Origin of the sequence: Methanobacterium petrolearium, from assembly GCF_017873625.1 — an archaeon.
Classification (GTDB): domain Archaea; phylum Methanobacteriota; class Methanobacteria; order Methanobacteriales; family Methanobacteriaceae; genus Methanobacterium; species Methanobacterium petrolearium.
This window is the reverse complement of record NZ_JAGGKL010000001.1, coordinates 255685-313355: the sequence shown is the minus strand read 5'-3', so window position 1 is coordinate 313355 and position 57671 is coordinate 255685. Positions and strand designations below refer to the sequence as shown.

Annotated in this window: 53 protein-coding genes (2 of these 53 only partly in view); 28 read left to right on the top strand and 25 right to left on the bottom strand. The window is 39.4% G+C overall.

The genetic code is table 11. The features are described 5' to 3' along the window. The 4 genes from thiC to J2743_RS01450 all read left to right on the top strand — a co-directional run. Window positions 1-396, top strand: partial view of a phosphomethylpyrimidine synthase gene (gene thiC, locus J2743_RS01465; RefSeq protein ID WP_209624676.1) — the final stretch only. It extends 903 nt beyond the left edge of the window; only the last 396 of its 1299 coding nucleotides appear in the window; its start codon lies off the left edge, out of view; its stop codon occupies window positions 394-396. A gap of 70 nt (window positions 397-466) precedes the next feature. Further along, a complete protein-coding gene (gene lysS / locus J2743_RS01460) occupies window positions 467-2041 on the top strand; it encodes a lysine--tRNA ligase (protein WP_209624674.1) in 1575 nt (524 codons plus the stop codon). A 130-nt stretch (window positions 2042-2171) separates the two neighbouring features. Further along, on the top strand, window positions 2172-2684 hold the full coding sequence (locus J2743_RS01455) for a UGSC family (seleno)protein (RefSeq protein ID WP_342451626.1): 513 nt from the start codon (window positions 2172-2174) through the stop codon (window positions 2682-2684). Between the two features lie 14 nt (window positions 2685-2698). Then, on the top strand, window positions 2699-3847 hold the full coding sequence (locus J2743_RS01450; protein WP_209624670.1) for a hypothetical protein: 1149 nt from the start codon (window positions 2699-2701) through the stop codon (window positions 3845-3847). 58 nt (window positions 3848-3905) lie between these two features. Here the strand turns inward: J2743_RS01450 and J2743_RS01445 are convergent, their stop codons facing one another. From J2743_RS01445 to J2743_RS01430, 4 genes are all read right to left on the bottom strand, one after another. Next, a complete protein-coding gene (locus J2743_RS01445; protein WP_209624668.1) occupies window positions 3906-4778 on the bottom strand; it encodes a DUF7847 domain-containing protein in 873 nt (290 codons plus the stop codon). Between the two features lie 127 nt (window positions 4779-4905). Next, entirely contained in the window at window positions 4906-5388 is a 483-nt protein-coding gene (locus J2743_RS01440; RefSeq protein ID WP_425342790.1) for a nucleoside deaminase, read from the bottom strand. Window positions 5389-5432: 44 nt separating this feature from the next. Beyond that, entirely contained in the window at window positions 5433-5936 is a 504-nt protein-coding gene (locus tag J2743_RS01435; protein WP_209624664.1) for a PsbP-related protein, read from the bottom strand. Window positions 5937-6160: 224 nt separating this feature from the next. Then, window positions 6161-7411 (bottom strand): M20 metallopeptidase family protein, encoded by a 1251-nt coding sequence (locus tag J2743_RS01430; RefSeq protein WP_209624662.1) that lies wholly within the window; start codon window positions 7409-7411, stop codon window positions 6161-6163. Between the two features lie 311 nt (window positions 7412-7722). Here J2743_RS01430 and J2743_RS01425 point away from each other — a divergent pair, with 311 nt between their 5' ends. Continuing rightward, window positions 7723-8088: a hypothetical protein gene (locus J2743_RS01425; protein ID WP_209624660.1), complete on the top strand. Its 366-nt coding sequence runs from the start codon at window positions 7723-7725 to the stop codon at window positions 8086-8088. 172 nt (window positions 8089-8260) lie between these two features. On the opposite strand, the gene nrdD is transcribed toward J2743_RS01425, so the two are convergent. Together nrdD and polC are read right to left on the bottom strand one after the other, a co-directional pair. Further along, window positions 8261-10567, bottom strand: coding sequence for an anaerobic ribonucleoside-triphosphate reductase (nrdD, locus tag J2743_RS01420; RefSeq protein ID WP_209624658.1), 2307 nt, complete (start codon window positions 10565-10567; stop codon window positions 8261-8263). A gap of 189 nt (window positions 10568-10756) precedes the next feature. Then, entirely contained in the window at window positions 10757-14086 is a 3330-nt protein-coding gene (gene polC, locus J2743_RS01415; protein WP_209624656.1) for a DNA polymerase II large subunit, read from the bottom strand. 330 nt (window positions 14087-14416) lie between these two features. Between polC and J2743_RS01410 the strand changes: the two genes are divergently transcribed. From J2743_RS01410 to J2743_RS01390, 5 genes are all read left to right on the top strand, one after another. Then, the gene (locus J2743_RS01410) at window positions 14417-14578 is read left to right on the top strand and encodes a preprotein translocase subunit Sec61beta (protein ID WP_209624654.1); all 162 of its coding nucleotides are present in this window, start codon (window positions 14417-14419) and stop codon (window positions 14576-14578) included. Between the two features lie 118 nt (window positions 14579-14696). After that, complete coding sequence (purB, locus tag J2743_RS01405) at window positions 14697-16046, top strand: adenylosuccinate lyase (protein ID WP_209624652.1); 1350 nt, start codon at window positions 14697-14699, stop codon at window positions 16044-16046. A 181-nt stretch (window positions 16047-16227) separates the two neighbouring features. Beyond that, the gene (locus J2743_RS01400; RefSeq protein WP_209624650.1) at window positions 16228-17145 is read left to right on the top strand and encodes a hypothetical protein; all 918 of its coding nucleotides are present in this window, start codon (window positions 16228-16230) and stop codon (window positions 17143-17145) included. A 193-nt stretch (window positions 17146-17338) separates the two neighbouring features. Then, window positions 17339-18241: a hypothetical protein gene (locus J2743_RS01395; protein ID WP_209624648.1), complete on the top strand. Its 903-nt coding sequence runs from the start codon at window positions 17339-17341 to the stop codon at window positions 18239-18241. A gap of 95 nt (window positions 18242-18336) precedes the next feature. After that, window positions 18337-18747, top strand: coding sequence for a DUF126 domain-containing protein (locus J2743_RS01390; RefSeq protein ID WP_209624646.1), 411 nt, complete (start codon window positions 18337-18339; stop codon window positions 18745-18747). Window positions 18748-18827: 80 nt separating this feature from the next. Here J2743_RS01390 and J2743_RS01385 read toward each other — a convergent pair whose 3' ends face one another. The 3 genes from J2743_RS01385 to J2743_RS01375 all read right to left on the bottom strand — a co-directional run bounded on the left by J2743_RS01385 (window position 18828) and on the right by J2743_RS01375 (window position 20186). Next, window positions 18828-19238: a DUF5518 domain-containing protein gene (locus J2743_RS01385; protein WP_209624644.1), complete on the bottom strand. Its 411-nt coding sequence runs from the start codon at window positions 19236-19238 to the stop codon at window positions 18828-18830. A gap of 12 nt (window positions 19239-19250) precedes the next feature. After that, on the bottom strand, window positions 19251-19676 hold the full coding sequence (locus J2743_RS01380; protein ID WP_209624642.1) for a DUF5518 domain-containing protein: 426 nt from the start codon (window positions 19674-19676) through the stop codon (window positions 19251-19253). A gap of 153 nt (window positions 19677-19829) precedes the next feature. Continuing rightward, window positions 19830-20186 (bottom strand): DUF5518 domain-containing protein, encoded by a 357-nt coding sequence (locus tag J2743_RS01375; protein WP_209624640.1) that lies wholly within the window; start codon window positions 20184-20186, stop codon window positions 19830-19832. A 292-nt stretch (window positions 20187-20478) separates the two neighbouring features. On the opposite strand from J2743_RS01375, the gene J2743_RS01370 reads away from it, so the two are divergent. The 3 genes from J2743_RS01370 to J2743_RS01360 all read left to right on the top strand — a co-directional run bounded on the left by J2743_RS01370 (window position 20479) and on the right by J2743_RS01360 (window position 24486). Beyond that, on the top strand, window positions 20479-21726 hold the full coding sequence (locus J2743_RS01370) for a metal-dependent hydrolase family protein (protein ID WP_209624638.1): 1248 nt from the start codon (window positions 20479-20481) through the stop codon (window positions 21724-21726). 87 nt (window positions 21727-21813) lie between these two features. Next, window positions 21814-24249, top strand: coding sequence for a heavy metal translocating P-type ATPase (locus J2743_RS01365; RefSeq protein ID WP_209624636.1), 2436 nt, complete (start codon window positions 21814-21816; stop codon window positions 24247-24249). Window positions 24250-24342: 93 nt separating this feature from the next. Beyond that, complete coding sequence (locus J2743_RS01360; protein ID WP_209624634.1) at window positions 24343-24486, top strand: YHS domain-containing protein; 144 nt, start codon at window positions 24343-24345, stop codon at window positions 24484-24486. Window positions 24487-24621: 135 nt separating this feature from the next. On the opposite strand, the gene truD is transcribed toward J2743_RS01360, so the two are convergent. Next, window positions 24622-25875, bottom strand: a complete 1254-nt coding sequence (truD, locus tag J2743_RS01355) for a tRNA pseudouridine(13) synthase TruD (protein ID WP_209624632.1) — start codon at window positions 25873-25875, stop codon at window positions 24622-24624. Window positions 25876-26123: 248 nt separating this feature from the next. Between truD and J2743_RS01350 the strand changes: the two genes are divergently transcribed. The 3 genes from J2743_RS01350 (at window position 26124) to J2743_RS01340 (ending at window position 28357) form a co-directional block, all read left to right on the top strand. Further along, on the top strand, window positions 26124-26909 hold the full coding sequence (locus J2743_RS01350; RefSeq protein WP_209624629.1) for a hypothetical protein: 786 nt from the start codon (window positions 26124-26126) through the stop codon (window positions 26907-26909). A gap of 170 nt (window positions 26910-27079) precedes the next feature. Next, on the top strand, window positions 27080-27556 hold the full coding sequence (locus J2743_RS01345) for a helix-turn-helix domain-containing protein (RefSeq protein WP_209624627.1): 477 nt from the start codon (window positions 27080-27082) through the stop codon (window positions 27554-27556). Window positions 27557-27799: 243 nt separating this feature from the next. Then, window positions 27800-28357 carry a zinc ribbon domain-containing protein gene (locus tag J2743_RS01340; protein ID WP_209624625.1) on the top strand — a complete coding sequence of 186 codons (558 nt, stop codon included), beginning with the start codon at window positions 27800-27802 and terminating at the stop codon, window positions 28355-28357. Between the two features lie 167 nt (window positions 28358-28524). Here J2743_RS01340 and ftsA read toward each other — a convergent pair whose 3' ends face one another. Further along, window positions 28525-29865 (bottom strand): coenzyme F390 synthetase, encoded by a 1341-nt coding sequence (gene ftsA / locus J2743_RS01335; protein ID WP_209624623.1) that lies wholly within the window; start codon window positions 29863-29865, stop codon window positions 28525-28527. A 444-nt stretch (window positions 29866-30309) separates the two neighbouring features. Here ftsA and J2743_RS01330 point away from each other — a divergent pair, with 444 nt between their 5' ends. Beyond that, window positions 30310-30489, top strand: coding sequence for a hypothetical protein (locus J2743_RS01330; RefSeq protein ID WP_209624621.1), 180 nt, complete (start codon window positions 30310-30312; stop codon window positions 30487-30489). Between the two features lie 78 nt (window positions 30490-30567). Here the strand turns inward: J2743_RS01330 and J2743_RS01325 are convergent, their stop codons facing one another. Both J2743_RS01325 and J2743_RS01320 read right to left on the bottom strand, forming a co-directional pair. After that, window positions 30568-31257 carry an HAD family hydrolase gene (locus tag J2743_RS01325; protein ID WP_209624619.1) on the bottom strand — a complete coding sequence of 230 codons (690 nt, stop codon included), beginning with the start codon at window positions 31255-31257 and terminating at the stop codon, window positions 30568-30570. A 71-nt stretch (window positions 31258-31328) separates the two neighbouring features. Beyond that, window positions 31329-32621 (bottom strand): amidohydrolase family protein, encoded by a 1293-nt coding sequence (locus J2743_RS01320; protein ID WP_209624608.1) that lies wholly within the window; start codon window positions 32619-32621, stop codon window positions 31329-31331. Between the two features lie 208 nt (window positions 32622-32829). Between J2743_RS01320 and hisG the strand changes: the two genes are divergently transcribed. Continuing rightward, window positions 32830-33690: an ATP phosphoribosyltransferase gene (gene hisG / locus J2743_RS01315; protein ID WP_209624606.1), complete on the top strand. Its 861-nt coding sequence runs from the start codon at window positions 32830-32832 to the stop codon at window positions 33688-33690. A 105-nt stretch (window positions 33691-33795) separates the two neighbouring features. Continuing rightward, window positions 33796-34572 carry a fumarylacetoacetate hydrolase family protein gene (locus J2743_RS01310; protein WP_209624605.1) on the top strand — a complete coding sequence of 259 codons (777 nt, stop codon included), beginning with the start codon at window positions 33796-33798 and terminating at the stop codon, window positions 34570-34572. A gap of 140 nt (window positions 34573-34712) precedes the next feature. On the opposite strand, the gene leuS is transcribed toward J2743_RS01310, so the two are convergent. The 3 genes from leuS to J2743_RS01295 all read right to left on the bottom strand — a co-directional run bounded on the left by leuS (window position 34713) and on the right by J2743_RS01295 (window position 38870). After that, the gene (gene leuS / locus J2743_RS01305) at window positions 34713-37565 is read right to left on the bottom strand and encodes a leucine--tRNA ligase (RefSeq protein WP_209624604.1); all 2853 of its coding nucleotides are present in this window, start codon (window positions 37563-37565) and stop codon (window positions 34713-34715) included. A gap of 91 nt (window positions 37566-37656) precedes the next feature. Continuing rightward, a complete protein-coding gene (gene cutA / locus J2743_RS01300) occupies window positions 37657-37968 on the bottom strand; it encodes a divalent-cation tolerance protein CutA (protein WP_209624603.1) in 312 nt (103 codons plus the stop codon). A 92-nt stretch (window positions 37969-38060) separates the two neighbouring features. Next, window positions 38061-38870, bottom strand: a complete 810-nt coding sequence (locus tag J2743_RS01295; protein WP_209624601.1) for an NAD+ synthase — start codon at window positions 38868-38870, stop codon at window positions 38061-38063. Window positions 38871-39178: 308 nt separating this feature from the next. Between J2743_RS01295 and J2743_RS01290 the strand changes: the two genes are divergently transcribed. Beyond that, the gene (locus J2743_RS01290; protein ID WP_209624599.1) at window positions 39179-40159 is read left to right on the top strand and encodes a TRC40/GET3/ArsA family transport-energizing ATPase; all 981 of its coding nucleotides are present in this window, start codon (window positions 39179-39181) and stop codon (window positions 40157-40159) included. A gap of 88 nt (window positions 40160-40247) precedes the next feature. Here the strand turns inward: J2743_RS01290 and J2743_RS01285 are convergent, their stop codons facing one another. After that, window positions 40248-40838 carry a zinc dependent phospholipase C family protein gene (locus tag J2743_RS01285; protein ID WP_209624598.1) on the bottom strand — a complete coding sequence of 197 codons (591 nt, stop codon included), beginning with the start codon at window positions 40836-40838 and terminating at the stop codon, window positions 40248-40250. A gap of 301 nt (window positions 40839-41139) precedes the next feature. Here J2743_RS01285 and J2743_RS01280 point away from each other — a divergent pair, with 301 nt between their 5' ends. The 3 genes from J2743_RS01280 to J2743_RS01270 all read left to right on the top strand — a co-directional run bounded on the left by J2743_RS01280 (window position 41140) and on the right by J2743_RS01270 (window position 42779). Next, window positions 41140-41847: a DUF2238 domain-containing protein gene (locus tag J2743_RS01280; RefSeq protein WP_209624597.1), complete on the top strand. Its 708-nt coding sequence runs from the start codon at window positions 41140-41142 to the stop codon at window positions 41845-41847. Window positions 41848-41946: 99 nt separating this feature from the next. Then, on the top strand, window positions 41947-42090 hold the full coding sequence (locus J2743_RS01275; protein WP_209624595.1) for a hypothetical protein: 144 nt from the start codon (window positions 41947-41949) through the stop codon (window positions 42088-42090). Window positions 42091-42413: 323 nt separating this feature from the next. Further along, complete coding sequence (locus tag J2743_RS01270; RefSeq protein WP_209624593.1) at window positions 42414-42779, top strand: cupin domain-containing protein; 366 nt, start codon at window positions 42414-42416, stop codon at window positions 42777-42779. 26 nt (window positions 42780-42805) lie between these two features. Here the strand turns inward: J2743_RS01270 and cbiE are convergent, their stop codons facing one another. Beyond that, window positions 42806-43435, bottom strand: a complete 630-nt coding sequence (gene cbiE / locus J2743_RS01265; protein ID WP_209624591.1) for a precorrin-6y C5,15-methyltransferase (decarboxylating) subunit CbiE — start codon at window positions 43433-43435, stop codon at window positions 42806-42808. Between the two features lie 359 nt (window positions 43436-43794). Next, window positions 43795-44844 (bottom strand): DUF2971 domain-containing protein, encoded by a 1050-nt coding sequence (locus tag J2743_RS01260; protein ID WP_209624589.1) that lies wholly within the window; start codon window positions 44842-44844, stop codon window positions 43795-43797. A 451-nt stretch (window positions 44845-45295) separates the two neighbouring features. On the opposite strand from J2743_RS01260, the gene J2743_RS01255 reads away from it, so the two are divergent. Next, window positions 45296-46483 (top strand): redox-regulated ATPase YchF, encoded by a 1188-nt coding sequence (locus tag J2743_RS01255; RefSeq protein WP_209624587.1) that lies wholly within the window; start codon window positions 45296-45298, stop codon window positions 46481-46483. 621 nt (window positions 46484-47104) lie between these two features. On the opposite strand, the gene J2743_RS01250 is transcribed toward J2743_RS01255, so the two are convergent. The 3 genes from J2743_RS01250 to J2743_RS01240 form a co-directional block, all read right to left on the bottom strand. After that, entirely contained in the window at window positions 47105-47281 is a 177-nt protein-coding gene (locus J2743_RS01250) for a hypothetical protein (protein ID WP_209624585.1), read from the bottom strand. A gap of 657 nt (window positions 47282-47938) precedes the next feature. Next, window positions 47939-48238, bottom strand: a complete 300-nt coding sequence (locus J2743_RS01245; RefSeq protein WP_209624583.1) for a hypothetical protein — start codon at window positions 48236-48238, stop codon at window positions 47939-47941. Between the two features lie 252 nt (window positions 48239-48490). Then, window positions 48491-49054 carry a LemA family protein gene (locus tag J2743_RS01240; protein ID WP_209624580.1) on the bottom strand — a complete coding sequence of 188 codons (564 nt, stop codon included), beginning with the start codon at window positions 49052-49054 and terminating at the stop codon, window positions 48491-48493. 366 nt (window positions 49055-49420) lie between these two features. On the opposite strand from J2743_RS01240, the gene J2743_RS01235 reads away from it, so the two are divergent. The 3 genes from J2743_RS01235 (at window position 49421) to J2743_RS01225 (ending at window position 54792) form a co-directional block, all read left to right on the top strand. After that, window positions 49421-51106, top strand: coding sequence for a serine hydrolase domain-containing protein (locus J2743_RS01235; protein WP_209624578.1), 1686 nt, complete (start codon window positions 49421-49423; stop codon window positions 51104-51106). A gap of 203 nt (window positions 51107-51309) precedes the next feature. Then, window positions 51310-54039 (top strand): cation-translocating P-type ATPase, encoded by a 2730-nt coding sequence (locus J2743_RS01230; RefSeq protein WP_209624576.1) that lies wholly within the window; start codon window positions 51310-51312, stop codon window positions 54037-54039. 51 nt (window positions 54040-54090) lie between these two features. Continuing rightward, entirely contained in the window at window positions 54091-54792 is a 702-nt protein-coding gene (locus J2743_RS01225; RefSeq protein WP_209624574.1) for an alpha/beta fold hydrolase, read from the top strand. A gap of 53 nt (window positions 54793-54845) precedes the next feature. Here the strand turns inward: J2743_RS01225 and sfsA are convergent, their stop codons facing one another. The 3 genes from sfsA to J2743_RS01210 are packed head-to-tail and all read right to left on the bottom strand — an operon-like array spanning window position 54846 to window position 56522. Next, entirely contained in the window at window positions 54846-55589 is a 744-nt protein-coding gene (sfsA, locus tag J2743_RS01220; protein ID WP_209624572.1) for a DNA/RNA nuclease SfsA, read from the bottom strand. Window positions 55590-55621: 32 nt separating this feature from the next. Next, window positions 55622-55807, bottom strand: a complete 186-nt coding sequence (locus tag J2743_RS01215) for a hypothetical protein (protein WP_209624570.1) — start codon at window positions 55805-55807, stop codon at window positions 55622-55624. Next, window positions 55782-56522 (bottom strand): hypothetical protein, encoded by a 741-nt coding sequence (locus J2743_RS01210; protein ID WP_245247902.1) that lies wholly within the window; start codon window positions 56520-56522, stop codon window positions 55782-55784. Before J2743_RS01210 ends, J2743_RS01215 begins: the two co-directional genes overlap by 26 nt. 307 nt (window positions 56523-56829) lie before the next feature. Between J2743_RS01210 and cfbD the strand changes: the two genes are divergently transcribed. Continuing rightward, window positions 56830-57671, top strand: partial view of a Ni-sirohydrochlorin a,c-diamide reductive cyclase catalytic subunit gene (gene cfbD / locus J2743_RS01205; RefSeq protein ID WP_209624568.1) — the 5' portion only. It continues 226 nt past the right edge of the window; the window shows 842 of its 1068 coding nt (coding positions 1-842); its start codon is at window positions 56830-56832; its stop codon lies beyond the right edge, outside the window.

Genomic DNA, 57671 nt, shown 5'->3' with positions numbered 1-57671 from the left:
CCTGCTTATGATCATATTGTCTCATCCATTGGTGCATCCCAATCCGCTGCTGCTGGAGCAGACTTCATCTGTTATGTTACCCCTGCAGAACATTTGGCACTCCCAGGACCAGAAGATGTGAAAATGGGAGTCATATCCAGCCGTATCGGAGCTTATGTTGGCGATATGGCTAAAGGTATACACAACGGTGAAAAAGACTTGGTGATGGCCAATGCCCGTAAAAAACTCAACTGGGAAGCTCAGTACAACGCTTCCATATGCCCAGCTGACGCCCGTGCCATCAGGGACAACCGACCACCAGAAGACCCTGACACCTGCACCATGTGCGGAAGTTACTGTGCCATTAAAATTGTGAACGAATGGCTGGATGAAGCGCCTACTGAAGTATTCGAATAAGATTCATCCCCCCATTTTTATTTCTTTTATTAATAATCCTCAATTTTATTTTTGATAGAAGGTGAATTGATTGAAACATTGGACTGAACGAATTGCATCTGATTTAACTAATTGGGAAGTGGACAAACATGTGGTTGCCAGTGGAACTTCCATCTCTGGTTCCATACACATTGGAAATTCTTGTGACGTTTTCATAGCCAACGCCGTTGGAAAGTCATTGAAAAAACTTGGTGAAGATGCCAAGACCATTTGGATTGCTGATGACCACGATCCCCTACGGAAAGTGCCTTATCCTCTTCCTGAATCTTATGAAAAATATTTAGGTGTTCCTTACTCCCAGATTCCCTGCCCTGAGGGTTGCTGTGACAACTTTGTAGAACACTTTGAGAAACCATTCCTGGAAACTTTACCTGTCTTTGGAATAGAACTGGAAACCTATTCCGGGTTTAAAATGTACCATGACGGGGTTTACAATGATTACATTCGCAAATCACTGGAAAGAGCTCCCAGGATCAGGGAAATTTTCAACCAGTACCGGGAACATCCCCTGAAAGCTGACTGGTTACCCTACAATCCCATCTGCACTGAATGTGGTCGGGTGAACACCACCACTGCCTACGATTATCAGAAAGACACTGTTTTCTACAAGTGCCAGTGTGGTCACCAGGGCGAAATGGACATTAAATCCGGCGAAGGTAAGTTAACCTGGCGTGTGGAGTGGGCTGCCCGATGGAAAATCTTTGGTGTGACATGCGAACCCTTTGGAAAGGACCATGCCGCCAGTGGCGGATCTTACGATGTGAGTAAAGTCATATCCCGGGAAATCTTTGATTACCAGGCTCCTTATCCTGTTCCTTATGAGTGGATCACCCTGAAAGGTGATGCCATGAGTAAATCGAAGGGTGTTTTCTTCACTCCTGGCCAGTGGCTGGAGATTGGAGCTCCTGAAACCCTTAATTACTTTTTATTCAGGAGTAAACCCCTGAAACATAAAGATTTCGATCCGGGAATGCCTTTCCTTGATTTTACAGATCAGTATGATCGGGTGGAACAGATATTCTACGATACTGAGGAAGCTGCCTCAGAGAAGGAAAAGGAGAAACTCAAAAAAATTTATGAAGTATCCCAAATCAACACTGCCGATTCTGTGCCTTTCCAGGCGTCATACCGTTTCCTCACTGTGGCCCGGCAGATAACCGATGACCCCGAGAAGATCTTCAGTATACTGAAACGTAACTCACAACTACCTGCAGATATGGAAGGTGCTGAATATAGAAACCTACCTTCTGATGCCAAAAAAAGGTTGAATTCCCGATTAGTTCATGTGGAAAACTGGCTGGAAACATACGCTCCTGGATTTGTGAAGTTTAATGTCCAGGGAACATTGCCAGATGTACAGATAAACGAAAATCAGGAATTATTCCTGAGTAAGGTGGCAGATATGCTGGAAACATCAGATTACAATTCACAGGAACTCCATGATGAGATGTACCTGATACTGGAAGAACTGGGATTAAAACCACAAAAAGCATTTCAGGCAATCTACAAAGTCATTATTGGCAAAAAACAGGGCCCTAGAGCAGCTTCGTTCCTGTTATCTCTGGATAAAGATTTCGTGATTAAGAGATTCCGGAGAGAGGCTTAAAAACACTGCATTTACTCCTCAACCAAAGGGTATTTCAATAACATTTGAACTGGATTTATTATAGCTAGCTCAAATATTTTTAAGCACAAGTTAATGTAATAAGTTACAAGTTGGAGGATTGTTTTTGAAGGTGAAACTCACCGAAAGAGAAGTTCTCAACCCATTAGGAGAAGTTCAAGATAATAAACTTGATCTAAACCCTCTCCCCTATGACTTTCATAAGGTTTCCCTGGTGGACAACACCAAACCCGGGGCAGACATAATTCTTAAAGTCCTTTCAGAGGCACTGGGAAATCGAGAGTTTCTCTGGGTGAAAAAACCGGCTGGAGCACCAGCTACCGAAGAACAGATTAAAAAAGCTACTTCTTCTGATGTTGCAATTCTAGCCCTGGGTGACTGCGGATCATGCACAAGCTGGGTGATTCTAGATGCCATTCGCCTGGAAAAAGAAAAAATCCCTACTATATCAATATGTTCGGATCATTTCGCCCCTTTTGCAAGAAACCTGGCCGAATCCCATGGACTGAAGGATATGAGGATCCTGGAAATAAAACATCCCATAGCCGGACTTAATAGTGGTGAAATTAAAGAAAAAACACTTAAAATAGTTCAAAACCTCCTTTATGTACTCCAAATACCCTAAGCTTGGGATCATGTATGGCCAAAAAAGATAAAATAAAAGTCAGTGACAATTCCTGCGGATGTTCCATAGACGATTTAATGAATGACAAAGCAATCAATCATATTAAACCCCATGATCGTCTTTGTGGGGCTAAAAATAGTGATATGGAGTTTTTTATAGATCCCGACCCTGAAAAGATCAGTCAAGAGTTTTATCAGCGCCGGTTAACTGATGGTCTACCCATAATCCCACCTACCCGGGAACGGGTTGACCGTTTTTTGAAGTATTCGCAACACCCTCCTGACGAAGTCATAGCTGTTCTTCCCCCTAAGATGGGTAAAGCCACACCCGAGAAGATTGCAATTAATGCAGTTATGGCGGGGTGCTTACCATCATTCCAACCCCTATTAGAGCAGGTTATAAAGGCAATTTCCCATGAAAAGTTTAACTTGGCCGGGGTGAACGCCACCACCCACCCAGTATCTATTTGTACCATTATAAACGGACCATTAGCAGGTCAACTGGGATTAAACAGCAGTGTAGGATGTTTAGGTCCTGGAAATCTTACAAATGCAACTATAGGTCGTGCCATGCGCTTATGCCTTATTAATATCGCTGGTGCTATCCCTGGGGTTGGTGATCATGCCACTCATGGTTCTCCAGCCAAATACAGTTTCTGTTTTGCTGAAAATGAGGAAAAAAATCCCTGGGAATCTTTACATGTCGAAAGAGGTTACTGTCAGGAAGACAGTGCAGTGACCGTCATTGCTGCTGAAGCACCCCACAATGTCAATGATCATCGTAGCCAAACTGCAGAAGAACTTTTAGACACCATCATAAACACTGCAACCACTGCCGGATGTAACAACAGCCATGTGCCCGGTGAGATCCTGGTGATCATGAGCCCTGAACATGCACAGACTATCAACAGAAATGGTTGGTCTAAAAAAGATGTGCAAAGATATATACACCAAAATTCCCATTTACCAGTTGTTCTTGGTGATCGTGGCGGTCGAAAACTGGATGAAAAACTGATAATCAATGGCAATGTTCACATAACCCGCTCCCCTCAAGATGTGGTTTTGGTGGTGGCAGGAGGTCCAGGAAGACATACCATGATCAGTCATGGTTTTGGAAGCGGATCAGAGTCCATCACCCTAAAAATAGACACAGAACCAGAATAACGATTTTTTAAAAGGGAAATAAAATAAAAAAAGAGTTAATCAGGGTTTTTATATCTGATTACTCAACATACTCCTGATCTGAAGAAACATGCTCGGGTTCTGAGGGTATTAATTCTTTTTTATCCATGTAAAGATAGGTGAGAACCAGTGCGAAATAGGGGAAAATTATTGAATATGCAATAATTACCAATATGAGGCCCAAAATTGATCCTAAAATTGGTATTATGCTTAAAAACATGTTGATGAAAGTTAAAACTGTTATAATGCATATCATAAGTATGAAATTTATAATAAGCACCACTATCACATCAAATATGTTTTCTCTAAACAATTTATAACTGTCTTTTAAGGAGGCAAAAACCGATTTATCCCCTGCCACAATAGCCTGATTTGCAAATATGAATAAAAGTGTGATTATCCACAATATCAGAGTTAATAAAATTCCAATTATTGTTAAAATCGGAAATAATCCATACGCCTGGTCGATTAAAATTCCTCCAACAGCAAAAATAAAAGATAACCCCAAAATAACGCCTATTATTATTGAAACTGCGATTATTTTCAGGAAATATTTGTTGCCGTTTTTAAATCCAACCCCCAAGTCTGGCATTTCACCATTTATTATGCTTTTTGACATTCCAATTGTTGCTGCACTCATATAACTGGAAACAACAAAACTAACAATAGCTATTACCCCATAAAAAATTAGAAAAGATTGCATTAAATTTGCAAAATCTACAGAGTTAGGGTTAAAATTGCCAGTGGTGACATTAGTCAGGAAATCCGTGCCTAATGTCCCAAATATAAATATTGCCATCATTACAACGTTGATTCCGTATATCACTAAATATCCTAAAAGTGTTGGAAGTGCAAGTTTAGGATTCTTTGTGAATCCATTAAAAGACCTAGAATAATAATCTCCAATATCCATAGAAAATCCCCATAGTTTTTTATTAACTAATTAATCATAAGATATATAAATGTATTATGTCGGATGGAGAAATTAATTAAATGATGGATTGAATGATGAAGAATTAATTGTAAAACTTATCTAAAGATCAATCTGTAAAATAACCCACTCTTTCAAGTTCAGCATCCCAGATTTCTGGATTTTCTTCAATATATTTTTCTAAAATCTCCCTGCATTCATCAATTCCCATGATTACTACTTCCACTCCCTTATCTTTCAGGAGTTTTTCAGGACCCATTAAAGTAGTATTTTCCCCTATAACCACACGAGGTATGTTATAAAGTAAAACTGCCCCAGAACACATTGTACATGGAGATAAAGTAGTGTATAACGTGGATTTCTGGTAGTCTGCCCCTTTAAGGCGTCCTGCATTTTGTATGCAGTTCAGTTCTCCATGAAGAATGGAAGAATCATCTTGAATAAGACGATTATGACCACGTGCAACAATTTCGCCATCTTCAACAAGCACTGCCCCTATGGGAATTCCACCCTCATCTAAACTTTTTTTGGCTTCTTTAATTGCCTCTATCATGAATTTATGGTCTTCTGATATGTGAAAACCCCCACTTATGGCAAAATAGGTAAATAATAAAAAAAAGAAAGAAATAGATTTTTTTAAGTAGTTTTTAGGGTGCTGAGAATTTTTTCCATGGTTTCTGTACCGGTAGTTTTGGATGCATAAACAGCATAGTACATTTTATCATCTTTCACCCAGAAAGCAACAGTAGTATATAGACCTGAAGAATCTGCGTCTTCTGATGTAACCATACTTGCATCGACTCCTTCCACAGTAATTGTTTTGGCAGTTCCATATCCTTGTGATTGATATTCTTCTACCATCTGATTCATCGCTTGTTGAACAGTTTCTGTGTCGAGTCCTGTGGCAGCTATACTTCCTATAGCAAATCCTTCATCATCATTTCCAACTGCTGCAATTGCACTTGAACCTGATGGAGTACTCACAGCTTCAGTTTCATTTACACTCCATGTTCCAGGATATTGGAAGGTTATCCCATTACCAGAATAGGTTTTGTTCGACGCCCATTGATCACTACTAGTACAGCCCGAGGCCATAACCACTAACGAAAGTATTGCCAAAATGTAGATCAGCTTTTTCATTCGACCACCAACTTAAGTTCTAATTATTAATACTATTAATTTTCAATTTGGGAATATTTAAACTTAGAGCATAAAAATTATCTAGAAAAGTATATAACCTACCATAAAGGCTTTATTAAAGAAAATAAAATAAGTTGAACATTACATTAAAATAGCTCAAAAACATGGTTAAATAGAAAGGTAATGTTAAAATCGTCACTTATTTTGAATCTAGTATTAGTTAATTATTTAGAATGACTGTGAAGCCAATCATACACCAGGTTACACTCCAGGATGGTAGTAAATTTGAGTGCCTTCTCATCCACCATGAATTCAGGATGGTGGTTGGGTTTGGCCTCAGATAATGGCCGGTCACATGGTGCAACACCATAATACATGTAAAGACCTGGGATTTCATGTGAAAAGTAAGAAAAATCCTCTGACTTGGTAGATGACAGGTAATAAAGGACATTTTTGGCCTTGGCCACCCTTTCAACTGTGGGCAACATGGTTTCGTATAGTTCTTCCTGATTAACATTCATAGGATAATGTTGGCCAAATATAACCTCTGCCTGGCATCCATGCATCTTTGCTTTAAGCTCAGCCAGCTCTTTGATACGTTTTATCAGAATTTCACGATTGCCTTCATCTAATGAACGGACTGTGAGTCCCATCTCCGCTCCTTCAGGGATGATATTAACTTTTATCCCACTCCAAAAGTATCCCACCGTGATGACTGCCGCACCCTTCTGCAAGTCCACTTCACGACTTATAAGGGTTTGTAAAGAGTTTATAAGGGACGCTCCAGCAACTATGGGGTCTTTACCACTCCATGGTTGGGATCCGTGGGCTTGTTCTCCCCATATGCGTATGAATATGCTGTCCTGGCTGGCATGGGTTGGTCCTTCACGTATCATGACCTGTCCAGGGTAACATGTGTTATTAGCATGAAATCCGAATATAACCTGGACATCAGGGTCCAAGAGGGCACCTTCATTCACCATACGCAGGGCCCCTCCATCCATACCCGTAGGAGCGCCTTCTTCGGCAGGTTGAAATAGGAAAACCAGGTTACCCTGCAGATCCTCTTTTAATTGGCTTAGAATGGTGGCAGTGCCCAGGGCAGCAGCGGTGCTGGCATCATGACCACACATATGAGCCACATATGTTTCCTGACCACCGTACTCAGTTTTAACATTGGAAGCATAGGATAATCCTGTTTCCTCCTTAACAGGGAGAGCATCAATATCAGATCGTATAGCAATAGTATGACCTGGTTTTCCACCGTGAAGAACAGCTTTGACACCTGTCTTGGCAATTGAACTGATTTCCAGTTCAGAAAGTTTTCCAAGGTAGTCTTTGATGTATTGGCTGGTTTCAAACTCATGGTAAGCTAGTTCAGGATGTTGGTGCAGCCAGTGAAAAATTTCAATCTGTTTGGATGTAAAATCCGTGGCCAATTGATCTATAGACTGGTAAAATTCCTTAGGATTCATTGATACCATCCTCCAAGTGGCAAGTGACCTTTAAAATTCTTTTTATAGTCTATTTTCTGTTATTTATCCTATTAATAATTTGTCAAGTGGGTTAGGATGTGGCTATTTTTCATCCATTATGTCATTGCTACATCCCCTGTGACAATTTTCACTGAAAAATTGGTTAAATGATATATCGTTTGTGAATTCTAATGAGTTATAAAACTAGGATTATAAAGTATAATGGATTATAAAATTAGGATTATAAAGTATAATGGATTATAAAATTAGGATTATAAAGTATAATGGATTATAAAATGGAGGTGAAAGATTTGAATAAGGGATTAATAGCAATTATTGTAATTGTGATTGTAGTAATTTTAGCCGCTGGAACCTGGTTTTTGATGACACCTGCAACATCAAACAACACTACCAACAATAGTACCCCTGTAAACAATACCATTCGCAACCAAACCCAAAATCAAAGCCACGTCACCAATACCACTAATATAACTGCAGCGAAAGCCAAAGAACTGGCAGGTCAGTACATTGGACTGGGTGTTGAACTGGAAAATCCCACGTTAACCACATATAAAGGTGTTACAGTATGGGAAGTGCCTGTGGTGGTTTACTCCCCTGAGAAGTCCTACCAAGATCCCATCTACATTAATGCCCAGAATGGAAATAGGGTGACGTGAGTTACCCTTAAATCATTTTTTTGATTAAAAATAGTTGTAATAAACTAAATTAGAACATATAAAGGACAAATATTGTAATAAACAGATTAAAAATAAGAATAAACTAATAAAAAAATAGAATAGACCAATAATATTTAAAAAAAAAGTTGGGATAAAAAGAGTGAGATGAGGTTTAATACCTTCTCCTATCCTGTAACTCCTTCATTTTTCCCGGATTCCATCCTCCGCTGGCGGATTTGGAGCGTCCGACTTGTTGCACGTAACCTGTGATACGATCGTACCATTCTACCTCTTTTTGTTCTCCACATGTAGCACACTGGTTTTGGAGTCCTTTCATCAGGGTTTTACATTTTATGCAGAAACTGAGGGCGCTACTGTATGCCCAGAAACCTATATCCGATTTTCTGGCTATTTTGTCTGTGAGGCTCATGAGTGATTGTGGGTCACTGTGTGCTTCTCCCATGAATGCATGGAATATGTGGCCGCCCAGGGTTAGTGGGTGGAATTTTCCTTCTATACGGATTTTTTCCGCTAAATTCACATCAGAGTTAACTGGAACGTGGCTACTGTTAGTGTAATATGCTGCCTGTTGGTCTCCCTGGGTGATGACATCATTCTGGAATTTTTCCCGGTCCAATGTGGCAAATCTGTAAGCTGTGGATTCTGCCGGAGTTTGCAGCACTGTCCACCGGTACCCAGTTTCATCCTTCAGCTCATTAGCACGCTGATTCATGAACTTGATAACCTTTAATCCCAGATTCCTGGCATCTTCGTCATCTATACCTGCACCACAATGGGATAAGAGCATCTCATTCAAACCCACGAAACCGAAGGACAGGGTGGAGTTTTCCACATGATAGTAACGACCTCCCTCTGTTTCCTGAGTTAAGAAGGGAAGGAGGTTAAAGTCATTCAGACAGTTCATGGCCTGTTCCCTGCGCAGTAGGAGAACCTGTTCTGCTAGTTGCAGGTGTCCATCCAAATATTCAAAGATGTCTTCTTCATCCCTGGATTGATAAGCAATTCTGGGCAGGTTAATAGTAACGTAGGCCAAGTTACCTGTTCTGAGGCAGTCCTGTTCCCAGTCCCCAGTCCAGTTGTCACTTAAACTGGTACGGCATCCCATGTAGTTGGCCAGGTTACCCCTGTATTTTGGTAGCATGTTAACGAAGTACGCGCTTCCATACTTGGCTGATAACTCGTGCACCAGACTCAGATCCTCGGCGAATTCATCCTTGAGTACTTCATCCCTGAGAACGTAGATGGTGTTGGGGAAAAGGTGGGGTTTGCCATCAGAATCTCCCTTCATGAGTATTTCTGTGAATGCACGTTGTAAAGCACGGGTTTCATCTTCAAAGTCCCCATATACTCCCATCAATTTGCCTTTAGGTCCATATGCTGGTACGTCTTGCAGGAAGTCCGGAACAGTGAATTCCATGTTTATGGAAGTGAAAGGAACCTGACTACCTCGGGCAGCGTAGGCCATGTTCAAGTTGTAGATGAACATCTGCACTGCCTGTTTAACCTTATCATAGGGGAGTCCGGCAGCGAATGGGGCCACAAAAACATTCCATAGGCACATTGCTTGGCCACCACTCATGTTTTGCTGGGCTGCCAGCATTATTTCCCCAGAATGGTTCATCAGAGTTTCAATGTGGTTGGGTGGTCCTGCCACACTGGTGTGGTCTCCAGTTCCATCCACTTTTAATCCATGTTTAATGAATAATCGTAAATCATGCTGCAAACAGTTAAGGGGACGTCCTGCAAAGAACTCCAGGTCATGTATATGTATGTCCCCACCCATATGGGCGTCAGCAAGTTCGTTAGGTAATATATGAAGGAGGGCGTACTGTTTAAGAGCTTCATCAGCCACATATTTGTGCACAGTTTCCGGGTTGTGTATCATGTTGGCATTATCCCGGCTCCCATTCTCAATGAGGTTGGTGATGTTGAATACAGGTATCCCTAGCCTGGTGTAGCGGCGCCTATAGGTTTCAAGTCCGTGTTCTACCAATTTGGTGTTTACTATTTCCCTGAGCATAGGGGCGGTGAGGTATTCCACATCCAGCTTTTTAACTTCTTTCCACACTTCTGTAGCTATTTGGTCAGCCAGTTCAGGACTGGCACCAGTCTCGACAACCAATGTTTTCTCAATTTTAGCCTTGTCAAAAGTCTCTATTGTATCTCTGGACGTTCGAACACGTAACTGATTAGTTCTAAGGTATTTATCGGCCATTTTAGTGTCCACACGCTTTAAGGAATCGTAAACCCACATTTTGATTTCCTTAGTGGTTACACCATCATAAGCAGCTGTAGCTGCCTGAGAAGATATTTTTTCCGCTGCCCACAAGGGAGCACCTGCCATGAGACAGGATTTTAATATTTTCTCGTGGCTAAACTTCTCAAATATCCCATTGTTTTTTAAAACACAGTTTTCCGCTTTGGTTGGTATCGCAGCAATAATACGTGCATCCTTCATTCTCTACACATCCTCCACGTTAAAAATTAATATAGAAGTAATATTAATTACCCCCGCTTTTTAACCTACTTTTTATTTCTATTTGTATGTTATAAAATTGTTTCGATTATCCATACTGTTCTGATAAACAAAAGTGTTCAGATTGCTAACTATTTTTATGATATCACCATTATTATCAGAACAATATTTCTACAAGAACACATCTAGTGAACTCTGCTTGGATCGGTCACTTTCAAATAGGGAGTTAATTCCTGACTCCAAAAGTTCAATTCTTTGCACCAGGTAAGGGTCTATGGGATATCTTCCCGCTAATTCCTTGGATATTTCCAGGTATTTAGTCACTGACCCCTTAGATATACTTAATATAAGATTTCCACCGCATGTACACTCTCCACTGAGGGGTATGCGCCGATATTTCTTGTTACATTTCGTGCAACGCACTTTTTGCCGGGCAAAAGCCCTTATATTCCCTGCCATGTCTGGTAGAAAGTGGGAGTTTAACACTCCTTCTACCACTCCCTTCTGGTCCACGGCACGTATTCTTTCTGCCAGTTTGATCTGTTCATCCACCTTTTCCTTCATGGTGGGTAATGTTTTATAGAGGCAGATTTTTGGTCCCTGATGTATGCTGGATGTTTCATGGGAATAGATCAATCCATGGTATTGTTCATCAGTTCCCAATCGTTTCTGGACGTTGTTCACCAGGTCCAGGACATCGGATGGTTTGGCCCCTTCCAGGGTTTTCTGGTAGAGTTCCAGGGGCAAGGTTTCCATGGTGTCTATGTTGTGGGATTCATCATCGATCTCTTCAGGATCTATACGGGATGAAAGAACCAGCGGCGCATCCATCCTCCCTCCCCTGCTACTGGGTAGGTAAACCTTGGAGAAGTTTATCAACGCATCCATCAGTAACATTACTGAATCTTCATCACTGTCACAATTCCTACGCTTGGCTGAATGGAAATATGGATGAGCATAGCACGCTGCGGCCTTGGTGAATCCTATAATCCTCCCCAGTACCCCCGCTGAAGTGTGAGGTGCCAGTCCCACTGCCAGGTGCCCTACCAGGTCTTCTTTAGTTTTAACCCGATAGTAGGGCTCCACATCATAGAAATTTTCCAGAAGATCATCTATAAAGTGAGAAACCCGCATCAGGTACTCTGCACAGGCTTCGGATATTACCAGATCCTGTATACGGAGTTCAACTATTTGGTCTTCCCTTGTAAGTTCTGCACCTTTAATATCCTCAGAGTAACCGAGTTCACGGAGTTTTTGAGGAGTTACTCCTATCTCCCGTGGTATGAAATGGGTAAGTGGAAGATCGGTGGAATCATGGCGGATGGTTGCATCTTTGAAGGTGTAAACACCATTTTTTGCCCGTAGGATTCCCTTCTCCAGGGGTTCGGGGAATTTATCCTCGGATATCATTCCCTGCACTCCCTTGATTTCATCCAGTTTACGCACTCCAGAGTTCTGGTAGGCTTTTCTCAGGAGATTGGCCAGATTGATTCTCTTTTTCCCTGAAGTGCTAGGTACTGTGCGGGCTCCGCAAACTGGGCAAACCGCTTGCATGGACCCCACTCCACATTCAGGGTTGGTGCATTTACATCGAGCAATTTCCACGGTGATGCTTCCCTTTCTTGCAGCATCAATTATGTTCCTCCTACTGCCCCCATAAATTCCAATGGGAAATAGAGCATGTGGTGCAGGTTTCATCATTCTTTCCTTGGTTTTCTCAGGTCTGCCCACCCTTCCACCAAGATATATGGGTGCTTTAGCCATTATTTCCACGGGTGAAACCCGGTTCAAGGCTTCCAGAGTTTCAATGTCCTTTTCAGTTTCTAAAGGTTCTGTTAAGGTGTTAACCAGTGCATAAGCCTCATCCTCACCTAAGATGATTTTTCCATCACTTACTGTGTGAGGAACTCCCAGGGCCTCCAATATCCTCTTTTGAGGCCCCATATTCAATGATAAATTGTTTTTAATGTTTTTATCACTTGAATTTTCAGTTAACCATGTTCTTAAAGTGTTCATGTCTTTTTTGGTTACATCATGATAGAAATAAGTGTAATCAGGGTGTAATGGGATTTCATACTTTTTTGAAAGGTCAAATGCCATTTTTGCAGTTATTTTATCATTTTTAAGTATATGGTGAATCTCTTCTTGGTGATTTTCATCATAGTTGGGTGATTTTTCCAGTAGTTGAATCCACCATTCATCACACCATCCTGCAGGGAGTAGTGGATGGTTATTTCTGAGGAATTCACCAAAAGCCACCAGCATGTCACCTAAATAAATTATTTCCACCACTTTTGACCTTATTTGGCGGGCTTCTTCCACTGATTCTACTTTTACCACGTCTCCATTTCTCAGTTTCACAATGGGCCCATCTATACTGTCACAGGGCACTACACAGTTCCCTTTTCCTGGTCTTTCGATTTTCATCTGGGTTCCTACCGCCAAAAATTCCACGATTTCCATGGTGGCAGGGTGCACACCCATGGCTGCCAGTCCTGTATTCCTGGATCGACCATACCTTAAACGAAAACCTCCTTTTGCCTGTGGATATGCTAAAACAGGCCTTCCACCAATGATATCCCGCATGTACTTATCATCAACTTTGGCTGCCTCATCTTTGGCATCCTCCTCAGTTTCTTCATCTTTATCAGATTTTTTGGTCTTTGAAAGATCAGCCAGCCAGTCCCAACCTTCAATCTCCAGCATCTTAGCATACTTCAATACTTTGGGTGCCTTCTGAATAACACCCTCCACCAATGCCAGGAGGGCACCTCCACGCAAATTGTTGGTCTCAACCCGTTCCAAGTCACGGTGGGAAACTTCTACCTGGTCAGTTGGTTCTCCAGTGACTTCCACTGGCACGTTTTTAGCTGCTAAGCGCATTTCGTCGGGAGAAGGAGAGTACTGCAGATTAGTTACCTCTGACTCATATAGCTCTGCTTCCTCCACATAACGCTCTATCTCCCTATCAGTAGGTTTATAGATATCTAAATTCATATGGTGTCTTATGTAATCTGCTATTAGAACCGCCAGTGCAGATGCTGTTCCTCCTGCACTCCTAATGGGGCCTGTGAAGTACACAGCCAGATACCATGTCTGATCAAAGTTCCTTTTTATGGCTACCTTGGCTATGCCTTCCAGTGGAGCAGCCACCACCCCCTCAGTGAGTATGGACAGTGCAGTTCTCACCGCCTGATCTGCAGCCTCTTCTTTTATCTTATACTGGTTTTTGTTACCAGGGTCGGCTTCCACCACATCTTCTGATGTTACAATCTCTTTAGCAACGTAAAAAGCAACTTCTTCCCTAGATCTTCCTTCTTCAAGTTCTTTAATGTGTTTAGCTATGCCTGGAGGGCCAACTAATCCTTCAACACGTTCGGCCAGGTTTTTTGCCAGTGGAACTTCTGGTTCAGTTTCAATATCATGTCCTTTCTTCCGGGCTTCCCTGGCCACCGCATATGCCTGTTCAGTTTCCTCTTCTAAGGTTTCAAAGTATCCCATGATAATTCCCTTATCCCTTTTATCCTGAAAATAATTAGTATCTTGTACTTTTCAAGCCATTACATCTCTAAAATGAACTCGAATCTTATTCAAACCCCATATAATATGAACACGACTTAATCACCACTAATTTGTTATTGTCAAAGAAAGAATTTATACTTTTTTAACCAAATCCAATTCACTTAAAGAGAAAATTAAATAGGATATATACCATCACCATTACAAATATAAGGCGGAAGAATATAACATAGATATGAATTAATATTTGACACTAAAATTGAAATTTATACTAAAATTGACAATAATATACATGATATTACGGTGATTTAATTGGCAAAAAAAGAAAAAAAATACCTCCCACCAAGTGGGGCGGGTCTGGTCAGATACTTTGAAGAGGAAACCAAAGGCCCCAAACTCAGCCCGGAACAGGTTATCATTATGACCATAGTTCTGGCTGTTTTCTGCATCGCCCTCAGGTTTTCCTATTCCTAAACCATATTACTTTTTTTAAACCCCTCATGGTTTTTAAACCTCAAGGAGGAAAAAATTCCATATATTTTGATCTTTAGAAATTTTTTATAATCTAATTTAAATATTAAGGAGTTTGAACATGGCTATTCACCCTATAGAATTTCGTTACGGAACCCCTGAGATGAAAAGAATCTGGGAATCAGAACATAAACTTCAAAAAATGCTGGAAGTTGAAGCTGCCCTGGCAGAAGCAGAAGCCCAGCTTAAATTAATTCCTGAAGAAGCTGCAATTGAAATTAGCAAGAAAGCAAACATTCAATACGTTACCAAGGAAAGAGTGGATGAAATCGAACGGGAAACCAACCATGACATTGCTTCAATGGTTAAAGCATTAGCTGAAGTGTGTGATGGTGATGCTGGAGAATACGTGCACTTTGGTGCCACTTCCAATGACATCATTGACAGTTCCCAGTCAATGCTTCTCAAGGACTCCATTGAAATTATCCAGGAGAAAGTAGAACACCTGGCCAGGATCATCCTTAAACTTGCTGATGAAAATAAGAGAATGGTTTGTATTGGCAGGACCCATGGCCAGCACGCCCTCCCCACTACTTATGGGATGAAATTCGCCTTATGGGCTGATGAACTTCACCGACAATATGATCGGTTAGAAACATGCAAAGGAAGGTTGTGCGTTGGAATGATGACCGGAGCAGTTGGTACCACTGCGGCCCTGGGTGAAGATGGACTGGATGTTCATCTTAAGGTTTCGGAAATATTGGGACTTCCTCCCGTACTGATATCCAACCAGGTGGTGCAGAGGGATAACCATGCCGAATACATTATGTGCCTGGCTAACCTTGCAAGTACTCTGGATAAAATAGCTCTGGAAATCCGTAACCTGCAACGTACAGAGATCAAAGAAGTAGGGGAAAGTTTCGACCCGGAAAAACAGGTGGGCTCCAGTACCATGCCCCATAAAATGAACCCTATCACTGCTGAGAGAATTTGTGGTGTTTCCAGGATTATAAAAGCATATCCTTCACCTGCTCTTCAGAATAATGCCCTGTGGCATGAAAGGGATCTGACTAACTCGTCATCTGAGAGGATCATGCTCCCTGAGGCGTCCATCCTCACTGATTACATCTTAAAGTTGACCATCAGGTTAATGGAAAAACTGGTTTTTTACCCGGAAAACATTGAAAAGGATCTTAATTTAACAGGTGGACTTATCATGGCCGAACGTTTCATGGCCGAACTCACCAGGAGAGGTATGGGAAGACAAACTGCCTACGCCCTGGTCCGAAAGTGTGCTCTGGAAGCCAATAAATCCGGAATGGGTTTGAAAGATGTTATACTTCAACAGGGAGAGATAAAAAATTATTTAACTCCTGAAGAAGTTGATGAGATCATGGATCCACATACATATCTGGGATCTTCTGTAAAGATTGTGGAAAAGGTTTTAGATGAATCTGAAAAATGGTTTTAAACTTTAACTGCTGATTTCCAATTAATTTCTTCTTTTTTCTAATTTCCTTTTGAAAAAGTTGATACTCCTTTTTAATCTATTAATATCCTATTTTGCCTGTTTTTAACTCCTTTAAAACCCAAAATTTAATATATAACCATGGATAAATAATATATTATCTATTGTAAAGGGAGGTGAAAAAATGGTCGATATCAAAGAAATTAAACACATTAGAGCCGCACCATTCACATTGATGTCTTCATCGATACACGCAATTTTGGCTTTTATCGCAGCTATTCTTATAATCCTATTCTTTGGAAGCATCGCTGCATTCATACCCGGAGCAAGTAGTTTTGCTGCTTTCATTACAGTTTTAGGGTTAGCAATTATTATATTGTATCCACTAACCGCGTTCTTCTGGAACATACTAATGGCCTTTGTAATGGCATTGTTATACAACCTATTAACACCCAAAGTAGGTGGTATAAAACTCGGTATGGAAGGAGACGAAGTTAAATCAATTCCAGTGATATCTGTTGCCCTGATACTTGCTTGTGTAGTTACTGTGCTAACTTTCATCATGGGATTATACATGGGACTGGCTGGTAGCTCAGTACTTTCACTTGTCAGCGGAGTCATACCCATCGCAGGTTCTGCAGTTATCAATGCAACCAACGCCACCAATGCAACAGTTCCAACTGGCGGACTTTTCGGAGCAATATCAGGCTTCTGGGCCCTGTTCTGGATTATCCTGGTGCCAATAATGGCATTTATAGGATCATTCATCTTATACGCACTTTTCGCCATATTCTACAACATCATAATACCAAAAATCGGTGGAATGAAACTGATATTCGCTGAAGCAGCAAATGGCTTTGAACTAACCAACATACCAGTTTTACCAGCAGCACTATCAATATCCGTAGTTTTCGCTGTTTTAGGAGCAATATATGGACTTATAGCAGGTATAATGACAGGAGACGTTGTTGTAGCAATAATATGGTTAGTGACATACGCTATAATGTATTTCATAATGTATTTCATTATAGTGGCACTGGCTACAATAATCTACAACTTCCTACAGCCAAAAATCGGTGGAATCAAACTGGTGCTGGAATGAACCATCTCTAATTAAATATTTATCCCCCCTTTTTTTTATTTTTCTTAAAAACCATTTTTGAACATTTAATTAAACCCTTTTTTAACCTAATATTCGTAAATTAGATACTCCCACTTTTTCCCAATTAGAAAAATATTATTACTAAGAAAATACATTGAATAAATTAATATTTCACATTGGGAGACATGAAAACATGGAAGAAATAAAGGAAATAAAATCCGTTTCTATTGTGCCCTTCACTCTGATGTCCTCTTCAATATCAGCAGTTATGGGCCTCATATACGCATTGATATTAATCATAGTACTGGGACTGGTGGCTGTTTTTCTACCATCCACAGCCAGCACCATCCTGAGTATCCTGTTAACACTTGCAATTACCATCATTATCATTTTGCCAGTGGGATCGTTTTTACTGAGCATTCTATCCTCATTTTTAGTGGCCCTTATTTACAATCTTCTGGTGCCCAGGGTAGGAGGTATTAAACTGGGAATGGTAGATATGAAAGAAATCATATCCATGCCTGTAATTCCGTTGTCACTAATGTTATCCGCGGTTTACACAATTTTGACCTTCCTGATCATGCTTATAGTGGCTCCCCTGATGATGTTGGTAATTCAAGGAACTGCCATTGCCGCTGTCAGCAGCACCAGTGCTGTGTCAGAATTAGGGGGTCTTGGTGCCCTGGGAATAATTGGCATAATATTGATGATAATCGTGACCCCCATAGTGGTTTTCATAATCACCTTCGTATACAGCGCCCTACTGGCATTATTATACAACTTCCTGGCACCTAAAATGGGAGGTATACGACTTAAATTCTCTTCTGTAAAGGATAACCTCTTTGAAATCAGGAAAATAAAACCTGTTCCCCTGGCCCTGATCCTTGCCGTGGTTACCACAGTTCTAAACTTTTTATTCTCCATAACCCAAATTATCATGTATTTTGCAGTAGGAGAACCATTGTTTGCTGTTGGTTACCTTTTATTTGACACGGTGGGTTATTTCATAGTCATGTTCGTGATCTACATCATAATGACAGTTGTATACAACTTTTTAAGACCTATAATTGGTGGAGTGGAGTTGGAACTGGAATAAAAGTGTTTGATGGGAATTTAAACTTCCAGATCAGGATAGGCTTGTTTTTTTAACTTATCCCTTATTTTTTTATACTAAGGAGGTGAAGAATATTCATGACCCCTAACGTTATACCGTGCCGTAAAATTTCCCGTGGAAAAGCCCAGGGTGAAGTTATCATATCCCATGATCCTTTAAGTTTCCTGGGTGGTGTTGACCCAGATACTGGAAATGTTAGAGATAGAGGGCATGAACTCTACCAACAGAATATTAGTGGTAAAATATTGGTTATTCCCTCTGGTAAAGGCTCTACTGTGGGATCTTATGTGATCTTCCAGATGGCTAAAAATAACACTGCTCCCCTGGCAATCATTGCCCAAGAAGCAGAGCCCATAATCGCTACCGGAGCCATTATGGCCAGTATCCCCATGGTTGACCATCCAGAAGAAGATTTTCTTGAGATTTTAACCAACGGTGATCTGGTGGAAGTTGACGCAGATTCAGGGATTATTAAAATAAAAAAATAGATTGATTAATAGAATTGATTTTTTCAAAAATTACCAAAAATGACCCCTTCTATTTACCTACAACATGAAATAAAAAAAGATTAAACTTCAATTTCATTACCCTGACCGTTTTCCCGGATTTCAACACCAATTACACCACCAATTGCACCCAGAACTGCCCCTAAAAACATCACCACCACGGTGATGAAGACTCCTGCAATAAGAGTCATTGCTCCTGCCAGAATGCCGATTTTTGCAAATATTAAACCGATTATGGCACTTAAAGCTCCGAATCCTGCTATAAACAGTATACCAATAATCAGCCCACCTATGATACCAGTTAATGCACCTTCTGCCAGGGCATCCTTTTTATCCCCTTCTCCAATATAGGTTGCCAGTAATCCTCCTATTATTGGGCCTAAAAAGAATAGGGGGAAAAATGCAATGGTTAAAACAATAGATAAAACTGCATTGACAACAGATCCAACTCCCACTGCTTTCCAGTCTACCATTTTTACCATCTCTTATTTTTCTTCATCTTTTTTAGGGGATTCAACTGGTACTTCATCTTCTGGGGATTTTTTGCCTTGCTGGTATATTTTAATCACTGACCCCATTATCCCCCCACCGACGCCTAACAGAATAAATAAAGGAATATACCACATGGAGGCTATTATAAGGAATGCAACCACTTCTTTTGAAAATCCTGACATTAGATATATCAAGATAATGTAGATTACACCAGTTAAAAGTCCTGCCAGGGCTCCGTTCATTGCTCCAATTTTGACACTGTTGTTCACTAAATACCCAACCACAATACCTGCCACAATCAGGGCTATAAAACTACCAATGATGCCAGTATATGCAGGACCGGTCAGTAACTTTCCTAGAATAAAAAGTAGAATTACAGCAATTATTGTTCCAATAATAACATTTTTTTGATCAATCATGATTTTACCTTCATAAATCCAATCATCATTACCCAGAGTAATATGAATTTATTATATGGTTGGATTCAAGGAAAATAAACTTAACTGAAAAATATAAGTTAAATCTTAAAAAAAATAGAAAAGATTTTTTTAATTTGTTCACAGGTTTACTGGTTATCCTTTGATTGCAGCTCCAATAGCTCCTCCAACTGCCATTATGATCAAAACCCCTAAGGATCCTATGATCAGTATGAATGACGTCGCCGTGGCTGCTGCGAATCCTATTAATCCCAGGATCAGGGTTCCGAATATCAAAAGCAATATTGAGACGATTATTGCTCCGAATAAACCAGATACTGCACCATTTGCCGCACCATTACCAGCAGTACCTCCTACCATATATCCAACCACGATTCCTGCTATTAACCAGCCTAACAATGCACCAACTCCAGGGATAATCACAGCTAAAATGCCTCCCAGGATTATGGACAGGATAAATCCAATAATTACTGCGCCCCAGTCAATATCCATTTCTTTCACCTCTTAACTTGTTTTCCCTCCATTTTATATACGTTGATATTATCTCATGTCCTTAATATTTTTTTTCTTTATTCATCATCTCAACTAAAACAAAAGTATGATTTCCATGATAAGAGTGATCAGTCCACAATTTTCCAATGAATCCATGAAAAAAATGATCATCCCCTTACAATTAGAAGAATCAATTATTTTTTTTACTTTATGATCACTAGATAAAAAAATAACAATTAGAAGAAACAGATGAAATAGCAAAATCCATGTAATAATTTAAGGATGGTATCATATGGTGTACTTTTTAATCCATAACGGGACACTCATAGATGGTAATGGTGGTAAACCCGTGAAAAACGCAGGAGTGCTAATAAACGATGGGAAAATCCTTGATTGCGGTAGTGAAGGCTCTATCACACTTCCTGATGGTGAAATTAAACGTATAAATGCCAATGGTGGATTCATACTCCCTGGTTTTATTGACTGCCATGTGCACATCATGTTCACAGGGTTCCGCTTCGAAGACCCCCTATTCACCCCCCTATCATTATACTTCTACCAGGCAGTTGAAAATTTAAAAAAAACTGTAGATGCAGGGGTTACCACGGTAAGAGATGCAGGTATGGCAGATTATGGGGTGAAAATGGCTGTAGAAGAGGGTTTAATTAGTGGTCCTCGCCTTCAGATCAGTGTAATGCCCCTATCAATAACCGGTGGACATTTTGATACCAGATTGAAATCTGGCCATGAGGTGAAAACCACCTACCCTGGCCTGCCCAACTCGGTTTGTGATGGTGCAGATGAAGTCAGGAAAAGAGTTAGGGAAGTTTTAAGGGCAGGTGCAGATGTGGTGAAGGTTATGGTCACGGGAGGAGTGATAAGTGCTAATGACAGTCCAGACTTTCCCCAGTTCACCAGGGAAGAATTGCAGGTAATGGTTGAAGAAGCTTCTTTCCGTAATTTGCAGGTTATGGCCCATGCTCATGGATCAAAAGGTGTTAAAAACGCTTTGAATGCTGGAATAAAATCTATTGAACATGGAACTTACCTGGATGATGAATGCATTGATCTTCTCCTGGAAAATGATGCCTGGCTTATAACCACCCAGCTGGTAAATGTAAGTAATATGGAACTGCTGGAAAAGGGAGAGTTTCCCTATTTCAGCCAGGAAGATGCGAAAAATGTGTGGATAAACAGCCGTGAAAGTATGAAAAAAGCCTACCAGGCCGGAGTGAAATTGGTTATGGGTACAGATAGTGGTATAGCTCCCCATGGTCAGAACTTGCGGGAATTAGGCTTTCTATGTGATATAGGGATGGAACCTATGGAAGCAATACAGGCAGGTACTAAAAAAGCATCTCAATTACTGGGAATGGAAGATAAAATAGGCACAATCGAAGAAGGAAAACTTGCAGATGTGGTTATAAGTAAAACCAACCCACTGAATGATATTAAATCATTGGGAAATCCTGAAAACATAATTCTGGTTATGAAGGAAGGTAATATTTTAAAAAACATCAGGAAATCCTCATTTACTTGATAAAACTCAGAAAATATTTTTTTCCAGACAGATAAGTTCAAAAATAGAATAAAAAACTGATCAATTGATATTTTAAAGGCGAATATAATGGCAGATAACTCTAAAAAAAAGGCAGAAATCAAAATTTCAGGTATGCACTGTGCATCATGCGCTCTGAATATAGAAAAATCGCTTCAAGATATGGAGGGGGTGGAAGATGCCCAGGTTAATTTTGGAACAGAGAAGGCTACTGTAAACTATGATCCAGACAAGCTCCAACTCCAGGAATTAGAGAAAAAAGTGGAAGACACTGGCTATGCAGTGGTGAATGAAAAAGCCACCATCAGGGTAGGGGGAATGACTTGTGCCATGTGTGTTAAGGCTATAGAAGATGTTCTAAACAAAATTGATGGGGTGAACCAGGCCAATGTTAACCTGGCATCGGAAAAGGCCTATGTAACCTACAATCCCCAGATGACCAGTGTAAATGATATGAAAAATGCAATCGAAGATTTGGGATATGAATATCTGGGTTTGGAGGGAGAATTAGATGAAAGTGAGGAGGAAAAAGCCAGGGAAAGGGATCTTAATGATAAAAGGAACCGTTTAATAGTGGCTTTTGCCTTTTCAATTCCTTTAATGGTGTTGATGTACTCGGGAGTTATGTTGCCCATTCCCATGACCTATTTCATGTTTCTGGTTACTATTATTCCCTTTATTTATGTGAGTTATCCCATATTCACCGCTGCTTACCATTCTCTGGAGAATAAGGCTCTGAATATGGATGTTATGTACGCCATGGGTATTGGAGTTGCTTATGGCTCCAGCCTGCTGGGTACATTTAACATTGTGCTCACTCCTGATTTCATGTTCTATGAAACTGCTCTGATGCTGGCTGGTTTTTTAATGCTGGGTCGTTGGCTTGAAGCACGTGCTAAAGGACGTACAGGAACTGCTATAAAGAAATTAATTGGTTTGCAAGCTAAAACAGCTACCATCATCGATGAGGAAGGTTTTGAAACCCAGGTACCCATAGAAGATGTGATGGTTGGAGATAAAATACTGGTTAAACCTGGTGAAAAAATACCAGTGGATGGTAAAGTGGTTTCAGGTGAAAGTTATGTGGATGAATCCATGATCACCGGAGAACCCATTCCAGTCCTGAAACAGGATGGTTCCCCAGTAGTTGGAGGGACCATTAACCAGAATGGAGTTTTGCAATTTCTGGCTGAAAAGATTGGTAAAGATATGGCCCTGGCCCAGATAATAAAGTTGGTAGAATCTGCTCAGGGGTCCAAACCACCAGTGCAGAGGATAGCTGACCAGGCAGTTACCTATTTCATCCCCTCAGTTCTCACCATAGCCATAGTAGCCTTTGTAGTTTGGTACCTGCTTTTGGGAAGTACTCTTCTTTTTGGACTCACCGTTCTGATATCTATCCTGGTGGTGGCCTGTCCCTGTGCTCTGGGTCTGGCAACACCTACCGCGGTGACTGTGGGGATTGGGCGTGGTGCTGAACTGGGAATACTGGTTAAAGATGGTGAAGCCTTGGAAACATCTGGAAAATTGACCACCATTACTTTTGACAAGACTGGAACACTTACCAAAGGAAAACCTGAAGTTACCGATATTAATGGAATCAATACTGACGATAGAGGCCTGTTACAGATCGCTGCCAGTGTGGAGAGGAATTCACAACACCCCCTGGGAGAGGCTATAGTGACCAAAGCCCATGATAACGATATTGAATTATTCGATACAGAAAAATTCAATACTTTCGGAGGAAAAGGAGTTTCAGCAATCCTAAATGATAAAACGGTTTTAATAGGAAACAGTAAACTCCTTGAAGAAAATAAAATCCACATAACCGATGATGATAGAGAAAAAATCTCAAAAATCGAAGAAAATGGTAAAACTGTAGTTTTAGTGGCTATTGGTAATGTTTTATCCGGTATTCTTGGAGTAGCTGATACTTTAAAAGAAGACACACCCAAAGCCATAACTGAACTTAAAAAGATGGGCCTAATGGTGGCCATGATAACTGGAGACAACCAAAAGACTGCTGAGGTTATTGCCAAAAAGATCGGTATTGAAAAAGTGTTGGCAGGAGTTTTGCCAGAGGATAAGTCCAATGAAGTTAAAAGACTTCAGGATAATGGAGAAATAGTGGCTTTTGTTGGTGATGGAATTAATGATGCTCCGGCACTGGCCCAAGCTGATGTAGGGATAGCCATTGGCAGTGGGACAGATGTGGCTATTGAAAGTGGAGAGATCGTACTTATCAAAGACAATTTAGTGGACGCAGTTGCAGGAATACAATTATCAAATAAAGTTATGGGCCGAATAAAACTCAACTTGTTCTGGGCATTCGCTTACAATGCCATTCTTATACCAGTAGCTGCTGGACTGTTATACCCCTCATTTGGAATAACTTTCCGCCCAGAATATGCAGGTCTGGCCATGGCTCTAAGTTCGGTGACCATTGTAACTCTTTCACTCCTTTTAAAGGGATATTTACCTCCAGTTAAGGCTAAATCCAGTTGAATTTCATGAAAAATTTGACGGAGAAGAAGAAAAGATCAAGATTTTAGATAAACATCATAAACTATGTCCGAGAAATGATGTGAGGTGAGAAGAATGGCTGTGGATCCAATATGTAAAATGGATGTTGACGAGAAAACTGCAAAGTTTAAAAGCGAATACCAGGGTAAAATTTACTATTTCTGTGCTCCAGGATGTAAAAAAGAATTCGATGAAAATCCCGAAAAATACGCCGAATAATATGAATCATTTTTTTTATAAGGTTTAAGTGAGGGGGCCCCCTCTAAAATGAGGGGTAATCCATCCTATGATATGAAACCTCATATCTGGGTTTGGTAAGAGCAGTTGAGAAGTAATAGTATGATTGGAAATTGATCAATAAACATCCTTCTTCATAACTTCTCTTAAAACACTGGTGGCGTAGGAACCCTTGGGAATTGAAAATTCTACCAAAACCCCTTCTTCAGTTGTCTCTGCAGACACGTCCCATATTTTGAAGCGTGCTGCTCGGCGTATACCATGGCTGCCAAGTTTAAGCATTGCCGGTACCATGAAATCATCCAGTTTAAGTTGTTCTTCATCCAATATTTTTTGTTCCATTTTGCCCAATTTTCCACCGGCAAGGGGTACTTTACTCCCAAAAAGTGGACTGGAAGGATGGGCCTGGAATTCCTTTATCCTCTGATTTATTTTGTCTGGGTCAAATTCATGGATAAGGTGTTCCTCATTGTCAATTAAAATGTCACCTTCCACATAATGATCTATCCCCAGCTTAGTGCGTTCGCTTACTGCGCGGTTGAACAGGAATGATTGGTATGCATGGACAAACATCCGGCTTAATGGTTTGGGAAGGCTTTTAAGTGCCAGGATATAAGAATTTTCATCCAATTCTCCCTTCTTTTTCTTATCTTTCAGAAGGGCACGGATCATCATCTTTTCATAGCGCATTCCACTGGGCATAGATTCCATAGATTCTTTTAAGTCCCCTTCATCATATAATCGGCGGGTTTCCTGAATATGCTGTGGTTCAGTATCGTATGGATGGCCGATATAACGATCCACTGCTGCTTTCACCCCCCACTTGATCAGGGCTTTGCCCACAAGATGAGTGTTGGACCGGTTCTTGCCAAACCGCTGATATCCATAGTAATTAGGTACTCCCCTTTCTTTCAGTTTTTCAAGTATTCCTCTGGCCCTTTGGGCTGCTGAATCTGGATCTTCCACATCCTTAACCATCAAACGAAATTTATTCCCCACCAGTTGTCCGATGCGCAATTTTTTCTGATTAGGGACTACATCCAAGATCTTAACATGATGCAGCTTACCCTCCAGTTCTTTCAGTTCTTCAGGGGTTTTATTACTCACACATATCCATTGACGAGTTACCGCTGCTTTATCCTTCATACCAGCAAATCCCATCTGCTTTCGATTAATGCCAAGCTCTCGAGCAATGTCTAAAACCACATCTAAAGTGTTTCGACCTTCTTTTTCAAGCCATAACCATGTGTTTGGCCCTTCACCACTGGGCAAGTTTAGTGGGATTTCTTCCACATAAAAATCTTGGTTGGTGGTTCTTATTTCTCCACCTATTCCTTTTTGAGGGGTTAGATATGTTTCTGCGTTTAACATGATAGATTACCACTCAGTTCCACTCCAAAGATGGAGTACTGATTTTCAATTCTGCTGTTCATTTTTAATATACTAATTATGCTAATAACCATTTGAAATATAGTAGGGATGACTTGAATTCACATCCCCACGGAATCTTAAAACCCCACTAAGACTTGGATTTGAAAATATTTATAAATAAAAAATACTAATACCCTTTTTTAGTTATGGCAATTCTTATTTTTATTATGCCATTAAGGGCGATTAGATTGAAAGATAAGTTCAAAAAGTTAAAAAGAGAATTTAAGGAGTTAAATAATAATATAACCTCATACAAACACCATAAACTAGTTTTTGGATTGATTTCAATTTTTTGCCTGTTTTTAGTGGTTATATTACCCATCTATAATGTTTATTCTACAGAAGACACTCCATTCACCCAACCAGTCATTCGAAAAGTCATTGGAAATGAAACATACGGTAACGTGGTGAAAGAAGGGCCTTACGGTAACTGCAGTTCATCAGTTAAGATAGCTTACATTTTAGGTGAACATCCCCGTGAATGGGTTGCACACAAAGCCATCAGCGAGAATGTTAAAGAAAATTCTGCTTCTTTTAAATACTGTTATTATTTCTATCGCATTAATGTGACCCAGTATGCCAATGATTATGCTAAAGGAAGGATGAACGGACAATTCCTTGCCAATAAGTATGTGGTTCCAGACATTGCCAATGATAACTTTCGTCTTGCCATTGATGTTCATGGTACTGATGGTGAATACTCCAAAAAGGTCTTCTTATTCACCCCAATAGAGGAATATTCCTCGATTGAAATTGCTCATAACTTAACAAATACCCTTAAAAATGTTCCATATTATTCTCCAGCATCAGCAACAAGCCCAAATTATTGTACTGTACCTCTCATTAAAAAGGGTGTGCCTTCCATTGTTTACGAATCATTTAAAGATCAGGCTTATAGTTTGGTTAAAGAACAAAACAAGGAATTTGTTTTTGGAGTGGATAAACTGAATCTGACTATCAATGGGTGTTGTTAAATTTTTAATTGGATGTTGATGATTTAATATCAATACTGTCCTTCATTTTTTTTAATTATCATATCTACCATCCATAGTTGAGTGATTAAAATGACAAATTTGGACAGATCTATTCACTCACAGTAGCAATCTATAAATATTAAACCTTGATTAATGTGTAATTAACACACATGGTGGAGATAATGCCAAAACATATTGCATCTGGATTGAAGTACCTGGCGGCGGTTAAGCTCAGAGAAAAGGGCTATTTCCAAAAAGATATTGCTAATAAGCTTGGTATGGATCGATCAACAGTTTCACATTATTTGAATGGAAGGAATCTCTCTTGGAACTCCATTGAAGTTGCAGAGTCAATAACAAACTGTTGTAACAGGGATTTCTTACATGTTACCTATTCTTTAACTGGTGATCTTGAAAATACCCGGACTATTGTGGATATTTTGATTGAAGAAGAGTTTAAAGCCAATGTAAAAGACAGTTGCATTGGTTGTGGTGTTTGTGCAGATGTGTGCCTAATGAATAACATTTCTATTGTGGATTTGAAATGCCATATAAACAGTGCCGGGTGTTGTGGATGTTTGGATTGTCAGATGAACTGCCCTACCCATTCTATACAGATTTTAGAAGTGCAAAGTCCTAATAAATAATTTCATCCCGCTAATTTTTATTTTTAAATCTCAAAAATTCGTTTTGAAAATAGTTCGAATGTTTACAAGGCTGATTGAATATTATTTGTATGCCAATCCTCAAACAGGACTATTTTTAATAGCATATCTTACTACCATCAGCTTAATAGCCATACCTTATCATCAGGAATGAAATAAAGTATAATATCTTTAAGTAACAAATTATCCATGAAATTGTTTTTAAAAAAGAACTGGTGAATGAAAATGATTTGCCCTAAATGTCGACATGAAAATCCGAATGATGCTGTTATCTGCGAGTTTTGTGGCGAACCCCTCAAGTTTCAAATGCCTTCTGATTCAAAAAAGGATGATAAGGGAGGTTTTACGGTTAAAAATTTGAAAATTTTGGGTGTTGGTATTTTGATACTGTTTATCGTTACTGTTGCCATTTTATGGCCTGGAACTCATAGTTCGATATCTGATAATGATTCTTACCTTTCTGGACATGCATCATGGCAGCAGATCGCTATTTACAATGGAAATTCAGATGATTTAATGTCTTTTCAGATTGAAGGAAGTAAAGTTAAGGTTTATATCACTGCCCAACCCCTGAAACAAGATACCAGTCTAAAGTGCGAAATCTACGGTGTTAGTGGTATTATATCCTCTGATGATCTGGCATGGAAAGGAGCTGACACTTCTCTTAAGGCTATGAGTTTGCAATCCAATGTTCAGCCAGGAAGTTACTCAGTGAACATTGATGTTCCTGATACTCCAGCAAATCAGGTGAATTGGACTGTTCAGGTCTTTGATTATTATTAGGGTAAAAGATAGATTAGGGTAAAAGTAGTTTCTAACCATGAAATTTTGTGGAAACTACCTGAATCAAGACCATTCAATTCCAAGTATCCCAATACATTTCATTATAGGTCTATGGATTTCCGTAGTTCTATGGAGAAAAATGAATTCATATGTCAATCCATTTACTCTCACCGACGATCAACCAAACGCTTAGGTCTTCCCCTGATCTTATAAAATTCAAGACCACCAGGTCCAGTAAAATTAAAGAGGATGTTAAAACTACCATCATGATATGCTTCAGATAGGGCAATTTTGTACTGAAGGAAAGTTTTCAAAAAATTCTCCTGAACAAGTTCCTGTGGGCAGTTTTTGACATCATGACACTCCATACTCACCCTGAGGGTAACTTCTTCTTCATCCCCATAGAGAAATGCCTCATATTCCCCAGTTAAATAGTCCATGTTACCCGTTTGAAAAACACCTCTTTCAATATCAACCCTGTTAAAGGGTGCACCCATCACCCAGGCTGTTTCTGCCTCTCTTTCTGGATTAAGTATTCGCATGTGTGTACGGCCACAGGGACATTTATCCCTGCTTACCACCACTGTGGTATCTTCAGTATCATAATTCAAAAGTAACGTGCCAGTTTTGTCACCAGGAGAAAGTAGAGTAGTTAAAACCATTCTTCCACATTCCCCATCTGCAATGAAATCCTCCATTTGAGGGTTATAAACATCCAGATGCACCATATCTTCCGGTACATGGAGTCCTACCTTCTCATGGCACTCTCCACACATGGTTCCTTCGGTGCTACCATAGGTGTTGTAAACCGGCACATCCCATAATTTTTCCACATAGGCACGAGATTCTTCAGCAAAACTCTCACCACCAGCAACAAGGCGTTTTATACTGGATTCCTGAGGGTTCATACCTTCCTTTTCCATTCTTCGAGCCAGACGGATGAGTTTAAAAACACTGCCCACGATACCGGTAGGCTGATAATTCTTCATGATACGTACTGGAAACGTGCATTTACCCTCCGGAATTATGGTCATTCCCATTTTCTGGGCAGCAAGAGTCATGGTGCTGGCCCCCACATTCATACCATAAGAAGCACACACCACCACTTTATCTCCCGGACCGAAGTTTTGACTGACAAATGACCGAGCGTACTTCTCAGAATATCGATCCCAATCCTCTCCAGTTAAAAAAAATGACTTGGGTGTTCCACTGGTCCCACTGGTCTCATGAATGGTGTAAACTTCATCCCAATCAACAGATCTGAATTCAAAGTCATCAGTTTCTAGTGGCTGGTGTTTACGAACTGTTTTCCCAGAGATAATTGGTAATTCCCGCAGATCTTCGTGTTCCCTGATATCCGCAGGATTTATGTTATTTTTCTGGAACCATTTACGATAAAAAATAGAATTTTCTGCAGCATAAGCAACTGTATAGCGGACGCGCTCATCCAACACGGCATCCAACTCATTTCGAGGCATGGTTTCAATTTTTTCTCGAAAATATGCCATTTAAATCACCCCCTCGATCAATATCCATCAGCACATATTTGATCATTTAATTAATATAAACTCCCTAACTAATAACAATTAAGAATTTTAAATCCAGAAAGGGAACCTTGAAAAGATAATTATTAAAAAAATATTCGGAAAGGGATGCTTTAAACAAAAAGTATCCACCATCAAGAAGGTTAAAACTTTTTTAACTTGTTATAACCATTTTGATTGAATATTATTTCTTGAAAACATCTTCTTTAAAAACACATGAAGTGACAAGATCAAGGTTTTAATTTTATAATTCCCCAACTTTTGGACACTAAATGTGTATTTCAAACCACAAATAGCAATAGTTATATAGTGTTAAATCCTTAATATTGAGTGAGAAGAAAGAACCCAAACAGAATAAGAGGTGCACCTCTACCATCATTTATCCTAAAAAGTGATTGAGGATTGAATATGGAAAAACTAAAAAATAAAGAACCTTCAAAAACGCAACAGTTTAAGAAAAATAAACGAAACTGCGAAAAAGAAAATGAAAGGCTGAGAGAATTCTCTTTAGAGCTTTTTAAAGAAGGTTACAAGATAGGGTTTAAAAAAGGGTACAACGAAGCACTTGAAAAAGCCGGAAAGATTTAATCGTAGTTCACTTAAATCTTAACATACTCCCTTATTCAACGTGACTCATATAACGTATTATTAACGTGTTTTATACTCTTAACTTAGCCCCATAATCTCTAATACCCTGTTAACATTTTCTAAACTATCAAAGACAAAATCCGCCCCTGTTTCTTCCAGTTTCCCAGTAGAATAACTGCCAGTGGCCACAGCTATAGTTTTAAGATCAAATGGCCTGGCAGCCTCCACATCACGAGGAGTGTCCCCAACAATAAATATCTGATCTCCCCGGAAGCCATATTGATTCCGAGCACGTTTAAGGGCTTTTTCCACCAGGCAAGGCCTTTTTGGACTATCACTACCAAATCCACCAAAGGCAAAATAATCATCCAACCCCACCCTCCCCAGTTTAGCATAGGCAATTGGCTCCAGATTACCAGTGGTAAGACCTAACAAAACATTTTCATTTTTCAATTCATTCAAAAGCTTATTTACACCAGATAACACCACAATATTCTCCCGATGCACATTAGCCACATAATCCTGAATCATATAATTCAAACAATCCTGAAAGTTATCAGTAATGACTTTCTCTGGTATTTTACCGAGTTCCAGAACTTCTCGCAGTATCTGGGGGTCGGTTTTTCCAGCATAGTTTAAACCACTGATATCTTCTTCCATTCCATAGAACTTACTAACTGCATGGACAAAAGCCATGTAATGACATCTAGCTCCCCTTACCAGGGTCCCATCAACGTCAAAAAGGGTTAAAATTCCATTATCAACCATAAAATATCGCCTTATAGAATTAATTACTAGTTGAATAATATATAACAGTTTAATCATCAAATTGGACCTAACTATCTTCGGGATAGGAGGTCTTCTGAAGCGTTCTCCGCCATCTCTATTACTTCCATCTCATCCAGGACTAAGACTTCATTTTCGCGCATTAAAATCTCCCCATTACATATAACTGTGCTCACATCAGGTCCTTCAGCAGAATAGACCAGATGGGAAACGGGATTTCTATAGGGAGTTAGATGTGGAGCTCTTCTATCCATCAAAACCAGGTCTGCTTTTTTCCCAACCTCAATGGTTCCTATCTCTTTTTCCATGCCCAATGCCGTTGCTCCACCCATGGTGGCCATTTCCAGGACTGCACCTGCAGGTAAAACTGTGGGATCTAGAGTACGCACTTTTTGAAGGAGACTAGCTATTTTCATTTCCTGGAAAAGGTCCAAGCTATTATTAGATGCAGCCCCATCTGTTCCCAGAGATACACATATTCCATTGGCCAGCATGTCAGAAACTGGTGATATTCCTGAAGCTAATTTCATGTTGCTCAGAGGATTGTGGGATATTTTAACATTATTTTCTTTTATTAAAGCTATTTCAGCCCCTGAAAGCCATACAGCGTGGGCAGCTATCACATCCGGACCTAAAAATTTAATATCATCCAGGTACTCGAAAGGCCTTTTTTTCCTATCATTTAAGCTATCTTCAACCTCTTTTTCAGTTTCTGAAACATGTATATGAATTTTAAGTCCCTTTTCATCAGCTTTTTTGCGAACCCAGTTTAAAAGCTCGGTTGAACAAGTGTAAGGAGTGTGAGGCCCCAGTGCCACTTGAATTCTGCCATCAGCAGTGTTATGGCATTTTTCTATGATGCGCTTGGTTTCCTTGCACTCTGCCTTTCTCTTTTCCTCATCAAACAGGTCGATCATACCATGACAGAGGAGTCCCCTTATTCCTGATTCATCAATGGCCCTGGCCACGTCATCCATGAAGAAGTACATGTCATCACAAGTAGTGGTTCCTGATTTGATCATCTCCAGTGCCGCTAAAAGAGCTCCAGCATAGCAGTGTTCTCCTTCCAGATGTGCTTCCACTGGCCATATATGATCATTCATCCAGACATCCAGAGGCAGGTCATCAGCAAGTCCCCTCATGAGGTTCATGGAAAGATGGGTGTGAGTGTTGACCAGTCCAGGAATTAAAATCTTCCCTTCTGCATCAATAACTTCGTCTATGCCCCAGAAACGGATTTTATTATTTATGTCAATGATTTTACCGTCTTCTATGAGCACTGAGCCTTTTCGAAGTCCTTTGGCTAGAATAGTAGTGTTTTTTATGAGAATAGTCTTGGTTTCCATGGGACCACCTATCTATTTTAAGATTGAGGAAAATAACATAAATATCTACGTCATTATAGTTCTAGTGAAACTTAACAACAAAACCAGTTCTTCATTACTCGTCTGGTTACCATCATTTTTTTCAAGATAATGTTGAATGCAAGTAGATTTATATGCACCTATTAAAGTTTTTAACTTAACAATGTTCTAGTCTAGGAGGATTTTTTAAATGGAAATAAAAATAGCCCTTCCATCCAAGGGAAGGATCAGTGACCCTGCAGTAAAATTGTTATCTAAGGCAGGGATTGGATTGAAGGATACCGTTAATCGCAGGCTTTTTTCAGCAACTTTCGACCAGCAGATTAATGTTATGTTCACCCGGGCCTCTGATATTCCTGAATTCGTTGCTGATGGTGCTGCTGACCTGGGAATGACTGGTCTGGATTTAATACGGGAAAAAGAAGTCCGTGTGGAAATATTAGAAGACTTGGGCTTTGGAAAATCCAAATTGGTGCTGGCTGCCCCTGAAGACTCCGATATCAACCAGCTTTCCGATGTTAAGGAAGGTTCTATTGTGGCCACTGAATTCCCCCACCTCACTGAAAAATATCTTGAAACCAATGGAATACCAGTTAAAATAGTCCAACTTAGTGGTTCAACCGAAATAGCTCCTTTTATTGGAGTATCAGACCTTATATCTGATCTTACCAGCACGGGCACCACTTTGAAGATGAATCATCTGAAGATAGTGGAAACCATCTTAAAAAGCTCTGTGCATCTTATAGCCAATCCTGAAAGCTACCAGGAGAAAAAAGATAAAATTGAACAAATCAGAACTGGAATACGTGGTGTTCTGGATGCTGAGGGTAAAAAACTGGTGATGATGAATGTGGATGAGGAAGTCCTGGACGAAGTTAAAAAGGCCATGCCAGGGATGAGCGGCCCCACTGTATCTCAAGTCCTCTCTGATAATAGGGTGGTGGCAGTTCACGCTGTGGTGGATGAACATGAGGTATTCCAGGTGGTTAATCGTTTGAAAAAGATCGGTGCCCGGGATATTCTGGTGGTTCCCATTGAAAGAATCATCTAAGTTGAAAGAATCATCAAAATTTAAAAAATCATTTAAGACGAATGAATCATCTAAGTTGAATGTATTATTACATTTTGACCGGATAAATGTAATTGTAGGGATTCTATGAAGCTTTTAAGATTTAAAAAAGATGGAAAGGAAAAAAATGGTGCGATTATCAATGGAGGAATGGTTGAAATAGAACATTCTCTCCTTGAAGCAGCCCATTCACACCCTGATCATCTGGAAAGGAAAGAGTTTTACTTGTTAAATGAAGTTAAGATTCTTCCACCAGTTAAACCCAGTAAAATCATTTGTGTGGGTTTAAATTACCGTGACCATGCTGAAGAGTTGAATATGGCCCTTCCTGATGAACCTATCCTGTTTTTAAAGCCTTCAACTACGGTTATCGGCCATGAAGATAGTATCATTTATCCTGCCCAGTCCCATCATGTGGATTATGAGGCAGAATTGGCTGTGGTGATTGGTCATGAAGCCCGTTTCGTTAGTGAAGATGATGCTTTGGATTACATTGCAGGTTATACTGTTCTTAACGATGTTACTGCCCGAGATTTACAGGAAAAAGATGGGCAGTGGACTCGTGCAAAAAGTTTCGATACATTCTGTCCCATCGGCCCATGGATAGAAACTGAACTTGATCCTTCTAATCAGAGAGTATGTATGAAGGTTAATGGTGAAGTTAAACAGGATTCCCGTACCAAAAATATGATATTTACTCCAAAAGAGTTGATAAGCTTTATATCAGAAATTATGACCCTGCAACCAGGTGATGTGATCGCCACTGGAACTCCGCCAGGAGTGGGACCCCTGCAGGTTGGTGATGTTGCAGAAGTTAATGTGGAAGGAATTGGAACTCTTAAAAATCGCGTGACAAAAAGTTAATAGAAAGAATAACTATGCATGTCACGTTTATCAGGTAATCACCTTTTGTTAAAAGATAATTACACCTCTAAAACCCCAATATCATCCCCCTTTAAAGGGAGATGATCCTATATTTTAACCTGTATTTTTAATGTCGAATTTCATTCAATATACAGTGCTGGTTTGTAGGGTAATGCATTCCTGGCTTTGTTTTTGGGATCGTAAGTTGGTTCCTGGTATATTATCACCTGGGCACCTGTTCCTCTGGCAATGTAGTCCAGTGCATCTTCCAAGAGGTGTTTTTCATCTACATATCCTACGTAGTTTATACGGGTCATCTCTCGAACTATCTTCTGGGCGAATCCTGCCAGTTCCTTCTTATCATCATGGATGTTGGCCTTAATGGATCTTCCCATGATCTGACCAACATCTGGTTTTCCAACTTCATGGGCAATTTCAAAGACCTTCCATTTCCATTCAGGAGCCAGGTAAACATGTACTTTTTCTGGGATGGTTTTGGTGATCTTTTCAATCTCCCTGACATCATCCACCAGTCCCTGGATGATTTCCTCACCCTTGTGGACTTTTTCATCAATGAGACTTTCATCTACTTCAGGCCATGGCGTTTGTGATGCAAATCCCTGACCTCCGTGTCTTTCCCACAGTTCTTCACAGGCATGTGGGGTGAATGGGGCCATTAAACGGATCCATATTCCTAAGACATGTGCAAGTACCTGGGTTATTTCTTCCTGACCAGCATCTTTCTTGAGTTCATGGTCCACCCTGTGCAGATAATGGTCTATGTCCTTCTTAAACAGGAATAATGCTTCTTGTAGTGCTTTCCTGGTCTGGAATCCTTCCAATGCATGGGTGGCGTCTCGAACCCTCTGGTTAACCTGGCTGATCATCCAGGCGTTGATGGAGTTATCAACATCCGGGGCTTGGATGTAATCTGTTAACTGGATCTGTGAACCGTGTAGTTCATCCACCATGGCAGCGAATTCTATGAACCATTCTAGGCGTTTTTTGGTTCCTATAACCTCTTTTTCCCTCCAGTCAAAGTCCTGCCATGGTTCAGCTGAGGACATGAGGAACAACCGTACCACATCGGCTCCGTGGATTTTTATGGCATCTTCCAGGAGGATGATGTTTCCCTTGGAAGAAGACATTTTATTGCCTTCCAGGAGGCCCATTCCAAAGACCACCACTCCCTGGGGCCATTTTTCCTCAGGGAATATGGCAGAGTGATGGAACAGGTGGAATGAAAGGTGGTTTCCCACCAGGTCCTTGGCAGATAACCTCCAGTCTAAGGGATACCAGTAGTTGAATTCTTCTTTTATGGCGGGTGGAATGTTTTTATCGGTTTTTTTATCCAGGAAAATGTGATCAAAGAATTCTTCATCCATTTTTTCAGGGTCCATCTTTTTCAAGTGGGGGGCGATGGTGTAATAACTCATGTAAATGGTTGAGTCACTTAAAGGCTCGATTAACCATTGTGGATCCCATGGTAAGGGTGTTCCCAATCCTATTCTACGGGCACATGCCCAGTCATGTAACCAGTTAAGGTAATATTCAAAGTTGGATCTTATCTCCCCTGGTACGGTGTTCATACCTTCCAGGCAGTTGAGGGTGGTCTGGGTCCATTTTTCATCGGAGTATTTGAGGAACCACTGGTTGTCCAGAATTTTAACCACACATTTAGTGCCGCAACGGCAGATCACAGGTTTTTCTGCGAATTCATACATTATGTCCCCTTTACCCACTTCCAGGAGGTGTTCTTTAATGGCATCCCTGGCCTGAGGTACCTTGAAGCCAGCGTAATCTGTAACATGCTCTTTGATTACTCCCTTTGCATGTTCCAGTTTGTACATTTGGTTGGTGGCTTCCTTGAGTTTGGGGTCATTCTGGTTTTTAACACCCATCTGCTCTATCATCTCCACTGCAGGGTGTTTTCCAAATCCTTTAAGGCTTATAAGGCCGATTGGCTGGATTTTTTCGACTTTTTCCTGTATTCCATATTTTTTCAGGGTTTCAGTGTCATTTTTAAGGTCCTGGAGAGCTATGTAATCAGCAGGGGCATGTGCAGGTACAGAATATACTACTCCCGTAGCATAATCAGGGTCTACGAATGATGCAGGTAAAATCATGTGTTTTTTTCCGGTTACAGGGTTTTCCACGTACTGTCCAATGAGACCAGCTGCATCAACATCTCCCACCAGTTCCAGGTTGTTTTTCTGGTTTAACAGATTTTCATAGGCTTTTTGGCTGATGATCCATTCCTCATCATCCATTTTAACCTTAACATATTTCTCATCAGGATTTAACCAGATGTTAGTAGCACCGAATAGCGTTTCGGGCCTGAATGTGGCGGCTACCAGATATGTTCCATTTATTGAAAACTTAATCAAGGTTAATTCGTTTATTGTGACTCCTTCACCTTCCAGAAGGTCATGGTCCCCTACTGGGTTTTCATCATCTGGGCAGTACTTAACCGGGTGGGATCCTCGGCGTACTAATCCTTTTTCATTGAGTTTAGCGAATTGCCAGGTGATGAATTTCTGGTAAGTGGGGTCTATGGTGGTGAATTCGCGTCTCCAGTCAATGGAATAACCTAAGTGTGTCATTACCTGACGGTATTCTTCGCTGAAATATTTTACAATGTAATGGGGGTCGGTGAACTTTTCAAGTTCACTTAATGGTACTTTGTGAACGTTTTGGTAGATGTCAAGTGTCCAGGGATCCTGTCTTTTAATACGTTTGGCTATGCCTATTACTGGTGCCCCGGTTACATGCCATCCCATGGGGAATAGTACATTGTATCCTTGCATTCTCTTAAAACGGGCGTAAACATCAGGTACTGTGTATGTACGGCCGTGTCCCACGTGCATTGCCCCGCTGGGGTAGGGATAGGCCACGGTTAAGAAAACTTTTTCTCGGTTATCAGGATTAGATTGAAATAATTTTGCATCTTTCCATTTCTTCTGCCATTTCTCCTCTATTTTAATGTCTGTCACTGCATCACCGCCATTATTGTCTTTGATTTGGTAAAATTAAATTATCATCAATTTCTTAACTAAAAATTTAAACAAGTTATACTAGATTTGACTATTTCAATGCGTTTTCCAGCCAATCCAAGTAGTCCTGTGATCCCTTTTTAATCTGGATTTCCAGCACGCAGGGAGTTTGGTAACTGTGAATATCTTTTACCCTGTCTATAACTTTATCTACCAATTCTGAACTGGTCTTCAAAAGGAGGATGGATTCAACATCTTCCTCCAGATCTCCCTCCCACCAATAAATAGATTCCATGACAGGGATTATATTAGCACAGGCTACAATTTTTTCATTTAAAAGAATTTTCGCTATTTTTTTGGCTTCTTCAACTCCAGAAACAGTTACATAAATCATTGAATACATGCAAAACTTCCCATATGTCATTGATTAAACCCATATATCATTTATAATTTAAATAGTGGGTGTTTTCATCCGGTAAGGTTATGTTATCAGAGTTACCTAACTATTGGTGGCATCGGTGGCATTTTTAGTTTGTGTTCTGCTGCCCTCACCATTAATTTAACATTTACCACTTCATCCAGGCTTATTTTGAGTTTTTGAGCGATTTCGTCTTTTTCCATTCCTTTTTCAGCCATGAGGTACAATATCTCATCTAAAAGTTCGTATTTTATTCCGAGATCATCTTCATCAGTCTGTCCTGGCCATAACCCTGCTGTAGGATCTTTATTTTGAATGTTATCAGGGATTTCAAGATGTTCTGCTAATTTTCTTACATCAGTTTTGTACAATCCCCCAATAGGGAGGATATCCACCCCACCATCACCATATTTGGTGAAATAACCCACTAAAAGTTCGGTTCTATTACCAGTACCTGCTACCAACCGGTTCAATGCGTTAGCATGGTAATAAAGGATTAGCATCCTCATACGGGCCTTGAGATTTGCGCCAGCTAGTTTATAATTCTCATCGTCCACAGAACGACTACATACTTTCTGGACTGGTTCGATGAGTGGATCAACCTGTATGGTTTTGTGTTTTATGCCCAGTTCCTCTGCCAGGTTTACAGCATCATTGATGTCCTCTTTATTTGTACTCTGGCTGGGCATTATTAGTCCCAGAATTTTATCCTTATTCACAACTTCTGCACAGAGTTTGGCTGTGACCGATGAATCCAATCCCCCACTAAGGCCCACTACCAATCCCTGGGCATTTGATTCTATTAATGAATTTTCAATGAAAGTAGATATCTCAAATGCCACTTTAGAAACGTCTAAAACCGGTAAAATTCTGTTATCATAACCCATATCATCACCAAGTATTTATCTAATTTAGGAAATGGTCCTAATTTTAGTATAATATATTAATGAACCATTGGAATTTTTATCTACTCCTAAAACCATGTTTAACCCTTAATAACCAATTTTTCTTGTGTAAATGGATTTGCTATGTTATCATTTGATTATATTATATGTCCTTATTTAATATGGATTTGCACAATTTTTATATGTCCACAGAATTTAAGTAAGATAATCCCATAGAAACTATTAACCCAGAAAGATTAAGGCTTATTTTAGGCTTATTAAATCTAGACGAATTAATGGAGGCATGAATAATGGCATTTAAAGACCTTTTCAAATTTAAAAAAGGAAAAACAACATTCGTATTTATTGGAGGTAAAGGCGGAGTGGGTAAAACCACTGTTTCAGCTGCAACCGCCCTATGGTTAGCTGAAGAAGGGAAAAAAACTCTGGTAATCTCAACAGACCCTGCTCACTCCCTTTCTGACTCTTTAGAAAAGAACCTTGGACACGACCCCACCCCTATCGGTGAAAACTTGTGGGCTGCGGAAATCGATCCTGAAATAGCCATGAAGGATTACCAGGCCAAGATGAAGGAACAACAGGCCCTTAACCCTGGTATGGACATGGGTATGATGGAAGATCAGATGGAAATGGCCACCATGTCCCCAGGAATAGACGAAGCTGCGGCTTTTGACAAATTTTTGCAGTACATGACCACTGATGAGTACGACATCGTGGTTTTCGACACAGCACCAACTGGACACACCCTACGACTTTTATCTTTCCCTGAAATGATGGACAGTTGGGTGGGAAAGATGATCAAAGTCCGAAGACAGATCGGAAGCATGGCCAAGGCCTTCAAAAACATCATGCCCTTCATGGGGGATGAAGAGGAAGAAGATAAAGCTTTAGAGGATATGGAAGCCACCAAGAAACAAATTCGTGCTGCCAGGGAAGTTATGGCCGATCCTGAAAGAACATCCTTCAAAATGGTGGTTATCCCTGAGGAAATGTCCATCTACGAATCCGAAAGAGCCATGGAAGCTTTAAAAAAGAACAATATGTACGCTGATGCAGTTATCGTTAACCAGATCCAGCCTGAAGAAGCCGACTGTGATTTCTGCCGGGCACGACGCCAGATACAACAAAAACGGATGGAAAGCATCCATCAGAAATTCGGTGAACAGTTAGTGGCTGAAATACCTTTATTCCGTGAGGAAATCAAGGGAACCGATAAACTGAAAGAAGTTGGTAAAATTCTATATGGGGAGCCTGAAGCAGGGGCTTCCTAAAAAAAATCTCTTTTTTTATTTTATTATATCTATTTTAGTATACTCCCTTATCAATACAACCACATACGCTCCTAAAGACTTTAATTTTCTATATAACTGCATCTTTCACAGCCAAATAGGAAATATCAGCTGCATGATCCAGAGGTTCCTGGATATATACATCTTCTCCAGTTTTTATCCACTGTTCCCATGCATCTCCACTGGTCTGAACATAATTAGACTGTAAAGAACCGATAGCACCATTTTTAACCGTGATATGTGGTGTAAATAGCATAGCCTCTAACTCGTATTTAGTGTGCTGATAGCCGGACTGACCTCCCCCTGAGTGTGGTGGGCAAACACCATCTGAAATGTAATGGGTTGCCACTCCAAAACAGTAGCTGGCCTGGTTGTACTTTCCATCAGCATAATATTCTTTGCCTTTTTCCAGCCAGTAATTGGCTTTTTCTTGACTGGCAGGGTAGTGGTGGTACTGGAAGTCAAAAAATTTAAAATCCGGGTCATCTGCACCGTTGATCATCTCGGAAAGATTCAAATTTTCCTGGGCATCAGCAGGTAGAGCGTAATAAACCTGTTCAACGATGGCATAATGGTTTGGTGCTGCCCAGGCAGATACTGGCTGAATCAATGCCAGGAAAGCAACAACTAAAAACAGTACCGATAAAAATCCTTTTTTCATGGTTCCTCAAGCTTCAAATTAATTCATCAGTTTATTACCTGCACTGAACACTTTTTAAATAATCTCAGTTTTAATAAATTTTCTGGAAAAATATAGTTATTCTTAATAATTATAAGAGTATGTGTACTCAGTACTCATATTTAAATCTATCATTTCCATTGTCAACTTTAAGAATCATGACGTGATAGAACAAATCCATTACCATCATTTATTACTTACTTAAACCAAATATAGAATAACCAGACGGATCCAGAGATTCTTATCATGTTTATAAATCCATCTATTCTCCGGTGGTGACCAGATGCATGGAAAAAGTTGTCCTATCGATTTAACCAAGGTACCCCCCTGGAAGAGATACTTGAGATTGTTTTTAAGGATAATTATCCTGATTAATGCCGTGTACCAGATAATCCTGGGTGAAATGTTTTTCGGAATTTTAGCCCTTTTAGCCCTTGCAGCACTTCTTACACCCTGGTTTTTCACTAAAAATAGGATATGCGTTGTTCCTGTGGATATAGAGATATTGTTCCTGATTGTGATCTTTTTTGAGCTGATTATGGCTGATGCCTACAGTTTCTACAGTCGGGTGCCCTATTATGATAAATTCATGCACCTGTTGATATCCTCCATTGTGGGTCTGGTGGGTATGATGATTATATACACCTTCTATGCTCTGGGGAAACTTCAGGCCAGTACCGGAGTTATGTTTACCCTAATCGTTCTGATAACTATGGGGATGGGTGCGGGTCTGGAAATGGCAGAATATTTCTATGATCAGGCATTATACCCGGTTATTGGACATTACCTCCCCACAGGACTCACCCAGGGATCCATGGTTGCCTCGCCCCTGGCCGATACCATGGAAGACTTGTTCATCGATACATTGGGAGGGATATTGGGTGCTGCTGTAGGAATAATCATTATTAAAAGAGAAGAAAAAAAAGGAACAGAACCAGAAATGCTGGATGAACTGGAAGCCCTGGCTTCAGGAAACAATGAACATGAATAGAATTCATCCTGAATTAGGGGACATGATTTTGGAGGGGATAAAATAAATTACAAAAGAATCTTGAGCATTATTATCGCTTTTTTAGTGTTTTTAGTTATTGTGTTCATATTCAGAATCCTAGCTGACTTTACAGGTGAAAAATCACCAGTTGGACCAATAAAAATCGCCTCCTGGCTCTGTGGTTCTATTGTTGCCTTTAAAATTTTTGAAATCATAAATGATGAAGATGATGTGGAAAAATAATAACAAACTTGAACTGTTATTTTTCACAGTTTTCTGGTCATCCTGTGATAATTATCACGATATAATTCACGAAAGTATATGTTAATGTGAAAAAAGAGGTTATATTTATCTAATAGACACCTACCAAAAACTCGGGGGCTTGTATTTCTGTCAACAGGCCCTTGAAAATATTCATGACACAAGATTTATTTCTAGTCTAATTCTTTAGATTGAATTAACTGAATTGATTGAGATTGAATATCCGGATTTTTTTGGATTTTTGTACTACTTTTGAATTCAGGGAACCAAAAATATAATTGGATTGAAGTAGTGATGCTGATTATATGTTGATAAAATCCCTCAAAAACTGCAAGTACTTCCAGGTGCAGGATAAGACAGTTCTGTGTGAGATTCTACACCCCAAAAATGAAGGTATCAGCATGGGGTGCAGTATTGCTCATGCCATAATCGAAGAAGGTAAGGCATCTTTACCACATAAATTGAAGACTGGTGTGGAAATATACTATATACTGGAAGGTAAAGGTAGAATGCATATTAACCGGGAAGTTTCTGGGGTAAAACCGGGTGAAGCCATTTACATCCCACCAGAACATGTGCAATGGATAGAAAATGTTGGGGATGGAGAATTAAAATTTTTGTGTGTGGTTACACCACCGTGGCAGGAAGAAGACGAAGAATTATGTGATTAACTGTAAGGACGTATAGGTGTGGAGGATTATTCCCAGTACACCACCATTACACACAGGTAACTGAACTCCATATTGGCAACTTCTTCTAACTTTCCCTTGAAAACTCTTTCATCAGGATAGCTGAGCCTTTCACACACTGCTACTTTTCTTTCCGGATCAACACCCCTCTCCAGGAGGAATTGGGCTAATTTTTCCACCCTGAAATCAGGTAACACCATTGTGGGCTTTTGGTTATCTAAAAATTCCAATATCTTATCTGAATTACCCTTCCCATGCAGAGTTAAAAGATTAATTTCATCCCAGGGGAGCTGAAGCCTGGCTGCAGCAAGTTGCAGGGAACTGATGCCAGGTACAACCTCAATGTCAAGGTCATCCCTTAACCTCAGGATGGGTTTCAGAACACCGGAGAATCCTGGGTCTCCTGTGGATAGAATGGCCACATCTTTACCCTCATCCACCAGAAAAACGGATTTTTTCATCATTTCATCCATGTTACGTGCCCTGAGTACCAGAGTATCCCCAGAAAATCCTGAAAATAAATCCAGAGCTCTTTGACTCCCCACCAGAACATCCACAGATTCTGCAGCCTTAATGGCTGCTTTAGTTAAATATTCACTGGATCCTGGTCCGATTCCTACTAGGTAAAGTTTTGCCATGTTATTTGCTCCTGGTATTTCAGATGATAATGAACAGTTAATTAATGTTTGATTATCTAATATAATGCTATTCAAAACTTAATTTTAAATGGAGATTCACCAATCAAGAAAAATCACGACCACAAGATATTATGATTATAAATTATCTTGCAAAGCCCAATTATGTTACATTAACTAATTTTAGTAAATATAATGTATTTTCATTTATATAAATTTTTCATGACAGATGTTTGTTTATTGAAAATCATCGTATTTGTATTAACAAATCATTAATTAAATCACTAAATGATAAAAACAGTTTAGTGATTTTAATAATTTAATGGAAATACTAAGATATTGATACTAAATACTGCTAAAAATTAACATTTTAGAATTATATCAGATTCTAAGGCAAATTCAGACGGTTTAATTTGCATCTTATAAACATCAATGTTTTTTTCCTTTCCTAATTCTATGACTTTCTTACAATTGGTTTTAGAAACCTTCGCGCCCAAATAAATAGCTTTAGGTTTCGGAACAGGTAAATATACTACTTTATTTTCGACATTATTAAATGGAAAAACATATCGCCATTCTTTTTCATAATCCCAAACTTTGGATTTAATTAAGGCATTACAAAAAACAAGCATATTATTAACGTTTTTTGCTGAGTGAGGAATTTTAAGCCCTCCTAAAATCTCTTCAGCCTTAATGTTTCCCATATATTTTTTTAAAACATTACCAAAGTCTTTGTTGGAATCTGGTATATAATCTTTCAAATCAAAAAGTGTATCTTTATAAATAACTGGGAATATGAAACGTGCCACGGGATTATTTAATCCTAATTCTTTAAAGTCATATTTAACACAAAAACCTTCATGGTTGTTTGCATAATGACTCCACATTAAGATTGAATCATAAGTTTCAGTAAAACAAGTTACATGAATATTTTTTTTAAACTCAGGATCTATATAACCCTCTCTGAAAATTTTTTCTTCACTTTCAATCAGTTTTTCACGATCTTCTATCATAATATTAGGAGGGGCCCTCTTTTTAACTATAAATTTAGCTAAACTATGAACAATATCTTTTTTTCTTTTTAGTTTAGTTAATTCTTTATTTGAAACCTTGTAACCTTGCCTTTTCATTCTCTTAATAATTGATTCTGTTAGAACATTCCGAATATAATCATCAGGTAAATCCTTTGTAGCCATCTTAAGTGCACAGTCAAAAGGATCGTTGAACTCAGTAGGTCTTGAAAGATACATTTCATTTGATTTTAATAATTCTAATGAATATTTATCATTAAAATCCTTATATTTGTATAAAAACGAAGGCATATTCTTATATTTCAAATTTATAGCTTTTTTAACGTTTAATTTAGAAGGATCACTAGAAAATAAAATTTCTACTAATTCATCTTTCCACAAAAAACATTCCCCCCTTCTAGTTTAATCTATACTAGTTATTTCCCGAACACTTCATGGACATGTAATAAATAAATATGGGCATATTATCGTTGTTATTAGATTTTATCTATTTTTTCCCTGATATAATCTTTATATCTTCAATCAATTAATCACCCTCCCCTCTGTACGTAAAATATCTTTAACATTAAAAAATATTACCAGATCCCCTTTTAATTGTTTAAAATCTTGATATTTTATTGTTTTGACCATTTTCACTGTAAACTTGCCATGATAACATTTAACATCTTCTTTGGTGTAACACTTCAAAATCTAGTCTAAAAGATAAGTAATCACAACCACTATATGATCTATGACATGATGAGTAAAATATGAATTAAAATTAAAATTTTCAAGAGTTTATCTAATAAAATCTTTAATAAACTTGGGATGTAAAAGAACTACTAGTGATATCATGCTCCAGATCGCAGTTACCGGAAAGCCCAATGTGGGCAAATCATCATTTTTCAACGCAGCTACCCTTTCAGAAGCAGAAGTTGCTGGCTATCCATTTACCACCATTGATGTTAACAAAGCAGTGGGCCATGTGGTTAAACCATGCCCCTGCCGCGAGTTAGATATTGAATGCAACCCCCTGAATTCCCAGTGTCTGGAAGGGACACGGTTGATTCCTGTAGAACTTTTAGACGTTGCTGGGCTGGTTCCTGGAGCCCATGAAGGACGTGGATTGGGTAATAAATTCCTGGACGACCTTCGTCAGGCCAGAGTATTCATCCATGTGATTGATGCTTCCGGAGCAACTGATGATGAGGGAAGGCCCTGTGAGCCAGGAACCCATGATCCATTGGAGGATGTGGAGTTTTTGGAGCATGAGATAACCATGTGGCTTTTCGGAATACTTGATAAAAACTGGAATAAACTGGTAAGAAAGGCACTTTCCGAGAAACTGGACATTGCCAAGGTAATAGCAGAACAGCTCAGTGGAGCAGGCATCATGGTAGAAGACGTGCTTGAAGCCAAACGAGCTGTTAAAAAGGAGTACAAGGACTGGGAAAAAGAGGACATCATACAACTACTGGATAATCTTCTTAAAATCGCTAAACCCATGCTTATCGTGGCAAACAAAGCAGATTTACCTCACGCCGATGATAACATTAAAAGACTCCAGAAAAAATATGATAATGTGGTCCCTGCTTCTGCTGAAGCTGAACTGGCATTAATTCGGGCGGCAGAAGCCGGATTGATAAAATATGTTTCGGGTGAACCTGACTTTGAAATCCTCCAGAAAGATAAACTGAGTTCCCAGCAGGTAAATGCCCTGGAATACATTCGAGAAAACGTGCTGCAAAAGTATGGAGGTACTGGTGTCCAGAACGCTCTTAATCAGGCTGTTTTCAGCTTGATGGATATGATCGTGGTTTACCCCGTAGAAGATGAACATAAAATGTGCGACCAGAAAGGTAACGTGCTTCCTGATGCATTGCTAATTCCCCGTGGTTCTAAACCAAGGGACATGGCTTTCCTCATCCACACTGATATTGGTGAGGGTTTCATGCATGCCATAGATGCTCGAAGTTGTCGTAGGGTGGCCAGTGATCATGAACTGGAAGATGGGGATATAATTAGCATAATTACGCGTTAGAATGAGATATATTGAAATTATGGGAGGGGCTAGGATTATTAATTACTAAATATACCATAAATAGCTTTGGAAGGTAATATTAATTACAATAGCTGCAGTAACACCTTCATAAGCATTACTTAATTTAAAATTAGCTTTCAATCGACAGGAATTAAAAAAATATGGCATGTGAGATTCTTTTGAAATGAGAACAGATGTAACAAAGCCAGATAATATAATAAACACCATAAAGAGGGATAGATATCCTTCAAATGACATTAATGTAGAAATAATCCTACACTTATTCCTATAGCTAAAGAACTAAAAAAATCTTTTAAATTTGTTTTTGAAATAATGAATTGTCTATTTGATTGATTATCAGCTATTTCACCGAGTATTAACCTTCCACCACATTCACAAGTTTTTCATCAAAGTCTTCCAATGATTCTTCAGATTTTAATACATAATATTGCCACACTTATCACAATATAAATAACGCATAAAATCGCTTCATTAGACAAATGCTATACATTTAACTATCTTCTGACACTTTCAGTTTTCTAGTGGTAACTTCTAAATAATCACCTTCCTATACCTGCAACATTCCGGAAGTTATCATGAATAAGTCAGGAGTCTAACCCTTTACCAACCTTCAATCTTTTTTACTTCTTCCAGTAATTCAAGACACTGATTTATTTCCTCAGTAGGTTCTAACTCCCTTAGTAAGTCTATAACTTGGTTAATTCTTGCTATACTTCCAACATTCATAATTTTTTCTTTCTTTAGTTCTACATTGTCAAAACCCTTTAGTTTTACCATAATAATCCACCCCTTTACTTGTTATTGGTTTCTGTTGATACTTTTAGTTTCATGATTTTCACTTCCATGCAGTCGCCTTCTTGGATATCTGCAACTGTCAAGATGGTGTCAGGAATGTATACCTGTTTTCCTTTTCTCCTTGTTACTTAAGTAAAAGTTTCATATTCTACCATAAGTTACTACCATCACCAACTATGTTCCTGTCGATATATTAGTTCTATTTACCATTTAAAAATCAAATTTATCTGAAATATTTGTTCATGTTTGTGTGTAATGGGTGTGAAAATTTTTTTATATCTTGATTTTACCAAATAGGTACCATTTAACACATTAAATAGTAAAATATAGTCATCAATTGATATTGACGAAATCAGGGTTTGAATAGTATGATAAACTTTAAAGGGACTATTCATTACATTAAATCATGCAATGTACCGTAATGTATCGTTAAATTAACTATTTCTTCAATCAATTAGGATACCGACTCCGAAATCAAAAAGTGGTTTCTGGGTAATGCAGATATTACAGTGTGCATTTTTTGGAAAAATAATTCGGTTTAATTTAACCACTAAATTACTAGGATAAGTGGCATGTATTAATTACAATTATGGTAATATTTTAGTAAATTATGTTTCCAAATTTAACCTCCATTATTAATCATTTCCATCCCAACAACCATTTTAAATAGTTACCCAAAGTTAGATTTTTAGTGTCATTAGCATCTATTGTTGCATATGTAACTGTTAATGTAACATTACTTCCATTGTGCGTTCCGTTATCTGTAAAATTATAGGTATTAGATGAAATTATATCAGAATCATTTTTTGTGGTTGTGATTACATATTCAGCTATGCTCGGTGCGAACACATAAAAAAGACCTACTGCAACACAAAAAACCAGAATTAAAAGAGTTATGATTCCCAATATTATTCCAAAAATTATCTTTGCATTTTTCATACTAACCCCAACAATATGATTATTATACTATTATAAAATTAAGTCAATAGTTTTTACTGTTTTTTCTGAGATTGTAATTGATTGTTTAGTTTATGGTAGCTGGTCACTGCATCCAACTTAACTCGGATCAATTCTGGTAAGTATATAATTAGTATAACTTGTCGCTAAAATGGATCAGAATATGGCTACTAAAATAAAATAAGTCGTCTTAACCCCAGCTGTCACTAAAAAAGATAATTTAAAAAAAATAATTTAAAACTTAACTTCGGGAACTTCTCTTTTTACATCTTCAATTTCGAAGAATTCTGCTTCCTGGAAGTTAAACGTGGATGCTATCATATTACTGGGAAACATCTGGCATTTGTTGTTGTACATTAACACTGTATCATTGTAAAACTGTCTGGAGTAAGCTATTTTGTCCTCAGTTTCTGCCAGCTGACTCTGCAGTTCCAGAAAGTTTTCATTGGCCTTCAGGTCAGGGTAATTTTCTGCCACGGCAAAAAGGCTTTTTAATGTATCTGTTAATATGTTGTTAGCCTCAGCATTTTCTTGAACCGTCTTAGCATTCATAAGACCTGATCTTGCTTCGGTTACCTTTTCAAAAACTGTTTTTTCGTGTTTAGCGTATCCCTTAACTGTTTCTACCAGGTTCGGGATCAGGTCTGCCCTTCGGTTTAATTGAACATCAATTTGGGACCAGGCATTTTTAACCCGGTTTCTGAGCTGAATAAGGCTGTTGTAGAGAGAAACAATGAATAACACTACTACAATCAGGACTATTAGAATAATTATTTCGATTATCAGTTTAACCACCATTCCTATATTTTTATCATGTTCTTATTAATTAGTACCCCACTATCATTAATAAATTTAGCCCCAAAAATATTCTATTAGTTCAGTTAAGCCCTAACCATCCAATTTATAGGATTTAAGTCTCTTTTTAAAAACCATATAAGTTAAATTTTTATTCATAGCATGTATGTATGAAAATGCCGTTCTAAACCACACCAACAGATATGATGATGTTTACTATTCCTTCACTTAGCTGCGTTAAATATTAATATCTAACCGTGGATAATAGAATTTTAAGACAATCATGTTTACATGATAAAAATAAGGACGAGAATTTCACTACTACTTCCTGTAGATCCTTTATTTCTCTAAAAAATAGGGGGCAAGTTGTTGAAAAACCTTGGAATCGGGGTGATATTGGTTGCCACAGTTTTAATAGTGATAGTTATTGTAATTTTACCCCATAACCCAGTCTTACCAGAGGATGATAATAATTTGGACAGTTTTCAAACACCTTTAACCCCTGAATTATCACCTGATTCGTCAGGAAATGTTGTAAATCCCCTTTTCTTAAATGTGAATGCATACTCAAAAACTACAGCCCATAATCAGGATAACGGAGAAAAAAAGCAAAATCCGTCACCGGAGTCACCTGATATTAATAAAATAATGGTTTTATTCAACTCCTACGTTGAAAATCTTTTTAAAAATAGTCTTATCCCCGGAGCAGCCGTGGTGGTGGTTTATAAGGACCAGATCGTTTACACGAAGACCCTGGGGGTGAAAAAGGTGGGAGAATCTGATCCTATACATGCGGACACCCTCTTCCAGATTGGCTCCTGTACCAAGGCGTTCACTGCCACTGCCATAGGATCTCTGGTAGATGATAGTTTAATGACTTGGGATGACACTGCCCAGCTATATTTCCCTGATCCTGACGAATTCACCCTGCAAGATCCTGTAGCCACCCCACAAGCCAATATGAAGGATCTGCTTTCACATCGCACAGGTATGTATGAAAACGCTGGAAATGAGCATATTATGGATTTCAGCTATGATTTTATGGAAACACTCTATCGTATGCGGTTTATAGAATCACAAAACGTGTTTCGTGCTAAATTCGCTTACAACAATATCATGTTTTCTCTGGCTGGCCATTCTGCTGCCCGAGCATCATCCACTACTTGGTCCCAGTTAATAAAGGAGAACATTCTACAACCCCTGAAAATGGATTCCAGTGTGACTACTTATCAGGAGTATGTTAACAGCCCCAACCACTCCGGTACCCATGTTATAGTTGATGGAGTGGTCTACTACGTGGATCCAAACAATCTGGATGGCATGGCTCCTGCGGGAAGTTTAAGCTGTTCCATAAAAGACATGGGTAATTGGCTTCGTTTCCAACTTAATGAAGGAATTTTCAACGGGCAACAAATAGTTTCATCCCAATCTATGGCTGAAACACATATGCCTCTGATTTTTATCGAATCCGAGCCAAACACTGAACTGTGGTATGCCCTGGGATGGGGGGTTATGTACACCCAAGGCCAGAAGTTCATACTTCACGCTGGATCAACCAGGTTATCCACAACTCAGGTCCGCCTTTTACCTTCTGAGGATCTGGGCGTGGTGGTTATGGCCAATGAAGGCCTTGAAGGAGGGAAATTTTGTGAACTAATCGCCCATGAATTAATGTCAATATACTTAAAAAACCAGCCAGATGATCCTTCAACCATCCCCGGAGAAGATATGGGAGAATTTCAGCCAGAATCAACCACCGCCCAACTACCAACTACTGTTCCTCTGCCATATCCTATTGACAACTACGTGGGTACCTATTACTCTGATTATTATGGTAACATTAAATTCGAGAAAGTTAATGCTAGTAACCTAAATTTATACGCGGGAAATAATCCAGATCCTTGTCCAGTGACCCATTTGAATGGTAACATCTTCGTGGATGTTTATCACCAGAAAAATATCACCTTCAGTAACTTTGAAAATAACATTCCCCAGGAAGTCCATACTGATCGATGGGATGTGAATGGTGGTAACGGAACTTTCAACCGAGTTTAATTAGCCCTAAACTATTTATTTTACCATTTAATGGTTTATTTCAATATTATAATAATATTCCATGCAGTTTAAGGTCTTAAGAACCTTAATATTTTTTCTTAAATCCAGAAAACACCTAAAATTTATATTATTTCATTTACATATTAATCCCTGAAATTCCTTGTATTAATCCACTGACAGAGAGGTCAACTTCAAGTGTAAAAATGCAGATCAATGAACTCCCTCCTGAAGAGGTTTACACTGAATTAAACACTTCTCAGAATGGTTTAACCAACGAAGAGGCTGAAAAAAGGCTTGAATATTATGGACATAACCAGATCGAGGAAGTTAAGAAAAAACCAGTTATTTTTAAGTTTTTAGCCAATCTTTACCAGCTTCTGGCTTTACTCCTATGGGCAGCCAGTTTTCTTGCTTTTTTAAGTGGTACTCCCCAGTTAGGGTTTGCAATTATCGCAGTTATCATCATCAACGCTATTTTCAGTTTCTGGCAGGAGTACAAGGCAGAACAGGCCCTGGAAGCCTTGAAAAAAATATTACCATCTCAGGTTAAGGTAATTCGTGATGGTGAGAAAACGGAAATATTATCTGCTGTGCTGGTTCCTGGAGATCTTCTGGTGCTTGAAGAGGGAGATAACATCTCTGCAGATGCCCGTCTAGTGGAAGCCAGCCAGATGAAAGTGGATAGCTCCACCCTCACAGGTGAATCTAAACCCGTCCGAAAAGTTTCCCATGCCAAAGAATCAGCGGCTGAAAATCTTATCGGGACTCCCAATATAATTTTTGCAGGTACTAGTGTTTCTGCAGGTTCTGGTAAAGCAGTTATCTTTGCAACCGGTCAAAAAACAGAATTTAACCAGATTGCAAGTCTGACACAGGAAGTTAGTCATGAAGATAGTCCCCTGCAGAAGGAACTGGCCAGGGTTACCAGGATAATAGCGTTGATTGCAGTGCTCCTGGGAGTTACACTCTTTGCAGTGAACTTATGGGTAGTTAAACTACCACTCCAGATGGCTTTCATATTCGCCATTGGCCTGACCGTTGCTAATGTTCCTGAAGGACTGCTCCCCACAGTCACCCTGGCACTAGCCGCATCAGTGCAGAAGATGGCAAGGAAAAATGCCCTTATAAAACGTTTATCCAGTGTAGAAACCTTAGGATCAACCAATATAATATGTACGGATAAGACAGGGACTTTAACCAAAAATGAGATGACAGTTCGTAAGATTTGGCTTCCGTATGAAATAATCGATGTTACTGGAGCAGGATACTCACCAGAAGGCGGATTTTTACATAAAGGTCAGCAGATTGACCATAGGGAAATTGGGGAACTTAAACTGTTAATGCGTTCTGCCACCTTCTGTAATGACTCCAAACTCATTGAACCTGCCGATGGAGGTAAATGGAAAATCATTGGCGACCCCACTGAAGCCGCGTTGTTGGTAGCTGCGAAAAAGAGTGGATTTAATTGGGAAGAGGAATTAGAAAAAAATCCAAGGATTTTTGAACTGCCTTTTGATTCTCAGCGTAAATCAATGAGCAGCATACATAAAAATAACAAAAAACAAGTGGCTTACGTAAAAGGAGCTCCTAAAAAAATAATTGGATTGTCAAACACCATATCTGTAGATGGAGAAGTTAAAAAGTTCCATGAAGAGGCTAAAAAGAATATAATAACCAAACATGATGAATTAGCTGCTTCAGGGCTGCGTATTCTGGCAATGGCTTACCGTGACCTTCCTGATAATTATGATAATTACAGTGCCGATGCTGTGGAGCAGGATCTCACCTTCCTGGGGATGGTGGCTATGCAGGATCCACCTCGTCCTGAGGTTAAACCAGCAGTAGAGGACTGTCATCGGGCTGGAATCCGCATCATAATGATCACCGGGGATTATGGTCTCACTGCCGAGGCAATTGCCCGGGAAGTTGGCATAATAAGTGATAAACCCTGCAAAATCATTAAAGGTAAGGATCTTAACCAGATGACTGATGATGATGTTAAAAAAGTTCTGGTTTCTGGTGAAAATGTTATATTCGCCCGTGCAGTGCCTGAACATAAGATGAGGATAGCCGGAATACTGGAAGGCATGGATGAAATTGTGGCCATGACTGGAGATGGGGTCAACGATGCTCCGGCACTTAGAAAGGCTGATATAGGGGTGGCCATGGGCATTACAGGCACTGATGTTGCCAAAGAAGCCTCGGACATGATACTCACCGACGATAATTTTGCCACCATCGTGTCCGCCATCAAGGAAGGACGTACCATCTACGAAAACATCCGTAAATTCATCACCTACATTTTTTCCCACGAAACAGCTGAAATTGTGCCTTTTGTTATGATGGTGCTCTTCAGGATCCCCCTACCCATTACTGTGATGCAAATACTAGCTATTGATCTGGGAACTGATACTGTACCTGCTTTGGCATTGGGAGTGGGTCCCTCAGAGTCCGATGTGATGGACCGTCCACCTCGGGCACGTGAAGAACGTCTTTTGAACTTTGGAGTTATTTTTAGGGGTTATATTTTCCTGGGAATAATTGAAGCTGCCCTGGTGATGTCTGGATTCTTCTGGATCCTCCTAAGCAGTGGCTGGACTTGGGGTCAGCAGCTTTCATTCTCTGACCCGGTTTACCTGAAGGCCACTAGTATGGTCTTTGCCGGGATTGTGTTGGCTCAGATGGGAAACCTGTTGGGATGCCAAACCAGCCGGACTTCAGTATTCAAAGTGGGTGTGTTTAAGAATAAGTGGATATTAAGGGGAATTACATTCTCAGTGATTGTACTTCTCGCTATAATCTACATCCCCCCATTGCAGGGAATATTCCAAACCGCGGCATTGGGAATATATGATTGGCTCTATCTGATTACTTTTGTGCCAATAATGTTCTTTGCCGATGAGGTGCGCAAATATTTCGTTCGTAAAGAATAAATAAGGGTTTTAACCTTGAAAATAAGGGTTTAAGTAGAGGAGATAATTCAAATGAAAAGGTCCAAAAAAGATGCTCCGGTAGTAAGCTATGTTCTGGTGCATGGTGGTAATATGTCCACAGATACATGGAATAAACTTGTTAAAAGTAACGATTATCCCCCAGGTGGCCTTTTAGGAGGTAAAATATGGGACAGTATTATTCCAGATCTTGAAATACATGATTACCGTGTTTTTGCCCCTACATTAAAGGATGAACATCATAGTAATCTAACCGAACACATCCAACAAATTTGCAGCATCATCACTGAAAATGATCTGAAAAATGTGATACTAGTGGGTCACAGTTATGGGGGGATGATAATTACCGGTGTTGCTTCCAAAATACCCGAAAGAATCAAGCATTTAGTTTATTTGGACGCTGCATTCCCTGATCCTGGGGAATCACTCTTTGACATTATTAATTCCAGTGGACACAACCCTCTGTCATTTTCTGGACTGGAAGCAGTTGCACCTTACGTGGAAAAATTACAGTTTGATGCACAGAAAATAAGATCATTACCTAAAACATATATTCTATGCACAAAAAGCGAATTTGGCATTGTTACGGAGGTTGTCAAAAGAAAAATTGATACCGACAAAAAACGATGGACTTACATTGAGTTACCCTCATCTCACGTGCCCATGGCTGACTTACCTGAAGAATTTTCTCAAATACTCCTTGAAACGGCAAGAAAGGTCGTTGAAGATCCTTAGATCTTACCCACTTTCTTAATTTAAATCCTAACTTTTTTTCAATAATTCAAGGTTTAAATCTCAACTTTAACCTTTATTTCTACTTTTTTTAAGGGTTTTAGTTCTAATTCATGGTCATGGTAATCAACACTGAAAGCATAGGCAATAATCAGTACCTTCTGTTTTTTTGCCTGTTCCAGTGTACCTGAAAATTCTGGATCCATCTCCCAGTTAGGTGAAAATATTTGAGGATCATCCCTGGGGATTAAAAAAAGCACAGCAGAATCCATCCCCTGATTTTTAGCTTTAATAAGCTCTTCCAGGTGCCTTTTTCCCCGAATGGTGGGTGCATCAGGGAATTTAGCGTGCCCCTCTTCAACTAAAGTGCATCCCTTCACTTCCAGAAGCATCCTATCAGATTTTTTATGCTCTTCTTTCTCTACATTTTCTCCAGATGCCAGAAGAAAATCAATTCTACTGTTTCCAAATGTATATTCCCTTTTTTCTACAGTGTAATCTGAAAATTCCGGCACGACTCCAGATTCAATGAGTTCTGCTGCCAGATCACTGTGAAAACCAGAGTTTATAAGCACCCAGATGCCTTCACATTCAACGGCAATAACATCGTATTTTGTTTTGCGGTTTGCAACATTATCTGCAGGACGGAGGAGTAATTTAGCTTCAGGTAACAGTAATTCCTTCAGTCGGCCGGGGTCTCGTAAATGGGCTTTTTTATTCACACCATCTGTTTCAAAGACCACTGTGAAACGGTTGGGTCTTTCCTGGAAGTTTCCTTCAATGATATTATCTATTTTCAATAATTCACCCTAAACGGCTTTTCCATCTAATACTACATCTGTTTCCCAATACTTTCCTTTTCTATGCTAATACTACCTTCTGTTTCTACAATACTTTCCATTTCTATGCTAATACTACCTTCTGTTTCTACAATACTTTCCATTTCTATGCTAATACTACCTTCTGTTTCTACAATACTTTCCTTTTCTATGTTATAGTGATAAATTATCAACCACACTTGCAAATTCCTTGGCATGTTCCATTGTTTCGTTGAATGATGCGTAAGTGTAGGTTTCATAAACCATTGCAGGTGTTCCTGATTTTATTATGGGTATTGTTACATATGGACCACTGGTAGGCCCACCATCAAATGGAGGGAGGTAAAACACGAGCCAAGATATTTTATTAACAATCAGGTGGGCCAGATATAGGGAACGACTATCATCTGCAGGGACAGAAATAAATCTGGTTTCAGGATAATCTCCTTTGGTGGAGTGAACATCTATCACCAGATTATAGTTCATTTTCTTGATATCTGGTACTGCATAGTCAAGGGCCAGTTGTTGTCCGTGAATCCGTCCTTTGGCGTAATCATCTCTACTTTTGGTGACAGTGATTTCATAAACATAATAACAGTGTTTTAATGATTTTTCACTGCTGATAACTGTTTTCATTGCCTGGTGGGCTTGAACTTCCTGGGGGTGGACTCCCACCACGTAGGCAACCTTGACTGGCGAATAAATATTTCCATATGGCCCATAACGGACTACGAAACCATAATTGCGTTCTCCGAGGAATTTAACCGATGAAATAACGTTATTAGCTTCTGTTGGAGTAGAATTACCATTGAAAGATTCATTGAAATGGAATGATGGGCTATTTGAGCTTGTGAATATTCCCAAAATGATAATGACTAATGTTAACGTGATTAAAGCCCCTGTTTCCCTGTTCATTCTTATCCCCATGATTATAATCAATTAATCTTCCATAAATCCCCTGTGAGCATGTAAAAGTATTAGATTTAGAATCAGACCACTTACTGATCTACCATTACATTGTGCAAGATTAACTTATAGTCTGGTTGGTTATATGATTATGTGAATGGGATGCTTACAACAACAATGTAGATTATGAATGAATCAAAGATTTAATGAATGAATAGATGATTATATGTGATGGGATCCAACATCCCATATGAGTTTAATATTTGTAACAAAAAACCGCTAAACTGCGGATCATGAAATTAGAGGTGAAATATAATTGCATCCAAGACCTAGCCCCATTGCCGCGTCACTTTACACCTTAAGAGACTTAAATGCTGATGTAATAGTCTTACATGGCCCTCACGGCTGTTGTTTCCGTACCGGCCGTCTTTTGGAAAATGATGGTGTGAGGGTGGTTACCACTGCCATGTCTGAAAATGACTTCATCTTCGGAGCCTCAGAAAAACTGGAAGAAACCCTAAAAGAAGCAGAAGAACTGTTCCATCCCCAGCTGGTGGGCGTGGTTGGCACCTGTGCCAGTATGATCATCGGAGAAGACATGGACGACGCTGTTAACAACGCCAATATATCAGCCACAGTTTTGACTGTGGAGTCTCATGGTGGTTTAAGTGAGGGAGATAACACAGAAGGAGCAATAGCTGTTTTAGAGGCAGCAGAACGGAAAGGCGTGATCCCCCATGAGGAAACCGAAAGACAAAGCAGAATGCTTAAAAAGGCCACTGAAATCGAAAAAACCAGGGGAATGGCCCAGGGAAAGTATATAGCACCTTCTTATGGGGATGATAAGGGAGAAGTAGCTCAGATACTTCTGGATGCCTTTGCAAATGGGGATAAAATAGCCATTGTACTTAATGCCAAGAAAGAAACCTCATATCTTTTTTCAGATATCTTAAAAATATCTTTCCAAGATATCTATCCTGAAAACCAGCCTACCACAATTGCCAATCTAGATACAGAAATTGGACTTCCCCGTATCAGGCAACATGCCCATAATATCCAGAGGGAACTGGATAAAGAAGGTATTGTGGTCGATTTTGTAACGGGTGGGTTGGATGAATATCCTGTAACTGGAATAGAAGCAGTAGATTTCCTGGAAAA

What these genes read in the sequence shown, in the direction of transcription:
- nrdD (WP_209624658.1), bottom strand. Translation starts at nt 10,567, where the DNA reads ATGAAGGATGCACGTATTATTGCTGCGATACCAACCAAAGCGGAAAAC.
- J2743_RS01310 (WP_209624605.1), top strand. Translation starts at nt 33,796, where the DNA reads ATGAAGCTTTTAAGATTTAAAAAAGATGGAAAGGAAAAAAATGGTGCG.
- J2743_RS01385 (WP_209624644.1), bottom strand. Translation starts at nt 19,238, where the DNA reads ATGGTAGACTGGAAAGCAGTGGGAGTTGGATCTGTTGTCAATGCAGTT.
- J2743_RS01445 (WP_209624668.1), bottom strand. Translation starts at nt 4,778, where the DNA reads ATGGATATTGGAGATTATTATTCTAGGTCTTTTAATGGATTCACAAAG.
- J2743_RS01250 (WP_209624585.1), bottom strand. Translation starts at nt 47,281, where the DNA reads ATGGTAAAACTAAAGGGTTTTGACAATGTAGAACTAAAGAAAGAAAAA.
- J2743_RS01245 (WP_209624583.1), bottom strand. Translation starts at nt 48,238, where the DNA reads ATGAAAAATGCAAAGATAATTTTTGGAATAATATTGGGAATCATAACT.
- J2743_RS01240 (WP_209624580.1), bottom strand. Translation starts at nt 49,054, where the DNA reads ATGGTGGTTAAACTGATAATCGAAATAATTATTCTAATAGTCCTGATT.
- J2743_RS01320 (WP_209624608.1), bottom strand. Translation starts at nt 32,621, where the DNA reads ATGGAAACCAAGACTATTCTCATAAAAAACACTACTATTCTAGCCAAA.
- hisG (WP_209624606.1), top strand. Translation starts at nt 32,830, where the DNA reads ATGGAAATAAAAATAGCCCTTCCATCCAAGGGAAGGATCAGTGACCCT.
- J2743_RS01370 (WP_209624638.1), top strand. Translation starts at nt 20,479, where the DNA reads ATGGTGTACTTTTTAATCCATAACGGGACACTCATAGATGGTAATGGT.
- J2743_RS01435 (WP_209624664.1), bottom strand. Translation starts at nt 5,936, where the DNA reads ATGAAAAAGCTGATCTACATTTTGGCAATACTTTCGTTAGTGGTTATG.
- J2743_RS01430 (WP_209624662.1), bottom strand. Translation starts at nt 7,411, where the DNA reads ATGAATCCTAAGGAATTTTACCAGTCTATAGATCAATTGGCCACGGAT.
- J2743_RS01290 (WP_209624599.1), top strand. Translation starts at nt 39,179, where the DNA reads ATGGCATTTAAAGACCTTTTCAAATTTAAAAAAGGAAAAACAACATTC.
- J2743_RS01365 (WP_209624636.1), top strand. Translation starts at nt 21,814, where the DNA reads ATGGCAGATAACTCTAAAAAAAAGGCAGAAATCAAAATTTCAGGTATG.
- J2743_RS01270 (WP_209624593.1), top strand. Translation starts at nt 42,414, where the DNA reads ATGTTGATAAAATCCCTCAAAAACTGCAAGTACTTCCAGGTGCAGGAT.
- J2743_RS01375 (WP_209624640.1), bottom strand. Translation starts at nt 20,186, where the DNA reads ATGGATATTGACTGGGGCGCAGTAATTATTGGATTTATCCTGTCCATA.
- J2743_RS01395 (WP_209624648.1), top strand. Translation starts at nt 17,339, where the DNA reads ATGGAAGAAATAAAGGAAATAAAATCCGTTTCTATTGTGCCCTTCACT.
- J2743_RS01380 (WP_209624642.1), bottom strand. Translation starts at nt 19,676, where the DNA reads ATGATTGATCAAAAAAATGTTATTATTGGAACAATAATTGCTGTAATT.
- J2743_RS01285 (WP_209624598.1), bottom strand. Translation starts at nt 40,838, where the DNA reads ATGAAAAAAGGATTTTTATCGGTACTGTTTTTAGTTGTTGCTTTCCTG.
- J2743_RS01345 (WP_209624627.1), top strand. Translation starts at nt 27,080, where the DNA reads ATGGTGGAGATAATGCCAAAACATATTGCATCTGGATTGAAGTACCTG.
- purB (WP_209624652.1), top strand. Translation starts at nt 14,697, where the DNA reads ATGGCTATTCACCCTATAGAATTTCGTTACGGAACCCCTGAGATGAAA.
- J2743_RS01450 (WP_209624670.1), top strand. Translation starts at nt 2,699, where the DNA reads ATGGCCAAAAAAGATAAAATAAAAGTCAGTGACAATTCCTGCGGATGT.
- J2743_RS01360 (WP_209624634.1), top strand. Translation starts at nt 24,343, where the DNA reads ATGGCTGTGGATCCAATATGTAAAATGGATGTTGACGAGAAAACTGCA.
- J2743_RS01280 (WP_209624597.1), top strand. Translation starts at nt 41,140, where the DNA reads ATGCATGGAAAAAGTTGTCCTATCGATTTAACCAAGGTACCCCCCTGG.
- J2743_RS01255 (WP_209624587.1), top strand. Translation starts at nt 45,296, where the DNA reads ATGCTCCAGATCGCAGTTACCGGAAAGCCCAATGTGGGCAAATCATCA.
- J2743_RS01230 (WP_209624576.1), top strand. Translation starts at nt 51,310, where the DNA reads ATGCAGATCAATGAACTCCCTCCTGAAGAGGTTTACACTGAATTAAAC.
- truD (WP_209624632.1), bottom strand. Translation starts at nt 25,875, where the DNA reads ATGTTAAACGCAGAAACATATCTAACCCCTCAAAAAGGAATAGGTGGA.
- J2743_RS01325 (WP_209624619.1), bottom strand. Translation starts at nt 31,257, where the DNA reads ATGGTTGATAATGGAATTTTAACCCTTTTTGACGTTGATGGGACCCTG.
- J2743_RS01225 (WP_209624574.1), top strand. Translation starts at nt 54,091, where the DNA reads ATGAAAAGGTCCAAAAAAGATGCTCCGGTAGTAAGCTATGTTCTGGTG.
- J2743_RS01330 (WP_209624621.1), top strand. Translation starts at nt 30,310, where the DNA reads ATGGAAAAACTAAAAAATAAAGAACCTTCAAAAACGCAACAGTTTAAG.
- J2743_RS01340 (WP_209624625.1), top strand. Translation starts at nt 27,800, where the DNA reads ATGATTTGCCCTAAATGTCGACATGAAAATCCGAATGATGCTGTTATC.
- J2743_RS01390 (WP_209624646.1), top strand. Translation starts at nt 18,337, where the DNA reads ATGACCCCTAACGTTATACCGTGCCGTAAAATTTCCCGTGGAAAAGCC.
- polC (WP_209624656.1), bottom strand. Translation starts at nt 14,086, where the DNA reads ATGGGATACTTTGAAACCTTAGAAGAGGAAACTGAACAGGCATATGCG.
- J2743_RS01400 (WP_209624650.1), top strand. Translation starts at nt 16,228, where the DNA reads ATGGTCGATATCAAAGAAATTAAACACATTAGAGCCGCACCATTCACA.
- cbiE (WP_209624591.1), bottom strand. Translation starts at nt 43,435, where the DNA reads ATGGCAAAACTTTACCTAGTAGGAATCGGACCAGGATCCAGTGAATAT.
- J2743_RS01210 (WP_245247902.1), bottom strand. Translation starts at nt 56,522, where the DNA reads ATGAACAGGGAAACAGGGGCTTTAATCACGTTAACATTAGTCATTATC.
- cutA (WP_209624603.1), bottom strand. Translation starts at nt 37,968, where the DNA reads ATGTATTCAATGATTTATGTAACTGTTTCTGGAGTTGAAGAAGCCAAA.
- J2743_RS01295 (WP_209624601.1), bottom strand. Translation starts at nt 38,870, where the DNA reads ATGGGTTATGATAACAGAATTTTACCGGTTTTAGACGTTTCTAAAGTG.
- ftsA (WP_209624623.1), bottom strand. Translation starts at nt 29,865, where the DNA reads ATGGCATATTTTCGAGAAAAAATTGAAACCATGCCTCGAAATGAGTTG.